This is a genomic window from Micromonospora sp. RTBAU3-60, assembly GCF_054963695.1.
In genome coordinates this window covers 56,945-112,028 of sequence record NZ_JBUEGB010000006.1, presented here as the reverse complement: position 1 = coordinate 112,028, position 55,084 = coordinate 56,945, and the positions used below count along the sequence as shown (strand labels likewise).

The window sequence follows — 55,084 nt, the reverse complement described above, 5'->3', positions numbered from 1 at the left end:
CCACCGACGCGGACGAGCCGGTCTCCCGGGGCGGCACCGCCACCCGCAAGCGGGCCCGCGCCGAGTCGACCGAGGGCCGCAAGACCCGGAAGGACACCGAGCGGATCGGGCTCTTCGCCCGCATCGCGCGGTTCTTCCGCGAGGTCGTGGCCGAGCTGCGTAAGGTCATCTGGCCGACCCGCAAGGAGCTGCTGACCTACACGGCTGTGGTGGTCACCTTCGTCGCGGTGATGCTGGCGATCGTGGCCGGCCTGGACTACGGCTTCGCGAAGGCGGTGCTGTGGGTCTTCGGCAACCCCAGCTGACCGGCTACCAGCGATACAGACGGAAGTGAGCGAGCGTGCCTGAGTACGACGAGACCGCCGAGACCCCGGACGAGCAGTCTCCGGTGGCGACGGCGGCCAACGATGAGTCGGTCGAGGCCGCCAGCGCGCCGGAATTCCCGACCACCGAGCCCGCGCCGGACGAGGAGTTCGACCCGGTCGCCGAGCTGCGCCAGAAGCTGCGCTACGCCCCCGGCGACTGGTATGTGGTGCACTCGTACGCCGGCTACGAGAACAAGGTCAAGACCAACCTCGAGACCCGGATCACGTCCCTCGACATGGAGGACTACATCTACCAGGTCGAGGTGCCGACCCGGGAAGAGGTCGAGGTCAAGAACGGCAAGCGGTCCCAGGTGCAGGCGAAGGTCTTCCCGGGCTACATCCTGGTCCGGATGGAGCTGACCGCCGAGTCCTACTCCTGCGTCCGCAACACCCCCGGGGTCACCGGCTTCGTGGGGGCGACCGACCGGGCCGACCGCCCGGCGCCGCTGAGCCTCGACGAGGTGCTCAAGTGGCTGGCCCCCGCGGTCGAGGCGGTGGAGAAGAAGGCCAAGCCCGAGGTCAAGGTCCTCGATTTCGAGGTCGGCGACTCGGTCACCGTCACCGACGGCGCCTTCGCCTCGCTGCCGGCGACGATCAGCGAGATCAACGCCGACCAGCAGAAGCTCAAGGTGCTGGTGTCGATCTTCGGCCGGGAGACCCCGGTCGAGCTCAACTTCAACCAGGTCGCCAAGATCTGACGTACGTCGGGCACCGGCGGTGGGCTTCCGGCCCGCCGCCGGTGCGTCGTTTCGCCGTCCCGCCTACCTCGGCGGCGGGGGCGACGGAAGTCTGCGCTAACCTAGAACGTCGCCGCTGTCGCACCGCGCTGACCGTGCGCGCCCGCGGCCGGTGAGAATCCCGTTCCAAGTCCCAGGAAGAGACATGCCTCCGAAGAAGAAGCTCGTCAAGACGTTCACGCTTCAGCTGCCGGCGGGCCAGGCCACCCCGGCGCCGCCGGTCGGCCCCGCGCTCGGCCAGCACGGCGTGAACATCATGGAGTTCTGCAAGTCCTACAACGCGCAGACCGAGTCGCAGCGGGGCGACATCGTCCCCGCCGAGATCAGCGTCTACGAGGACCGCACCTTCACCTTCGTGCTGAAGACCCCGCCCGCCGCCCGGCTGCTGATCAAGGCCGCCGGCGTGCAGAAGGGCTCGGGCGTCCCGCACAAGGAGAAGGTCGGCAGCGTGACCCGCGCCCAGGTGCGGGAGATCGCGGAGAAGAAGATGGCGGACCTCAACGCCAACGACCTCGACCAGGCCGAGAAGATCATCGCCGGCACCGCCCGGTCGATGGGCCTCAACGTCACCGACTGACCTCGCCTCAGCGCCTCACCCGATCAGTTTCGTGGGAGGGCCCGCGGACGTCGCGGCCCGCCATAGACCACAGGAGTAACGAGAAATGCAGCGCAGCAAGAGCTACCGCAAGGCCGCCGAGGTCATCGACCGGTCGAAGCTCTACTCTCCCGCCGAGGCCGTCAAGCTGGCCAAGGAGACCACCTCCGTCAAGTTCGACGCCACGGTCGAGGTCGCGATGCGCCTCGGCGTCGACCCCCGCAAGGCGGACCAGATGGTCCGCGGCACGGTCAACCTGCCCCACGGCACCGGTAAGACCGCCCGCGTGATCGTCTTCGCCGCCGGCGCGAAGGCCGAGGAGGCCGCCGCGGCGGGTGCGGACGAGGTGGGCACCGACGAGCTGGTCGCCCGTATCCAGGGCGGTTGGCTGGACTTCGACGCGGCGATCGCCACCCCGGACCAGATGGCCAAGATCGGCCGGATCGCGCGGATCCTGGGCCCGCGCGGCCTGATGCCGAACCCGAAGACCGGCACGGTGACCATGGACGTCGCCAAGGCCGTCTCGGACATCAAGGGCGGTAAGATCACCTTCCGGGTGGACAAGCACTCCAACCTCCACCTGATCATCGGCAAGGCCTCGTTCACCGAGGCTCAGCTGATCGACAACTACGCGGCGGTGCTGGACGAGGTGCTGCGGTCGAAGCCGTCCGCGGCCAAGGGCAAGTACCTGAAGAAGGTCACCCTCACCACCACCATGGGTCCGGGCGTCCCGGTCGACCCGAACGCGGTGAAGAACCTGACCGAGGCTGCGGCCGAGGCCTGAGCAGACAGCCCTGACGGGGCCCCGCCACCACGTGGCGGGGCCCCGTTCGTCTGTCCGGTGTGGCAGGCTCGCCCCATGCAGCTGGAGGACGTCTGGTTGCGCTACCACCGGCGCGGTCCGTGGGTGCTGCGCGGCGCGGAGGTGCGGATCGACCCGGGCGACGTGGCGGTGGTGCTCGGGCGCAACGGCGCCGGCAAGTCCACCCTGCTCCAGCTCGCGGCGGGCGTGCTCCGGCCGAGCCGGGGCCTGGTGGTCGACCGCCCGGCGGCCGTCGCCTGGGTGCCCGAGCGGTTCCCCGCCGACCAGCCGTTCACCGTCGGCGCGTACCTCACCGCGATGGGCCGGGTCGCCGGCCTCGCCGCGCCGGCGGCCGACCGGGCGGTGCGGCACTGGGTCGACCGGCTCGGCCTGGCCCGGTTCCACGGGGTCCGGCTGCCCGAGCTGTCGAAGGGCACCGCCCAGAAGGTGGGCCTGGCCCAGGCGATGCTGCGCCCGCCCGGTCTGCTCGTCCTCGACGAGCCCTGGGAGGGGCTGGACGCCGCCGCCCGCGAACTGGTGCCGGAGGTGATCGGCGAGGTGCTGGCCGACGGTGGCGCGGTGCTGGTCAGTGACCATCGCGGCGAGACGGTCCGGCTGCCCGGCGCGCGGCAGTGGACGGTCGCCGACGGCACGGTCACCGAGCAGGCGCCGTCCGAGGGCGCGGCCGTGGCGGTGGTCGAGCTGGCGGTGCCGGCCGCGCGGGTCGCGGCCGCCGTCGCCCGGTTGCGCGCCGACGGCCACCACGTTCTGCGGGTACGCGACCACACCGCCCCGCCTTCCGCCACGCGCCCCGACGGGCTGTCCGCCGACCTGGTCCCGCCTTCCGCCGCTCGCCCCGACCCCGGGCCGGCCCCGGACTCCGTCGCGCCGTCCGCCGCGCCCCCCGAGCCTGGGACGCCGGCCGGCGCCACCCTGTCTTCCGTCGGGCGTCCCGAACCCGGGCCGGCCGTCGATGCCGGCACAGTCTCGGATGGCGACCCGATGGCCGGCGTCCGCAGCCCGGTCGAGCCGGCTCCCGTCGCCCTCGACGGCGATGCACCGGCCGGCACAGCCCCCGTCGCCCTCGATGGCGATGCACCGGCCGACCCGGCCCCGGAGGTGGCCCGGTGACCGGGCTGGTCCGGCTGCGGCTGGCCGGTTTCCTGCGTACCGGGCGGGCGCTGGCGCCGGTGCTGGCCGGCCTGCTGGCCCTCGGCATCCTCTACGGCGGCGGCCGGGCCCGCCCGGCGGAGGCGTACGGCGTCTCGGCGGTGGTGCTGTTCCCGGTGCTGGCCTGGCAGACCAAGCTCCTGCTGGACGTCGAGCCGGACGTGCAGCGCCGGCTGGCCCGGGTGGTGGTCGGCCCGGCCCGGGAGCGGGCGGCTGGCCTGCTCGCGGCGGCCGTGGCCGGGTTCGGCACGGTGGCCGTCGCGCTGGTCCTTCCCTGGCTGGTCGGCGGGGTGACCGTCGAGACGGGGCCGGGGGATCTGCCGGTGGCCGCCGGGGTGGCCCTCGGCCTCTGGGCCCATCTGCTCGCCCTGCCGGCGGCCGTGGCGCTCGGCGCCCTGGCGAGCCGGGCGGTCACCCGCAGCGCCGGGTACGGCGTGGCGGTGCTCGCGGTCGGCGTGGTCGGCACCCTGGTCCTGGGGCTGAGCAGCTCGGTGGCGCCGTGGCTGGTGCCGCCGGTGATGCCCACCGCCCGGGCGCTGACCGGCGCGCTGACCGCCTCGACGGCACTGCTGCTGAGCGCCTGGGCGCTGTTCTGGGCGGTGGTGGCCCTGAGCGGCTACGCCTGGGTCCGCCGCACCCGCGCCTGAGCGACCCGGGGGTGCCGCACACCGGCGGCTCCCGCCCTGCCGATGGCGCGAGGTGCGGCACCCAGAGTTGATCACCGAACCGGGCCGGGGTGACGGGAGGCACTCCGGGGGTGATTTGGCGGTACGGGACAGGTCGCGTAACCTTGTGCCGTAGTTCCACCCAGAGACCGCTGGTCACCGTGCCCTGGCACGGTCGAAGGTCCCGCGATGACGGGCGACCCGCGCAGGGCGGCAAGCGAAAATCGGTGCTGTGTGTGGTCCGCCGACCGCGCCCGTTGTGCCGGCCCTCGCCCCGTGCGCCCTGCGCCGGGGCTTTTCTCGTTGTCGTGATGCCTCCGCCGCCGTCGTGAGCGTCCGCTCGTCGCCGGCGTACCAGCTCCGAGCAACGAGAGAGGAGGGACATGGCGGACAAGCCGATCCGGGCCGACAAGGCCACGGCCGTCGCCGAGCTGACCGAGAGCTTCCGCAACGCGGGGGCGACCGTGCTGACCGAGTACCGCGGGCTCACGGTTTCCCAGCTCACCCAGCTGCGGCGCTCGCTCGGCAAGGAGACCAGCTACACGGTCGCGAAGAACACGCTGGCCAAGCGTGCCGCGACCGAGGCGGGCATCTCCGGCCTCGACGAGCTGTTCACCGGTCCTACCGCGCTGACTTTCGTTTCGGGCGACGTCGTCGAGGCGGCGAAGGGGCTTCGCGACTTCGCGAAGGCCAACCCGAAGCTCGTCATCAAGGGCGGTGTCTTCGAGGGCAAGGCCATTTCCGCGGCCGAGGTCACGAAGCTCGCCGACCTGGAGTCCCGCGAGGTGCTGCTGGCCAAGCTGGCCGGCGCCATGAAGGGCAACCTGAGCAAGGCCGCGGCCCTGTTCCAGGCTCCGCTCTCCAAGGCCGCCCGTGCGGCGGCCGCCCTGGCGGACAAGCGCGAGAAGGAGGGCGCCGAGGCGGCCTGAGGCCCCGCGGCGCACCCACGTTCTTAGTCAAACCATTAGGAAAGGACGCCAGACATGGCGAAGCTCAGCACCGAAGAGCTGCTCGACGCGTTCAAGGAGATGACGCTGATCGAGCTCTCCGAGTTCGTGAAGCAGTTCGAGGAGACCTTCGAGGTCACCGCCGCCGCTCCGGTCGCCGTCGCCGCGGGCCCGGCTGCCGGTGGCCCGGCCGCCCCGGCCGAGGAGGAGAAGGACGAGTTCGACGTCATCCTCGACGCCGACGGTGGCAAGAAGATCCAGGTCATCAAGGTCGTGCGTGAGCTGACCGGCCTGGGCCTGAAGGAGGCCAAGGACCTGGTCGAGGCCGCGCCGAAGCCGGTTCTGGAGAAGGTCAACAAGGAGACCGCCGAGAAGGCCAAGGCCAAGCTCGAGGGCGAGGGCGCCAAGGTCACCCTCAAGTGACCTTGCGTTGACCTGACGCGCGTCCGGCTCACGTGAGCCGGGGCACACCGCGTCGCGGCGGGCGGTGATCCGGGAACGGATCGCCGCCCGCTGTGGTTGGCCGTGCCCGGTGGCAGCGACGTGAGCAGGGCGTTCAGGTTCCTCGCACCGGCCTCACAGCGGCGCCTGTCGGTAGCCCGTCGGTGGGAAAGACACCCCGAGCGGTAACCGGCCCTTGACGCGGCACCCGGCTGCCAGGCACGCTGACACCAGCAAGACCTTCCGCGCTTGCAACGGCCACCTCTTGGGTATGGCAGCGGCAGCACGATCGCCGTGACACCCGAGCGGCCCGGCAGGAGCGTCGCGTTCCGAGCGGCCCGGTAGACCTGATTTCGAGGGTCCCGAGGCAAGTTCCGCGACGACCTGCGGGGTGGGCTGGACAGCGGTTAGCCTCTCGGCTACACTGCTAGTTTGCGCTGCCTTCCGACTTGACCCCTGCTCGGAAATGTCCGATTGCGGATATTTCTGGTGGGGTCATTGGAGTGCACGCGTACCAGCCGTTCTGCAGCACCGGTCCTCGGAAGGACGCATCTTGGCAGCTTCCCGCCCTGCGAAGACCAGTCGTACGTCGAGCGCTTTTGCGCCCCGCCGAGTTTCTTTCGGCAGGATCACCGAACACCTCGAGGTCCCCAACCTCCTCGCCATTCAGAACGAGTCCTTCGACTGGCTCGTCGGCAACGAGGCTTGGCAGGGCCGGTCGGCGGACGACCCGCACGCACGCTCGGGTCTCGCGGAGATCCTCGACGAGATCAGTCCCATTGAGGACTTCTCCGGCACCATGTCGCTCTCCTTCTCGGCTCCGCGCTTCGACGAGGTCAAGGCCTCGATCGAGGAGTGCAAGGAGAAGGACCTGACCTACTGCGCCCCGCTGTTCGTGACCGCGGAGTTCACCAACAACACCACCGGCGAGATCAAGAGCCAGACGGTGTTCATGGGTGACTTCCCGATGATGACGCCGAAGGGCACCTTCATCATCAACGGCACCGAGCGCGTCGTGGTCAGCCAGCTCGTCCGCTCGCCGGGCGTCTACTTCGACAAGCAGCCGGACAAGACCTCCGACCGCGACCTCTCCAGCGTCAAGGTCATCCCGAGCCGGGGTGCCTGGCTGGAGTTCGACATCGACAAGCGCGACACGGTCGGCGTCCGCATCGACCGCAAGCGCCGGCAGGCCGTCACCGTCCTGCTCAAGGCCATCGGGTGGTCCGCGGAGCAGATCCGCGAGAAGTTCGGCTGGTCCGAGCTGATGATGACCACGCTCGAGAAGGACCACATCGCCGGCCAGGACGAGGCGCTACTCGACATCTACCGGAAGCTCCGTCCGGGCGAGCCGCCCACCCGTGAGAACGCCCAGACCCTGCTGGACAACCTCTTCTTCAACCCGAAGCGGTACGACCTGGCCAAGGTCGGGCGATACAAGTTCAACAAGAAGCTCGAGATCGACGTCCCGATCACCACGGGTACGCTGACCGAGGACGACATCGTCGCCACCGTCGAGTACCTCTGCCGGCTGCACGCCGGTGAGGAGGGCTACGAGGCCGACGACATCGACCACTTCGGCAACCGGCGCCTGCGTACCGTGGGCGAGCTGATCCAGAACCAGGTTCGGGTCGGCCTGTCCCGGATGGAGCGGGTCGTCCGCGAGCGGATGACCACCCAGGACGTCGAGGCGATCACGCCGCAGACCCTGATCAACATCCGCCCGGTGGTGGCGGCGATCAAGGAGTTCTTCGGTACGTCGCAGCTGTCCCAGTTCATGGACCAGACCAACCCGCTGGCGGGCCTGACCCACCGGCGCCGGCTGAGCGCGCTCGGCCCGGGTGGTCTGTCCCGGGAGCGGGCCGGCTTCGAGGTCCGCGACGTGCACCCGTCCCACTACGGCCGGATGTGCCCGATCGAGACGCCGGAAGGCCCGAACATCGGTCTGATCGGCGCCCTGTCCACCTTCGCCCGGGTCAACCCGTTCGGCTTCATCGAGACGCCGTACCGGAAGGTCGTCAACGGTCGGGTCACCGACCAGATCGACTACCTGACCGCGGACGAGGAGGACCGGTTCGTCAAGGCGCAGGCCAACGCCCCGCTGAAGTCCGACGGGTCGTTCGCCGAGGACCGCGTCCTGGTCCGCCGTAAGGGCGGCGAGACCGAGGACGTGCCGCCGGAGGCCGTGGACTACATGGACGTGTCGCCGCGGCAGATGACCTCCGTGGCGACCGCGATGATCCCGTTCCTCGAGCACGACGACGCCAACCGCGCGCTCATGGGTGCGAACATGCAGCGCCAGGCGGTGCCGCTGGTCAAGGCCGAGTCCCCGCTGGTCGGTACGGGCATGGAGTACCGCGCGGCCGTCGACGCCGGTGACGTCGTCGTCGCCGAGGTCGGCGGTGTGATCGAGGACCTCTGCGCCGACTACATCACCGTCCACCAGGACGACGGCCACCGCCGGACGTACCTGCTGCACAAGTTCCGCCGCTCCAACGCCGGCTCCTGCGTCAACCAGAAGCCGGTCGTCTTCGAGGGCGACCGCGTCGAGGCCGGTCAGGTCATCGCTGACGGTCCGTGCACCGACGAGGGCGAGATGGCGCTCGGGCGCAACCTGCTCGTGGCGTTCATGACCTGGGAGGGCCACAACTACGAGGACGCGATCATCCTGTCGCAGCGCCTCGTGCAGCAGGACGTGCTCACCTCGATCCACATCGAGGAGCACGAGGTCGACGCCCGGGACACCAAGCTCGGCCCGGAGGAGATCACCCGCGACATCCCGAACGTCAGCGAGGAGATGCTCGCCGACCTCGACGAGCGCGGCATCATCCGGATCGGCGCCGAGGTCGTCCCCGGCGACATCCTGGTCGGCAAGGTCACCCCGAAGGGTGAGACCGAGCTGACCCCGGAGGAGCGGCTGCTCCGCGCGATCTTCGGCGAGAAGGCGCGGGAGGTCCGGGACACCTCGCTGAAGGTGCCGCACGGTGAGACCGGCACGGTCATCGGCGTGCGTACCTTCTCCCGTGAGGACGGCGACGAGCTGCCCCCGGGCGTCAACGAGCTGGTCCGGGTCTACGTGGCCCAGAAGCGCAAGATCCAGGACGGTGACAAGCTCGCGGGCCGCCACGGCAACAAGGGCGTCATCTCCAAGATCCTGCCGATCGAGGACATGCCGTTCCTGGAGGACGGCACCCCGGTCGACATCGTGCTGAACCCGCTCGGCGTGCCGTCCCGGATGAACATCGGCCAGGTCCTGGAGACCCACCTCGGGTGGGTGGCCAAGACCGGTTGGAGCGTCCAGGGCGACGACGAGGAGTGGAAGCGCCAGCTCCGCTCGATCAACGCGCACGAGTCCGAGCCGGACACCAACGTGGCCACCCCGGTCTTCGACGGTGCCCGCGAGGAGGAGATCGCCGGCCTGCTCGAGTCGACCCTGCCCAACCGGGACGGCGACCAGCTGATCGGCCGTACGGGTAAGGCGCGGCTGTTCGACGGTCGCTCCGGCGAGCCGCTGCCGGACCCGATCGCGGTCGGCTACATCTACATCCTGAAGCTCAACCACCTGGTCGACGACAAGATCCACGCCCGGTCGACCGGCCCGTACTCGATGATCACGCAGCAGCCGCTGGGTGGTAAGGCGCAGTTCGGTGGCCAGCGCTTCGGTGAGATGGAGTGCTGGGCGATGCAGGCGTACGGCGCCGCCTACGCCCTGCAGGAGCTGCTGACGATCAAGTCCGACGACGTCCTCGGCCGGGTGAAGGTCTACGAGGCGATCGTCAAGGGCGAGAACATCCCCGAGCCGGGCATCCCGGAGTCGTTCAAGGTGCTGCTCAAGGAGCTGCAGTCGCTGTGCCTCAACGTCGAGGTGCTGTCCAGCGACGGTGTGGCCCTGGAGATGCGCGAGACCGACGACGAGGTGTTCCGGGCCGCGGAGGAGCTGGGCATCGACCTGTCCCGGCGCGAGCCGAGCTCGGTCGAAGAGGTCTGAGGTGAGCGGTCGGGGGCCGTCTCGCCGGCTCCCGACCCCACCCAATAGCTAAGCAGTACAGACGACGACATAGGGGACATAGTGCTCGACGTCAACTTCTTCGACGAGCTGCGCATCGGCCTCGCCACCGCCGACGACATCCGTCAGTGGTCCCACGGCGAGGTCAAGAAGCCCGAGACCATCAACTACCGCACCCTGAAGCCGGAGAAGGACGGGCTCTTCTGCGAGAAGATCTTCGGTCCGCAGCGGGACTGGGAGTGCTACTGCGGTAAGTACAAGCGGGTCCGCTTCAAGGGCATCATCTGCGAGCGCTGCGGCGTCGAGGTGACCCGCTCCAAGGTTCGCCGGGAGCGGATGGGTCACATCGAGCTGGCCGCTCCGGTGACCCACATCTGGTACTTCAAGGGCGTGCCGAGCCGGCTGGGCTACCTGCTGGACCTCGCCCCGAAGGACCTCGAGAAGATCATCTACTTCGCCTCGTACGTCGTGACGAGCGTGGACGCCGAGGCGCGTCACCGCGACCTCTCGACGATCGAGAACGAGATCCTGGCCGAGAAGCGGCAGGCCGAGAACAGCCGCGACTCGGAGATCGAGAAGCGGGCCGCCAAGCTCGAGGCCGACCTGGCCGAGCTGGAGGCCGAGGGCGCGAAGGCGGACGTCCGGCGCAAGGTCAAGGAGGGCGGAGAGCGCGAGATGCGCCAGATCCGCGACCGGGCCCAGCGCGAGATCGACCGCCTCGACGAGGTCCTCGACACCTTCCGCAAGCTCGAGCCCAAGCAGCTGGTCACCGACGAGCTGCTCTACCGCGAGCTGCGCGACCGCTTCGGCGAGTACTTCACCGGCAGCATGGGCGCCGAGGCCATCAAGGCGCTGGTCCAGAACATGGACCTCGACGCCGAGGCCGAGAGCCTGCGCGAGACCATCCGTACCGGCAAGGGCCAGCGGAAGATCCGGGCGCTCAAGCGGCTGAAGGTCGTCGCGGCGTTCCAGAACACCCGCAACTCGCCGCTCGGCATGGTGCTGGACTGCGTCCCGGTCATCCCGCCGGACCTGCGGCCGATGGTGCAGCTGGACGGTGGCCGCTTCGCGACCTCCGACCTGAACGACCTGTACCGCCGGGTGATCAACCGGAACAACCGCCTCAAGCGGCTGATCGACCTCGGCGCGCCCGAGATCATCGTCAACAACGAGAAGCGGATGCTGCAGGAGGCCGTCGACGCGCTGTTCGACAACGGCCGCCGCGGCCGGCCGGTCACCGGCCCGGGCAACCGCCCGCTGAAGTCGCTGTCCGACATGCTCAAGGGCAAGCAGGGCCGGTTCCGCCAGAACCTGCTGGGCAAGCGCGTCGACTACTCGGGCCGTTCGGTCATCGTGGTCGGCCCGAAGCTCAAGCTGCACCAGTGCGGCCTGCCCAAGCAGATGGCGCTGGAGCTGTTCAAGCCGTTCGTGATGAAGCGGCTGGTCGACCTCAACCACGCCCAGAACATCAAGTCCGCCAAGCGGATGGTGGAGCGGCAGCGGCCGGTCGTCTGGGACGTGCTGGAGGAGGTCATCGGCGAGCACCCGGTTCTGCTGAACCGGGCGCCGACCCTGCACCGGCTGGGCATCCAGGCCTTCGAGCCGCAGCTGGTCGAGGGCAAGGCCATCCAGATCCACCCGCTGGTCTGCACCGCGTTCAACGCCGACTTCGACGGTGACCAGATGGCGGTGCACGTGCCGCTGTCCGCCGAGGCCCAGGCCGAGGCGCGGATCCTGATGCTGTCGTCGAACAACATCCTCAAGCCGGCCGACGGCAAGCCGGTCACCATGCCCACCCAGGACATGGTCATCGGCCTCTACCACCTCACCCACCTCACCCCCGGTGGTGCGGGCGAGGGCCGGGCGTTCAGCTCGGACGCCGAGGCGCGGATGGCGTACGACAACGGCGAGCTGCACCTGCAGGCCCCGGTCAAGATCCGGCTGCGGGACATTGTCGGGGTCGACAACGGCGCCGGCGCCGAGCCGTGGGTCGCGCCCGAGGGCTGGGTCGAGGGCGAGCCGGTGACGGTGGAGACCACCCTGGGCCGGGTCCTGTTCAACGAGACGCTGCCGCCGGGCTACCGCTTCGTGAACTACGAGATCCGCAAGGGCCAGCTCTCCGCGATCGTCAACGACCTCGCGGAGCGCTTCCCGAAGGTGGCCCTGGCGGCCACCCTCGACGGGCTCAAGGAGGCCGGTTTCCACTGGGCCACCTGGTCCGGCGTCACCATCGGCATGGAGGACGTCATCGCTCCGCCGCGCAAGCGGGAGATCCTGGAGCGGTACGAGAAGGAAGCCGACCGGATCGACAAGCAGTACCAGCGCGGTCTGATGACCGCCGAGGAGCGCCGCGGCGAGCTCATCGAGATCTGGACCAAGGCGACCAACGAGGTCGCCAAGGAGATGGACACCGCGCTGCCGCAGGAGAACCCGCTGTGGAAGATGATCAACTCGGGTGCCCGCGGTAACCTGCTCCAGCTCCGGCAGATCGCGGCGATCCGTGGTCTGGTGGCCAACCCGAAGGGTGAGATCATCCCGCGGCCCATCAAGGCCTCGTACCGGGAGGGTCTGTCCGTGCTGGAGTACTTCATCTCCACGCACGGTGCCCGGAAGGGTCTCGCGGACACCGCCCTGCGTACCGCCGACTCGGGTTACCTGACCCGTCGTCTGGTGGACGTCTCGCAGGACGTCATCATCCGCGAGGAGGACTGCGGCACCGACCGCGCCATCCCGATGCAGATCGGCGAGCGGATCGACGGCAAGCTGGTCGTGCACGAGCACGCCGAGACCAGCGTGCACGCCCGTACCCTGGCCGACGACATCAAGGGGCCGGACGGCACCGTGGTGGCCGAGCGGGGTCAGGACATCAACTCGATCCTGGTCGACAGGATCGTCGCGGCCGGGGTGGAGACCGTCCGGGTGCGCAGCGTGCTCACCTGCGAGTCGAAGCTGGGCGTCTGCGGTGCGTGCTACGGCCGCTCGCTGCCGACCGGCAAGACCGTGGACGTCGGCGAGGCGGTCGGCATCATCGCCGCCCAGTCGATCGGTGAGCCGGGTACGCAGCTGACGATGCGTACCTTCCACACCGGTGGTGTCGCCGGTGAGGACATCACCCAGGGTCTGCCCCGGGTCCAGGAGATCTTCGAGGCCCGGGTCCCGAAGGGTAAGGCGCCCATCGCCGACACCCCGGGCCGGATCCGGATCGAGGACGGCGAGCGGTCGCGGAAGATCATCGTGGTGCCGGACGACGGCAGCGACGAGATCGTCTACGACAAGATCTCCAAGCGGGTCCGGCTGCGGGCCCACGACGGGGACCACGTCGAGGTCGGCGAGAAGCTCACCGAGGGCACCATCGACCCGCACGAGCTGCTGCGTATCCTCGGCCCGCGCGCGGTCCAGGTCCACCTGACCCAGGAGGTCCAGGAGGTCTACCGCTCGCAGGGTGTGCTCATCCACGACAAGCACATCGAGATCATCATCCGCCAGATGCTCAAGCGGGTGACGGTCATCGACTCCGGCTCGACCGAGTTCCTGCCGGGCGTGCTGGTCGACCGGGCGCTCTTCGAGTCGGAGAACCGCCGGCTCGTCTCCGAGGGCGGCGAGCCCGCGGCGGGCCGCCCGGTGCTGATGGGTATCACCAAGGCCTCGCTGGCCACGGACTCCTGGCTGTCGGCGGCCTCCTTCCAGGAGACCACCCGGGTGCTGACGGACGCGGCGATCCACGCCCGCAGCGACTCGCTGATCGGCCTCAAGGAGAACGTGATCATCGGTAAGCTCATCCCGGCCGGTACGGGCATCAGCAAGTACCGCAACGTTCGGGTCGAGCCGACCGAGGAGGCGAAGGCCAAGGTCTACTCGATGACCGGCTACCCGGAGACCGACTACGGCTTCGGGCCGGCCAGCGGCCAGGCGGTGCCGCTGGACGACTTCGACTTCGGGTCGTACCGCTAAGCACCAGCAACGACGAGGCCCCCGGCACCCGCCGGGGGCCTCGTCGCGTTCCTGGGTGCGCCATGTGGAGAATAGTCTCTCGAGAGAAAACTCTCGAGAGACTATTCTCGAAGCCATGCAGAACGACGAGCCGCGCACCCTCACCGACGCCCGCGAGCTTCGGGCGCTCAGTCATCCCGTACGGCTGGCCCTGATGGAGGCTCTCGGCGGCGGGCCGCTGACCGCCACGCAGGCCGGCGAGCTGATCGGGGAGACCGCGACCACCTGTTCGTTCCACCTTCGCCAGCTCGCCCGCTACGGCTTCGTGGAGGAGGCGGGCGGCGGCCGGGGCCGGGCCCGGCCCTGGCGGCTCACCCGGCGGGGCTGGTCCGCCCCGACCCGGCCGGAGGACCCCGACTGGACCCGCGCCTCGCAGGCCCTCGACCGGGTGCTGCTCGACCGGTACGTGCAGCGGCTGCGCCGCTTCCTCGACGACGCGCCCACCTACCCCCGCGACTGGTACCAGGCGGCCACCGGGCAGCAGCACCTCTTTCACCTCACGGCGGCGGAGCTGGCCGAGTTCGTCGCCGCGTACCAGGAGCTGGTGGCCAGGTTCACCGCGCGGTTCGACCAGCGGCGCACCGATTCCGCCGCCCGGCCGGCCGGGGCGCTACCGGTCGAGCTGCTTCTCTTCGGCTATCCCGTCCAGGCCCCGGAGGTTCCGGATGTCGGCTCGACGCCTGCTCGCTGACCGGCGCGCCCGCCGCTACCTCACCGGGCAGACTCTCTCCCTGATCGGCGACAGCTCGATGTGGCTGGCCTGCGGCATCTGGGCCAAGGAGTTGACCGGCAGCGACGGCGCGGCCGGCCTGACCTTTCTCTTCTTCACCATCCCGGCCTTGCTGGCCCCGTTGGCCGGGGTGCTCGCCGACCGGCTGCCGCGCCGCCGACTGCTGGTCGCGGCGAACCTGGCCGGCGCGGTCATCCTGCTCCCGCTGCTGGTCGTCCGCGGTCCCGGCGAGGTCGGCCTGATCTACGTGGTGATGTTCCTGTACGGGTGCCTGAACCTGGTCATCGAACCGGCCCAGTCCGCCCTGCTCGCCACCCTGCTCCCCGGTGACCTCCTCGGCACCGCCAACGCGTTCCTGCGTACGGTGCGCGAGAGCTTGCGCCTGCTCGCCCCGCTCGCCGGAGCCGGCCTGTACGCGTTGCTGGGCGGCGCGGCGGTGGCAGTGCTGGACATGGCGACCTTTCTCGGTGCGGCGGCGCTGCTGCTCAGCCTGCGAGCCCCCGACCCCGCCCCGGAACGTCCCGAACGCACAGGCGGCGTGCTGCGGCACTGGGCCGGGGAGGCGGTCGCCGGATTCCGGCATCTCGCGGGTCATCCGCTGCTCCGCCGGGTGGCACTGGCGTGCACCGTACTCGCCCTGGTCCTCGGCTTCGCCGAATCCACCGCGTACGCCGTCGTCGGCCGTGGCCTGCACCGACCCCCGGCGTTCCTGGGCGTGCTCCAGGCCGCCCAGGGGCTCGGCGCGGTCCTCGGCGGGCTGGGCAGCGCGGCGGCCGTCCGGCGGTTCGGCGAGGTACGCGTCGCCGCGGCGGCATTCCTGGCCTGGGCCGCCGGGGCGGCGCTGGCCACCGCCCCGCTGCTCGGCGTGGTCCTGGCCGGTCGGGTCGGCTCCGGCGTCGGCCTGACCGTCATGGCCATCGCGCTGCTGACCCTCCTCCAGCGCAGCACGCCCGACCGGCTCCAGGGCCGGGTGTACGCCGGCTTCGAGGCGACCACCACCGTGCCGCAGACCGCCTCGATCGGGCTCGGGGCTTACCTCATCGGGGTGCTCGACTACCGCGCGCTGCTGTTCACTCAGGCGGCCGTCGTGGTCCTCGCCGCACTGCTACTGCTCCGAGCCGACCGGCTGGCTCCGCCACCGGCTGCCGCACCGGTTTCCGAGCCGGCCCAAGCAGCCGGAGCTACCGAGCGCCGGCCGGCCCGTGCCGGGGCATGATGGACGGCATGACGACCGCGCCCGGGCAGGTGCCCGTCGCCCAGCAGGGGCCGCGCCATCCCCTCGACCCTGAGCCGGTCCGCTCGACGAAGGCCCGCGCCGTTTTCGCCCTGGGGCTGATCGGCGGGTTGACCGGGCTGTTCATCGGCGGCGTGGTGCCGTCGACCATCGCCCTGTGGCTCGCCCGGCAGGCCCGGCGGGAGGCGTACGCCTCGGGTGGGTTCCTCACCGGTGCGGACTGGCTGCGGCGCGGGGAGCGGCTGGCCTGGGCGGGTCTGGTGCTGTGTGCGGTCGCGGTGGTGGCGGCCGTGGTGATCGGGGTGGTCCGGCTCGCCGACGCCCCCTTCGGGCACGACTACCCCCCGAACGTCGACTGACCGGGCGGGGGCCCCGCGCCCGGACCCGCCGGCGGGAGCCGCGACGGTAGCCTGGCCGGTGTCCGCCGCGTGGCGGGTGAGTCGCGTCGACAGGAGGACCCCGTGACGGAACCGGCCCCATCGCCGGGGGACGACCCGACCCGGTCCGTCGCCGGGCCGGAGTCCGCCACGCCGGGCCCGGCACCCGCCAGCCCGTGGGCCGCGCCGAGGGTCGGGCCCGACGAGGGGTCGAGCACGTCGCCGGAGCCCGCCAGCCTGGGGTACGCCCCACCGCCGGTCACCCCGCAGTCGTCCCCGCCCGGGCCCTGGCCGCCGGCCGGGCCGTACCCGCCCGCCGGGCAGCAGCCCACGCCGCCCGGGCTGTACCCGCCCGTCCGGCCGTCGGCCCCGGGTGCCGCACCGGGCCAGCCGCCGGCTCCGCCCGGCGTTCCGCCCCACCACCGGGGGTACGCCCTGCCGACGGGACCCGGGCCGCACTGGGGCCCGCCGCCGCGTGTCGACGGATGGACACCGCCCGGGGCGTACCCGGGAAATGTGCCGGCCGGCGGCGGTGAGTGGGCGGCCCCGGGCAGCGTGCCGCCCGGCGGCGCCCGGGCGCCGGTGCCCCCGGCGGCCGCTCCCTGGCCAGGGGCGCTGCCGCCGCCCCCGCAGGAGGCCCCGCGCCCGCCGAAGCGGGTCGACCCGGTCCCCGGCACCCCGTTCGGTGTGGTCCATCTGGACGTGCCCCCGGTGGCCTCGGGGCTCGCCATCGGTTCACTGGTCACCGGGATCGCCTCGATCCTGGTGTCGCTGCTGGTCTTCTGCTTCGGCATCGCCGGGCCAAACTTCGGCGGAGCCTGGGCGGCCGGGGCGTTCACGGTGCTCGGCGCGCTCGCCGGCGCTGCCGCCGTCGTGGCCGGGCTGCTGGCCCGCCGGCAGATCGGGCGCCCGGCACCCCCGCCGGCGGTCCGGTTCACCGGGCGGGGACTGGCCGTGGCCGGTCTGAGCTGCGGGGGAGTGGGACTGGCGCTCAGCCTGCTCGGGCTCGGGGTGGCGCTGGTGGTGCAACTCACGTGAGCGGCGCCCGGCGGCCGGTCCGCCGGGCTGACCAGGGGCGACCGCCGCACGAGGGGATCCGGCGGTCGGGCGGAACCGGGGCCCTGAGGGTGATCCGTGGGGAAGCCGGTACACTTGTCACCGTAGGTGCCCGTTGCGGGCGGGCAGGAAAGACGCGATCGGCCGGTGGACCATCAGACGGGTTCGCGGACCGCTCGGTTTTGACCTGCGCGGCTGTGGTAGGTACCCTTTCCCCTTGTGCCCGGGCGCGCCCGGGCAATGCGTGCGTGCGCTGGACCCGGTCCCCGGTGATCGCGCGGCGGCACGACCAAGTCCAAGATCTGGCGTTTGGATTGTTCTGCGCCGGTGACAGAAACCCGGTACGACGTGTGAACGGCGCACCGGGACCGTGATGCGGGCGACACGCCCGACCGCGGGTGCTGGGACCCCCGTCAGGTGGCCCTGGTTGGAATGTAGGAGAGCCGTCCACCAGGTCGGCTAACGAGCAGACAGCGCGGTCGCCTCGCAGCGGCCGAAGGGAGCGGAGAAACCCGGTGCCCACCATTCAGCAGCTGGTCCGAAAGGGCCGCCAGGCCAAGACGACCAAGACCAAGACCCCGGCGCTGAAGGGGTCCCCCCAGCGGCGCGGCGTGTGCACCCGCGTGTACACCACCACCCCGAAGAAGCCGAACTCGGCGCTGCGCAAGGTCGCTCGTGTCAAGCTCAGCAGCCAGATCGAGGTAACCGCGTACATCCCGGGTGTCGGCCACAACCTGCAGGAGCACTCGATCGTGCTCGTCCGCGGCGGCCGGGTGAAGGACCTCCCCGGCGTGCGGTACAAGATCGTCCGCGGTTCGCTGGACACCCAGGGTGTCCGCAACCGCAAGCAGGCGCGCAGCCGTTACGGCGCGAAGAAGGAGAAGAGCTGACATGCCGCGTAAGGGACCCGCTCCGCGGAAGGCGCTGGTTGCTGACCCGGTGTACAACTCGCCGCTGGTCACCCAGCTCGTGAACAAGATCCTGCTGCGTGGCAAGCGTCAGCTCGCCGAGCGCATCGTGTACGCCGCCCTCGAGGGCTGCCGCGAGAAGTCCGGCACCGACCCGGTCGTCACCCTGAAGCGGGCGATGGACAACGTCAAGCCGACCCTTGAGGTGCGCAGCCGCCGCGTCGGTGGCGCCACCTACCAGGTCCCGGTCGAGGTCCGGCCCGCCCGGGCGACCACCCTGGGCCTGCGCTGGCTGGTCACCTACTCCCGCGCCCGGCGCGAGAAGACCATGATCGAGCGGCTGATGAACGAGCTGCTGGACGCGAGCAACGGCCTTGGTGCCGCCGTCAAGCGGCGCGAGGACACGCACAAGATGGCCGAGTCCAACAAGGCCTTCGCGCACTACCGCTGGTAACACCCTGGTTCCGGCGCTCACGAGGCGCCGGAACCGCCACCAGTTGTGTCGAGACGACGATAAGTAGGGATTGAAGTGGCCGCCGCAGACGCGCTCGCCAACGTACGCAACATCGGCATCATGGCGCACATCGATGCCGGTAAGACCACTACCACCGAGCGGATCCTGTTCTACACCGGTATCACCTACAAGATCGGTGAGGTCCACGAGGGCGCTGCCGTCATGGACTGGATGGAGCAGGAGCAGGAGCGCGGTATCACCATCACTTCCGCCGCCACGAAGTGCGAGTGGAAGGGCCACACGATCCAGATCATCGACACGCCCGGCCACGTCGACTTCACGGTCGAGGTCGAGCGGTCGCTGCGGGTTCTGGACGGTGCGGTCGCGGTCTACGACGGTGTCGCCGGCGTGGAGCCGCAGACGGAGAACGTCTGGCGCCAGGCGGACAAGTACAACGTCCCCCGGATGTGCTTCGTCAACAAGCTCGACCGGACCGGTGCCGACTTCTTCCGCTGCGTGCAGATGATGATCGACCGGCTCAACGCCACCCCGCTGGTCCTCCAGGTGCCGATCGGCGCCGAGGCCGACTTCGTCGGCGTGGTCGACCTGGTCGGCATGCGCGCCCTCACCTGGCGCGGGGAGACCCAGAAGGGTGAGGACTACGCGATCGAGGAGATCCCGGCCGAGCTGGCGGACACCGCTGCCGAGTGGCGCGAGAAGCTGCTGGAGACCCTGGCCGACGTCGACGACTCGGTGATGGAGAAGTACCTCGAGGGCGAGGAGCTCTCCGTCGAGGACATCCAGGCCGGCATCCGCCGCGCCACCATCGCCGGCAAGGCCAACCCGGTGTTCTGCGGCACCGCGTTCAAGAACAAGGGCATCCAGCCCATGCTCGACGCGGTGGTCGCCTACCTGCCGTCGCCGCTGGACATCCCGGCGATCGAGGGCACGGCGACCGACGGCGAGACCCCGATGCAGCGGAAGCCGTCGACCTCGGAGCCGTTCTCGGGCCTGGCCTTCAAGATCCAGACCGACAAGCACCTCGGCAAGCTCACCTACGTCCGGGTCTACTCGGGTGTGGTCGAGTCCGGGTCCCAGGTGGTCAACTCCACCAAGGACCGCAAGGAGCGGATCGGCAAGATCTACCAGATGCACGCCAACAAGCGGGAGGAGCGCAGCTCCGCCAAGGCTGGCGACATCATCGCGGTCCAGGGCCTGAAGCAGACCACCACGGGTGACACGCTGTGCGACCCGGCGAACCCGGTCATCCTGGAGTCGATGACCTTCCCGGAGCCGGTCATCGAGGTCGCCATCGAGCCGAAGACCAAGGCCGACCAGGAGAAGCTCAGCACCGCCATCCAGCGGCTGGCCGAGGAGGACCCGACCTTCCGCGTCAAGCTGGACGAGGAGACCGGCCAGACGGTCATCTCCGGCATGGGCGAGCTGCACCTGGACATCCTGGTCGACCGGATGCGCCGCGAGTTCAACGTCGAGGCGAACATCGGTAAGCCGCAGGTGGCGTACCGCGAGACCATCCGCCGCACGGTGGAGAAGGTCGAGTACACCCACAAGAAGCAGACCGGTGGTTCCGGCCAGTACGCCCGGGTCATCATCAGCCTGGAGCCGCTGCCGCTGGACAACGACTCGCCGACCTACGAGTTCGCGAACGCCGTCACCGGTGGTCGTATCCCCCGGGAGTTCATCCCCTCGGTGGACGCGGGCGCCCAGGACGCCATGCAGTACGGCATCCTCGCCGGCTTCCCGCTGGTGGGTGTCAAGCTGACGTTGGTGGACGGTCAGTACCACGAGGTCGACTCGTCCGAGATGGCGTTCAAGATCGCCGGTTCGATGGCGCTGAAGGAGGCGGCCCGCAAGGCCGACCCGGCGCTGCTCGAGCCGATGATGGCCGTTGAGGTCACCACTCCTGAGGAGAACATGGGTGACGTCATCGGCGACCTCAACTCCCGCCGTGGCATCATCCAGGCGATGGAGGAGCGCGGCGGTGCCCGCGTCGTCCGCGCCCTGGTGCCGTTGTCGGAGATGTTCGGCTACGTCGGCGACCTGCGGTCGAAGACCCAGGGCCGGGCTAGCTACAGCATGCAGTTCGACTCCTACGCCGAGGTTCCGCAGAGTGTGGCGAAGGAGATCATCGCCAAGGCGACTGGTGAGTGACGCTCACCTGAGCTGATCCGATGAGCCGGGGCTGGTCGCGGGAGGGATCTCCCGCCCGCGGCCACCTCGGGCGAGTTGTGTGAATCCGGGCCTGTAGGCTTCATCGCCGCAGAACCCACAAAGGCTCTCCGGCCGTCAGGTCGGAAAGGCTGTCGACAGAGTCCTAAGCGCCGACCTGGCGCGCCGGGGCGAACGAACCAAGAAAGTCCACAGGAGGACACCAGTGGCGAAGGCGAAGTTCGAGCGGACTAAGCCGCACGTCAACATCGGCACCATTGGTCACATCGACCACGGTAAGACGACGCTGACGGCGGCCATCACCAAGGTCCTGCACGACCAGTACCCGGACCTGAACCCGTACACGCCGTTCGACGAGATCGACAAGGCGCCGGAGGAGAAGGCCCGCGGCATCACGATCTCGATCGCGCACGTCGAGTACCAGACCGAGGCGCGTCACTACGCGCACGTCGACTGCCCCGGTCACGCCGACTACATCAAGAACATGATCACCGGTGCCGCCCAGATGGACGGCGCGATCCTGGTGGTGGCGGCGACCGACGGCCCGATGCCGCAGACCCGCGAGCACGTGCTGCTGGCCCGTCAGGTCGGCGTGCCGTACATCGTCGTGGCGCTCAACAAGAGCGACATGGTCGACGACGAGGAGCTCCTGGAGCTCGTCGAGCTCGAGGTCCGCGAGCTGCTCTCCTCGCAGGAGTACCCGGGTGACGACCTGCCGGTCGTCCGGGTCTCGGCGCTGAAGGCCCTCGAGGGCGACCCGGAGTGGACCGGGAAGCTCATGGACCTGATGAACGCCGTCGACACCGCGATCCCGCAGCCGGAGCGCGAGACCGAGAAGCCGTTCCTCATGCCGATCGAGGACGTCTTCACCATCACCGGTCGCGGCACCGTGGTCACCGGCCGCGCCGAGCGCGGCATCCTCAAGCCGAACGAGGAGGTGGAGATCGTCGGTATCCGCGAGAAGTCGCAGAAGACGGTCTGCACCGGCATCGAGATGTTCCGCAAGCTGCTCGACGAGGCCCGCGCGGGCGAGAACGTCGGCCTGCTGCTCCGCGGCATCAAGCGCGAGGACGTCGAGCGCGGCATGGTCGTCATCAAGCCGGGCACCACGACCCCGCACACGGAGTTCGAGGCGACGGTCTACATCCTCTCCAAGGAGGAGGGTGGCCGCCACACCCCGTTCTTCCAGAACTACCGTCCGCAGTTCTACTTCCGGACCACGGACGTCACCGGTGTCGTCACGCTGCCCGAGGGCACCGAGATGGTCATGCCGGGCGACAACACCACGATGACCGTGAAGCTGATCCAGCCCATCGCGATGGAGGAGAACCTCAAGTTCGCGATCCGGGAGGGTGGCCGTACGGTCGGCGCGGGTCGCGTCACCAAGATCATCAAGTGAGCTGGGTAACCCCGATTAGCGTCGCCGCCGGTCGTGCGGCATACTAGTCAGGTTGCGTAACGACGGTCAGTCGCCTGCGTCCGGTGTCTGCTGGACCTCCGGGTGACCGACAGTCTCGCGTAGGGTGGTTGATCGCCCCTGGCGGTCAACCACCCTCGCGCGGCGTCCAGGTCGCGGTAACGCGATCGGCGCCATGACCCACCGCGTGGTCGGAGAACCGCTTCGGAGTTCCGGGGCGGAGCCCGGCCCACGGGCGCGACACGCCCGACCGCGGGGGTCGGCGGAAGTGGGCCTGTGCCAGCCGGTGCAGGCGCCCGCAACACAGCGGCATCGAGAGAAGGAACAGAAGCCACCATGGCGGGACAGAAGATCCGCATCCGGCTCAAGGCCTATGACCACGAGGTCGTCGACTCCTCGGCTCGGAAGATCGTCGAGACGGTGACGCGTACCGGGGCGCAGGTCGCTGGCCCGGTGCCGCTGCCCACGGAGATCAACCGTTTCTGCGTTATCCGCTCGCCGCACAAGTACAAGGACTCGCGCGAGCACTTCGAGATGCGCACGCACAAGCGTCTGATCGACATCATCGACCCGACCCCGAAGACGGTCGACTCGCTCATGCGCCTCGACCTGCCGGCTGGCGTCGACATCGAGATCAAGCTGTAGGGACCGGACAAATGGACAGGCAAGTCAAGGGGATCCTGGGCGCAAAGCTCGGCATGACCCAGGTCTGGGACAACAACCGCGTTGTCCCGGTGACCGTGGTTCAGGCCGGCCCGTGCGTCGTGAGCCAGGTTCGTAGCGCCGACAAGGACGGTTACTCCGCGGTCCAGCTGGCGTACGGGGCCATCGACCCGCGCAAGGTCAAGAAGCCGATCGCCGGGCACTACGCCAAGGCGGACGTCGCGCCGCGCCGGCACATCGTCGAGCTGCGCACCGTCGACGCCGCGGACTACTCGCTGGGCCAGGAGGTCACGGTCGAGGAGTTCCCGGCCGGCGTCACCATCGACGTCACCGGCAAGACCAAGGGCAAGGGCTACGCCGGCCCGATGAAGCGGCACGGCTTCCACGGTCTGCGCGCCAGCCACGGTGTCGAGCGCAAGCACCGCTCGCCGGGCTCGATCGGCGCGTGCGCGACCCCGGGTCGCGTCTTCAAGGGCACCCGGATGGCGGGTCGGATGGGTGGCGTGCGCTACACCGTCCAGAACCTGACCGTCCAGGCGGTCGACACCGAGAACAACCTCCTGCTCGTCCGTGGTGCCATCCCCGGCCCCAAGGGCGCGCTGGTCCTGGTCCGTACCGCGGCCAAGACCAAGGTGAAGAAGGGCGGTGCGGCCAAGTGACCACCGTTGACGTCCTCAGCGTCGAAGGCACCAAGAGCGGCTCGGTCGAGCTGCCGGCCGACATCTTCGACGCCCAGGCCAACATCGCGCTGATGCACCAGGTCGTGGTGGCTCAGCTCGCGGCGGCCCGGCAGGGCACGCACAAGGCCAAGACCCGCGGCGAGGTCTCCGGTGGAGGCAAGAAGCCGTACAAGCAGAAGGGCACCGGTCGTGCCCGCCAGGGCTCGACCCGCGCGCCGCAGTTCGCCGGCGGTGGCGTGGTCCACGGCCCGGTGCCGCGCGACTACAGCCAGCGCACCCCGAAGAAGATGAAGGCCGCCGCCCTGCGTGGCGCCCTCTCCGACCGGGCCCGCGCCGGCCAGGTGCACGTCGTCGAGGCGTTCGTCTCGGGCGAGAAGCCGTCGACCAAGGCCGCGCTGGCCACGCTGGCGAAGCTGACCGACGCCCGGCGCGTCCTGGTCGTGCTGAGCAGCACCGACGAGCTGAACTGGGTGTCGCTGCGCAACGAGCCGCGGGTGCACCTGATCGAGGCCGGCCAGCTCAACACGTACGACGTGCTGGTCGCCGACGACGTGGTCTTCACCAAGGAGGCCCTGGACGAGTTCCTGGGCGTTCCCGCCGAGACCACCGAGGAGGGTGGCAAGTGAGCACGATCGCCGATCCGCGCGACATCATCGTCGCGCCGGTCGTCTCGGAGAAGAGCTACAGCGAGCTGAACCGCAACTGGTACACCTTCCTGGTGCACCCGGACGCGAACAAGACCGAGATCAAGATCGCGATCCAGCAGATCTTCAACGTCCGCGTCCTGACGGTCAACACGCTCAACCGTGAGGGCAAGCGCAAGCGCACCAAGACCGGCTTCGGTCAGCGCAAGGCCACCAAGCGGGCGATCGTGAAGCTGGCTGACGGTGACCGTATCGAGGCCTTCGGCGGCCCGGTCAGCTGAGGGGTGTAGACAATGGCTATCCGTAAGTACAAGCCGACGACGCCGGGACGGCGTGGCTCGAGCGTCGCCGACTTCGCCGAGATCACCCGGTCGACGCCCGAGAAGTCGCTGCTTGCTCCGCTGCCGAAGAAGGGCGGTCGCAACGCCCACGGCCGGATCACCACGCGGCACCACGGTGGCGGCCACAAGCGCCAGTACCGTCTGATCGACTTCAAGCGGGTCGACAAGGACGGCGTGCCGGCGAAGGTCGCCCACATCGAGTACGACCCGAACCGCACCGCGCGGATCGCGCTGCTGCACTACGCCGACGGCGAGAAGCGCTACATCATCGCGCCGAAGGACCTGAAGCAGGGCGACGCCGTCGAGTCGGGCCCGAGCGCCGACATCAAGCCGGGCAACAACCTGCCGCTGCGCAACATCCCGGTCGGCACCACGATCCACAACGTGGAGCTGCGCCCGGGCGGTGGCGCCAAGCTGGCCCGCTCGGCCGGCGTCGGCATCCAGCTGCTCGGCCGTGAGGGCGCGTACGCGACCCTCCGCATGCCGTCCGGTGAGATCCGGCGGGTCGACGTGCGCTGCCGCGCCAGCATCGGCGAGATCGGCAACGCCGACCAGTCGAACATCAACTGGGGTAAGGCCGGCCGGATGCGGTGGAAGGGCAAGCGCCCGACCGTCCGTGGTGTCGCGATGAACCCGGTCGACCACCCGCACGGTGGTGGTGAGGGTAAGACCTCCGGTGGTCGCCACCCGGTCAACCCGCAGGGTAAGCCCGAGGGCCGCACCCGTCGTAAGGGCCAGCCGAGCGACCGGCTGATCGTCCGCCGCCGCTACGCCACCCGCAAGCGCGGCTAACAGGAGAGCTGACAGATGCCTCGCAGCCTGAAGAAGGGCCCGTTCGTCGACGACCACCTGCTCAAGAAGGTGGAGACGCAGAACGACAAGGGCTCGAAGAACGTCATCAAGACCTGGTCGCGGCGCTCGACGATCATCCCCGAGATGCTCGGGCACACGATCGCCGTGCACGACGGACGCAAGCACGTCCCCGTGTTCGTGACCGAGGCCATGGTCGGGCACAAGCTCGGCGAGTTCGCGCTGACCCGCACGTTCAAGGGTCACGAGAAGGACGACCGGAAGAGCCGCCGGCGCTGACGCCGCGGGCATACGGATAGAGGAACAAGGGGTTACAGCGATGCCAGGAAAGGGCGACGCTCCGGTGCTTCCGGGCGCGCGGGCGGTTGCGCGGCACGTGCGCATCTCGCCGATGAAGGCGCGCCGGGTGGTCAACCTCGTCCGCGGCCTGCCCGCGAAGGAGGCGCTCACGGTGCTGCAGTTCGCGCCGCAGGCTGCGAGCGAGCAGGTGTACAAGGTGCTCGCGAGCGCGATCGCCAACGCGGAGAACAACGAGCGGCTGGACCCCGACGCGCTGCTCGTCAGCGAGGCGTTCGTCGACGAGGGCCCGACCATGAAGCGGTTCCGGCCGCGGGCGCAGGGCCGGGCGTACCGGATCCGCAAGCGCACCTGCCACATCACCGTGGCGGTCGAGGCGGTGGCGCCGGCCGCGCCGAAGAAGTCGGCGAAGAAGGCCGCCCCGGCCAAGCAGGCCGAGGCCGCTGAGGGGCAGAGCACGACGGAGGGTGCCGAGTAATGGGTCAGAAGGTTCACCCCACTGGGTTCCGGCTCGGCATCTCGACCGACTGGAAGTCCCGCTGGTTCGCGGACAAGCTCTACAAGGACTACATCGGCGAGGACGTCAAGATCCGCCGGATGATGTCCAAGGGCCTGGAGCGCGCCGGCATTTCCAAGGTCGACATCGAGCGCACCCGGGACCGGGTCCGCGTCGACATCCACACCGCCCGGCCGGGCATCGTCATCGGCCGTAAGGGTGCGGAGGCCGACCGGATCCGGGGCGAGCTGGAGAAGCTCACCGGCAAGCAGGTTCAGCTGAACATCATCGAGGTGAAGAGCCCCGAATCGGACGCACAGCTGGTCGCCCAGGGCGTCGCCGAGCAGCTGTCCAGCCGGGTCAGCTTCCGTCGGGCCATGCGCAAGGCGATGCAGTCCGCGATGAAGAACCCGGTCTGCAAGGGCATCCGGGTGCAGGTCTCGGGCCGTCTCGGTGGCGCCGAGATGAGCCGGACCGAGTTCTACCGCGAGGGCCGGGTTCCGCTGCACACGCTGCGGGCCAACATCGAGTACGGCTTCTTCGAGGCCCGTACCACCTTCGGCCGGATCGGCGTGAAGGTCTGGATCTACAAGGGCGACGCCGTCCCGGGCCGGGAGGCTCCGGCCGAGGCCGGTCCGTCCCGCCCGCGCCGTGAGCGCGGCGAGCGTCCCGAGCGGCCGCGCCGCGGCCGGTCGGGTTCGTCCGGCACGACTGCCGGTGGCACCGAGGCCGGCCGGGCTGCCGCGACCACCATCGCGCAGCAGGCCGAGACGCCGAGCGGCGAGCCGATCGACAGCGGTGCTGTCGCCGCGGCTGCTTCGACTCCGGCAGAAACGCAGCAGGAGGGCTGACAGATGCTGATGCCGCGCAAGCCCCCGAAGGGCTTCCGCAAGCCGCACCACCCGGACCGCCACGGCGCGTCCAAGGGTGGCAACCGGGTGGTGTTCGGCGAGTTCGGGATCCAGGCTCTCGAGCCGGCGTACGTGACCAACCGTCAGATCGAGGCGGCGCGTATCGCGATGACCCGGCACATCAAGCGTGGTGGCAAGGTCTGGATCACGATCTTCCCGGACCAGGCCATCACCAAGAAGCCGGCGGAAACCCGGATGGGTTCCGGTAAGGGTTCGCCCGAGTGGTGGGTCGCCAACGTCAAGCCGGGGCGGGTCCTCTTCGAGATGTCCTTCCCCAACGAGCAGATCGCGCGAGAGGCGATGCGTCGCGCGATCCACAAGCTCCCGATGAAGTGCCGCATTGTTACGCGCGAAGTGGGTGAATCCTGATGGCAGCGGGCGTCAAGGCCTCCGAGCTGCGTGAGCTCTCCGAGGAGGAGCTGGTCACGAAGCTGCGTGAGGCGAAGGCGGAGCTGTTCAACCTCCGCGTGCAGGCCGCAACCGGGCAGCTGGACAACAACCGGCGGCTGCAGGTCATCCGTCGGGAGATCGCCCGGATCTACACGATCATGCGTGAGCGTGAGCTGGGTCTCTCGGCCGCGCCGACTGAGGTGACTGCATCATGAGTGAGAACACCACCGCCACCGCGCGGGCCCGCCGCAAGGTGCGTGAGGGCCTCGTGGTCAGCGACAAGATGGATAAGACCGTCGTGGTCGAGGTCGAGGACCGGGTCAAGCACGCGCTGTACGGCAAGATCATGCGCCGGACCAGCAAGCTCAAGGTCCACGACGAGCAGAACTCCGCCGGGATCGGCGACCGGGTCCTGATCATGGAGACCCGGCCGCTCTCCGCCACCAAGCGGTGGCGGCTCGTGGAGATCCTCGAGAAGGCCAAGTAGCGAAGGCTCGAGCTCGGCCGGCATCGGTCGGGCGCAGGTTCCGCCAGGCTCCGGCCGCCTGTGGGCGGCCGGAGAACCGGCAGACATAGGAGATAGACGTGATTCAGCAGGAGTCGCGACTGCGCGTCGCCGACAACACGGGTGCCCGGGAGATCCTGTGCATCCGGGTTCTCGGTGGCTCCGGTCGGCGCTACGCGAGCATCGGCGACGTCATCGTGGCCACGGTCAAGGACGCGATCCCCGGTGCCGGTGTGAAGAAGGGCGACGTCGTCAAGGCCGTCGTCGTTCGCACCGCCAAGGAGAGGCGGCGGCCGGACGGCTCGTACATCCGCTTCGACGAGAACGCCGCCGTCATCATCAAGGACGGTGGGGACCCGCGCGGTACCCGCATCTTCGGCCCGGTGGGCCGCGAGCTGCGGGACAAGCGGTTCATGAAGATTATTTCCCTCGCGCCGGAGGTGTTGTGACCGTGAAGGTCAAGAAGGGCGACACGGTCGTCGTCATCGCCGGCAAGGACAAGGGTGCCAAGGGTAAGGTCATCGCGGCCTACCCGCGGCAGGACAAGGTCCTGGTCGAGGGCGTGAACCGGGTCAAGAAGCACACCCGCATCAGCACCACCCAGCGTGGCGCCAAGACCGGTGGCATCGTCACCCAGGAGGCCCCGATCCACGTCTCGAACGTGCAGGTCCTGGACTCCGACGGCAAGCCGACCCGCGTCGGTTACCGGATCGACGAGAACGGCCAGAAGGTCCGCATCGCGCGTAGCACCGGTAAGGACCTGTGATGACCACGGCTACCGAAACCAAGACCATGCCGCGCCTCAAGGAGCGGTACCGCAACGAGATCGTGGCCCAGCTGCGCGAGCAGTACAACTACGGCAACCCGATGCAGGTGCCGCGGCTGGTCAAGATCGTCGTCAACATGGGTGTCGGCGAGGCCGCTCGGGACGCCAAGCTGATCGACGGCGCCGTCCGCGACCTGGCCACCATCACCGGCCAGAAGCCGCAGGTGCGGCGGGCGACCAAGTCCATCGCGCAGTTCAAGCTTCGTGAGGGCATGCCGATCGGCGCGAAGGTCACCCTGCGCGGCGACCGGATGTGGGAGTTCCTGGACCGGCTGCTGTCCATCGCGCTGCCGCGTATCCGCGACTTCCGCGGCCTCGACGGGCGCAAGCTCGACGGGCACGGCAACTACACGTTCGGTCTGACCGAGCAGTCGGTGTTCCACGAGATCGACCAGGACAAGATCGATCGCCAGCGGGGCATGGACATCACGGTGGTCACGACCGCCACGACCGACGACGAGGGCCGGGCGCTGCTCAAGCTCCTGGGCTTCCCGTTCAAGGAGAACTGAGATGGCCAAGAAGGCGCTGATCCTCAAGGCGGCCGCGAAGCCGAAGTTCTCGGTTCGCGCGTACACCCGCTGCCAGCGGTGCGGGCGTCCGAAGGCGGTCTACCGCAAGTTCGGTCTCTGCCGGGTGTGCATCCGGGAGATGGCCCACCGCGGTGAGCTGCCCGGCGTGTCCAAGGCTTCCTGGTAATAGCTATTGCTCTTCGCCGTAGGCCCCGGGCGTGCCCGGGGAACCGCGGCGAGAAAGGCTGACGAATTCCATGACGATGACCGACCCGATCGCAGACATGCTCACGCGTCTGCGTAACGCCAACCAGGCGTACCACGACCGGGTGACGATGCCCTACTCGAAGATCAAGGCGAACATCGCCGAGGTCCTCAAGGCCGAGGGTTACATCGCCACCTGGTCGGTCGAGGAGCCCGAGGAGGGCGCCGTCGGCAAGCGACTGGTCGTCGAGCTGAAGTACGGCCAGAACCGGGAGCGGAGCCTGGCCGGCATCAAGCGCGTGTCCAAGCCCGGTCTGCGGGTTTACGCCAAGTCGGACGGGCTCCCGCGGGTGCTCGGCGGGCTGGGTGTGGCGATCATTTCGACGTCCCAGGGGCTGCTCACCGACCGGCAGGCCCGCAAGCGGAGCGTTGGCGGGGAAGTCCTCGCCTTCGTCTGGTAACGGGAGACAGGTAGAAATGTCGCGTATTGGACGTAAGTCGATCCCGGTGCCAGCCGGCGTCGACATCACGATCGACGGCCAGACCGTCAAGGTCAAGGGCCCGAAGGGCGAGCTGACCCACGTCCTCGCCGAGCCGATCACGGCGGAGCGGGGCGAGGACGGTGCGCTGCACGTCAACCGGCCGAACGACGAGCGCAAGGCCAAGGAGCTGCACGGCCTGAGCCGTACGCTGGTCGCCAACATGATCGTCGGCGTGACCGAGGGCTACCGCAAGAGCCTCGAGATCGCCGGCACCGGTTACCGCGTCACCGCCAAGGGCAAGGACCTGGAGTTCGCGCTCGGGTTCTCGCACCCGGTGCTGGTGCCGGCGCCGGAGGGCATCACCTTCACGGTGGAGCGGCCGACGCTGTTCCACGTGGCCGGCATCGACAAGCAGCAGGTCGGCGAGGTTGCCGCCAACATCCGGAAGATCCGCCCGCCGGAGCCCTACAAGGGCAAGGGCGTCAAGTACCAGGGCGAGGTCATCCGCCGCAAGGCTGGAAAGGCAGGTAAGAAGTGAGCGCCACGCTGCTCAAGCGCCGCCGCGGCGTCGCCGCCAAGCGTGCCGTCGGGCGTGCGCGTCGGCACTTCCGGGTCCGCAAGAACATCAGCGGCACCGCCGAGCGTCCCCGCCTGGTCGTCACCCGCTCCCTGCGGCACATGGTCGCCCAGATCGTGGACGACACCAAGGGTCACACCCTGGCGTCGGCCTCGACCCTGGACGCCTCGCTGCGCGGCGCCGAGGGCGACAAGAGCGCCCTGGCCGGCAAGGTCGGCGCCCTGCTCGCCGAGCGGGCCAAGGCCGCCGGCATCTCGAAGGTCGTCTTCGACCGCGGTGGCAACCGGTACGCGGGGCGGGTCGCCGCGCTTGCCGACGCCGCCCGCGAAGCCGGGCTCGAGTTCTAGAAACCCCGTCACGAGAGAGAAGGAAGGCTGCTGATGCCAGGTCAACAGCGCCGTGGCGGCGGGTCCGGTGGCAACGAGGGTGGTCGCCGCGACAACCGCCGTGAGGGCGGCCGCGGAAACGCGCCCGTCGAGAAGACCCCGCACCTCGAGCGGGTCGTCGCGATCAACCGCGTCGCCAAGGTCGTGAAGGGCGGTCGTCGCTTCAGCTTCACCGCCCTGGTGATCGTGGGCGACGGCGACGGCACCGTCGGCGTGGGCTACGGAAAGGCCAAGGAGGTGCCCGCGGCGATCGCCAAGGGTGTCGAGGAGGCCAAGAAGCACTTCTTCAAGGTGCCGCGGATCGGCGCCTCGATCCCGCACCCGGTGCAGGGCGAGGACGCGGCCGGCGTGGTGCTGCTCAAGCCGGCCTCGGCCGGTACGGGCGTCATCGCCGGTGGTCCGGTGCGTGCCGTGCTGGAGTGCGCGGGCATCCACGACGTGCTCTCCAAGAGCCTCGGCTCGTCCAACCCGATCAACATCGTGCACGCCACGGTGGCGGCCCTGAAGGCGCTCGAGTCGCCGGAGGCGGTCGCGGCCCGTCGTGGCCTGCCGGTCGAGGACGTCGCGCCGGCCGCGATGCTGGCGTCCCGGGCGGGGGTGGCGTCCTGATGGCGCGCCTGAAGGTCACCCAGGTCCGGTCCGAGATCGGGACCAAGAAGAACCAGCGTGACTCGCTGCGTTCGCTCGGTCTCAAGCGGATCAACGACGTGGTGGTCAAGGAGGACCGGCCGGAGATCCGGGGCATGATCTTCACGGTCAACCACCTCGTGAAGGTCGAGGAGGTCGAGTAATGACGATCAAGGTCCACCACCTGCGTCCGGCGCCGGGGGCCAAGACCGAGAAGACCCGCGTGGGTCGCGGTGAGGGCTCCAAGGGCAAGACCGCCGGCCGCGGTACCAAGGGTTCGAAGGCCCGGAAGAACATCTCGCCGGCGTTCGAGGGTGGGCAGATGCCCATCCACATGCGCCTGCCGAAGATGAAGGGCTTCAAGAACAAGTTCAAGGTCGTCTTCCAGGTGGTCAACCTGGACCGGCTCGCCGAGCTCTTCCCGAACGGCGGCCAGGTCGGCCCGGTCGAGATGGTCGAGGCCGGCGCGGTCCGCAAGGGCCAGCCGGTCAAGGTGCTCGGCACCGGCGACCTCGGCGGAGTGGCGCTCCAGGTGTCGGCGCACGCGTTCAGCGCGTCGGCCAAGGAGAAGATCGCCGCTGCCGGTGGCTCGGTCACCGAGCTGTAAGGCACGACACATGGCGCCCGCTCAGTTCCGCGTGACTGGGCGGGCGCCACGGTCTACCTGGCGAATGTGCGCCGGGTAACATCGGATTCGTTTTATGTAGCCGGGCACATCTGCCCCGACCGGGATCGGGCTGTTAGAGTCCCATCCCAGCTATGGATATCGGGCACTCGCCCGGCACCCACCCCGCTCCGCCAGTGATCACCGGCGGCCCGCGTCGCGCAGGAGGAAGAAGTTGCTGTCCGCCTTTCTCAGTGCGTTCCGAACGCCTGACCTGCGCAAGAAGCTGCTGTTCACAGTAGGCATCATCGCGGTCTACCGGCTCGGCGCCACCCTGCCCAGCCCCGGCGTCTCGTACGGCAACGTGCAGAAGTGCCTCGACGCCATCCAGGGCGGCGGCACCGGCGTGCTGAACCTGCTGGACCTCTTCAGCGGTGGCGCGCTGCTCCAGCTCTCGGTCTTCGCGCTGGGCATCATGCCCTACATCACCGCGTCGATCATCCTGCAGCTGCTGACCGTGGTCATCCCGCGGCTGGAGCAGCTCCGCAAGGAGGGTCAGGCCGGCCAGGCGAAGATCACCCAGTACACCCGCTATCTGACGCTGGGTCTGGGCATCCTCCAGTCCTCGGCGTTCGTGGCGCTGGCCCGCTCCGGGCAGCTCTTCCAGAACCGCTGCGACCAGTGGCCGATCGTCCCGCGGGACACCGGCATCCCGGACTGGCTGACCCTGGGCATCCTGGTCATGACCATGACCGCCGGCACCGGCGTGGTGATGTGGCTCGGCGAGCTGATCACCGACCGCGGCGTCGGCAACGGCATGTCCGTCCTGATCTTCACCTCGATCGCCGCCCGGCTGCCCAGCGAGGGCTGGAAGATCAAGACCACCAAGGGCTGGGGGATGTTCCTCCTCGTCATCGCCCTGGTCCTGCTGGTCATCACCGCGGTCACCTTCATCGAGCAGGCCCAGCGCCGGATCCCGGTGCAGTACGCCAAGCGCATGATCGGCCGGCGGATGTACGGCGGCACCTCCACCTACATCCCGCTGAAGGTGAACCAGGCCGGCGTCATCCCGGTCATCTTCGCCTCGTCGCTGCTCTACCTGCCGCAGCTCGCGCTCCAGTTCTTCGACCAGACCAACCCGGGCAAGACCCAGGCCTGGATCCAGAACCACATCGTGAAGGCGAGCGCGCCGGAGCACATCGCGATCTACTTCCTGCTGATCATCTTCTTCACGTACTTCTACGTGTCGATCACGTTCAACCCGACCGAGGTCGCGGACAACATGAAGAAATACGGCGGCTTCGTGCCGGGCATCCGCCCCGGCAAGCCGACCGCCGAGTACCTCGACTTCATCCTCAGCCGGATCACCCTGCCGGGTGCGCTCTACCTGGGCATCATCGCGATCCTGCCGAACTTCTTCTTCATCTGGCTCGACAACCAGCAGTTCCAGAACTTCCCGTTCGGCGGCACCGCTGTGCTCATCATGGTCGGCGTCGGTCTGGAGACCGTGAAGCAGATCGAGAGCCAACTCATGCAGCGGAACTACGAAGGGTTCCTGCGGTAGATGCGACTCGTTCTGGTTGGCCCGCCGGGCGCGGGCAAGGGCACACAGGCGGAGTTCATCGCCGCTCACCTGTCGGTGCCGAAGATCTCGACCGGGGACATCTTCCGGGCGAACGTCTCCCAGGGCACGCCGCTGGGCGTCGAGGCGAAGCGATACATGGACGCCGGCAAGCTGGTCCCGGACGAGGTCACCATCAACATGGTGCGGGACCGGCTCGCCGAGCCGGACGCCAGTGAGGGCTTCCTGCTCGACGGCTTCCCGCGTACCACCCCGCAGGCCGCCGCGCTGGACAAGCTCCTCGCCGACCTCGGCACCGCGCTGGACCTGGTGCTGGAACTGGTCGTCGACGACGACGAGGTGATCCGGCGGCTCTCCGGCCGGCGCACCTGCCGGGGCTGCGGCAAGATCTGGCACGTCGAGTTCGACGCCACCACGCGTGAGGGAATCTGCGACCGCTGCGGCGCCGAGCTGTTCCAGCGGGACGACGACAAGCCGGAGACCATCGCCGCCCGGCTCCGGGAGTACGCCGAGAAGACCGCGCCGCTGGTCGACTACTACGGCGCCCAGGGCAAGCTCGTCGGCATCGACGCGACCGGGCCGGTGGAGGACGTCACCGTCCGCGCCATCGACGCCCTCCGTTCCTACGGCGGCTGACGTCCCGCCGGCCTCCGGCGGATAGAGTGCGAACAGCGGGGTACGTGCGACGTGCCCCGCTGTTCCGCGCAACGAAAGGTAACGCCCCCATGCGTCGTCCCCAGCTGGACATCCAGCTGAAGACCCCCGACCAGATCGAGATGATGCGGGCCGCCGGTCTGGTGGTCGCTCGCGCGCTGCGTCGGATGCGGGAGGCGGTCGCCCCCGGTGTGAGCACGGCCGACCTCGACGCGATCGCCGAGGCCACCATCCGGGAGGCCGGCGCCGTTCCATCGTTCAAGGGCTACCACGGCTACCCGGCGTCGATCTGCTCCTCGGTCAACGAGCAGGTGGTGCACGCCATCCCGTCCTCGAAGCAGGTGCTCCGCGAGGGCGACCTGATCTCGATCGACTGCGGTGCGGTGCTCAACGGATGGCACGGCGACGCGGCGATCACGGTCGGCGTGGGCGAGGCCGACCCGGCCCTGCTGAGGATGGCCGCCGTGGCCGAGGACGCGATGTGGGCCGGCATCGCCGCCGCCGCCCGCGGCGCGGCCGGCGGGAAGGGCCGGCTCACCGACATCTCCCACGCGGTGGAGCACGCGGTCCGCAAGGCCGGCCGGTACGGCATTGTCGACGGGTACGGCGGGCACGGCATCGGCACCGAGATGCACCAGGACCCGCACGTGCTCAACCACGGACGCCCGGGCAAGGGCCCCCGGCTGGTGCCCGGCATGGCGCTGGCGATCGAGCCGATGATCACCATGGGCTCGCCGCGTACGGTCGAGCAGGCGGACGGCTGGACCGTGGTCACCCGGGACGGGTCGGTGGCGGCGCACGTCGAGCACTCGATGGCCCTGCTGGACGACGGTGTGTGGGTGCTGACCGCCGAGGACGGCGGCCGGGCCCGGCTCGGTGACCTGGTCACCGCCCGCCAGCCGGCGGACTCCCCAGCGATCTGACCGGCCCGTCCGGCCCGGCGGCCGATCCTCGGCGCGGGTGTCCCGGAGGCGCGCCGGCCGGCAGCCACGGCGTCACCACCGCCTCGGTCAGCACCGATCCAGGCATGCCTTGCGCGTCGCTACGAACTTGATGTCGTAGACGATTCGACGCCCGACGCCCGACGCCCGACGCCCGACGCCCGACGCCCGACGCCCGACGCCCGGCGTCGACGCCCGGCGCCGGAGGCGGCCTCCACCCCGCCGGGCCTGGTGCCGGCCTGGCAGCGGCGATCCGGAGGCTCCGTGCCGGCACTCGAACCAGGCCGATCCGTTTGCGTCATCAAGTTCGTAGGGCGACGGCTGGGAGGTTCGTCCCCGATGTTGCGGCCTGCTCGTCGCCGGCCAGGGTCGGTCGCCCGGAAAGGGCGTTTCCGGCAACTGGCGTGCCGATGTCATGCTTACCGTCATGGACGGGCGGAGCGGGATGCGGGCGGCCGACGCCGACCGTGAGGCCACGGCGGAGCGGCTCCGGGTGGCCCTGGAGGAGGGCCGGCTCAACCTGCACGAGTACGACGAACGACTGGGGCGGGCCTACGGCGCGAAGACCTACGGCGACCTGGCGGCGGTGCTGGCGGACCTGCCCGGGCCCCCGCCGGCGGACCGGTCGGCCCTGGCGCCCGTGCAGCGCGGCCCCGAGCCCGCCCCGGTGTCCGCGGAGCCGCCGGTGCCGGCCGCCAGCTCGACCCGGTGGTTGATCGAAGCGTGGCTGCCCTGGCTGCGGGTGGCGGCGATCCTGACCGCGGTCTGGCTGCTCTCCTGCCTCGGCTCGGGGGAACTGGTCTTCTACTGGCCGGTCTGGGCGCTCGTCCCGTGGGGTGCCGTGCTGCTGATGCGTACCGCGGGCGGCCTGGCCACCGGCGAGCCCCGCCGCGCGGCGGGGCGCCGGGAGCGGCGCCGGGCCCGCCGGGAGGCCCGGCGGCAGGCGGGCGACGCGGGGGATCGGTAGCGGCAGCCGCCGCCGCGCGGCAGCGGTGTGGCCGGCGTCACGCCAGGTCGGCGTGGCTTGACGAATTTCCCCGGCCGGTGGTCGGATGCGCGGCCGGTTTGGCGGCGGCGCGCAGGCGGGCGTACACTTTCTGATCGGCGCACAGCGTCCACTCCGGCATGCCCACCCCGCGCTTCGGTGGGAGCTGGAGCCGCGGCTGGCGCGGGTTTCCTGATTTTGATCAGTTCACCCGTGTAAGACGTTGTGGGCCGTCCGGAGCAACCGACGTCAGGACAGCGGAGGACATGCCGAAAAAAGACGGAGCCATCGAGATCGAGGGTCGGGTCATCGAGCCCCTGCCGAACGCCATGTTCCGCGTGGAGCTCGCGAACGGCCACAAGGTGCTGGCTCACATCAGCGGCAAGATGCGGCAGCACTACATCCGCATCCTGCCGGAGGACCGGGTCGTCGTCGAACTCTCGCCGTACGACCTGACCCGCGGGCGCATCGTCTACCGCTACAAGTAAGCCTGACGACGGCCGGGACGTCCCCGTGTCCGTCTTCGACGTCCGGCGTCGCGCCTCGTCGCGCCTCCGGGCCAGATGGGAAGTAAGGCAACCGTGAAGGTCAAGCCGAGCGTCAAGAGGATCTGCAACAAGTGCCGGGTGATCCGCCGGCACGGCCGGGTCATGGTCATCTGCCAGGACCCGCGCCACAAGCAGCGCCAGGGCTGAACCAGTCCCACCGGTCGTGACGGCCGGTCGGATCGGTCCGGGCCGCAGATCCAGACAACACAGCACATGCTCGTCCCAGCCGCGAGCCGTACGCAGCGCGTACTCCCTCGTGGTTGACCCCCGGTCGGAGGCCGGGGCCCGCTCGGGCAGCGACCGATCCCGGTCGCCGGCGCGTGACGCCGGAAGGACAGGGACGGTCGGTAGCGGGGTGGGACGGGTCCACACCTCCGCCACAACATCACGAGGAGTACGCCCGCACATGGCACGTCTAGTCGGCGTGGACCTCCCCCGCGACAAGCGGATGGAGATCGCGCTCACCTACATCTTCGGGGTCGGTCGCACCCGTGCCCTGGAGACGCTCGCCGCCACCGGTATCTCGCCGGACAAGCGCGCTCGGGACCTCACGGACGAGGAGCTCGTGCAGCTCCGCGACCACATCGAGGCCAACTACCAGGTTGAAGGTGACCTTCGCCGCGAGGTCGCCGCTGACATCCGCCGCAAGGTCGAGATCGGCTGCTACGCCGGTATCCGGCACCGCCGGGGCCTGCCCGTCCGTGGCCAGCGGACCAAGACCAACGCGCGGACCCGAAAGGGCCCGAAGCGGACCGTGGCCGGCAAGAAGAAGCCCGGCAAGAAGTAACTAGGAGCGCACAGACTTATGCCACCGAAGGCTCGTGCCGGAGCCGCCGTCAAGAAGGTCCGGCGCAAGGAACGCAAGAACGTCGCCCACGGGCAGGCGCACATCAAGAGCACCTTCAACAACACCATCGTGTCCATCACGGACCCGACCGGTGCGGTCATCTCCTGGGCCTCCGCCGGCCAGGTGGGCTTCAAGGGCTCCCGCAAGTCGACTCCGTTCGCCGCGCAGCTGGCCGCCGAGGCCGCCGCGCGTCGGGCCATGGAGCACGGCATGCGCAAGGTCGACGTGTTCGTCAAGGGACCCGGCTCCGGCCGGGAGACCGCCATCCGCTCGCTGCAGGCCGTGGGCCTCGAGGTCGGTCAGATCTCCGACGTCACCCCGCAGCCGCACAACGGGTGCCGTCCGCCGAAGCGTCGCCGGGTCTGAGAGGTTAGAGAGAGATGGCTCGTTACACCGGTGCTGACTGCCGCCGTTGCCGGCGGGAGAAGATGAAGCTGTTCCTCAAGGGCAGCAAGTGCGATGGCCCGAAGTGCCCGTTCGAGTCCCGGCCGTTCCCGCCCGGGCAGCACGGCCGCGGCCGCACCAAGGAGACGGAGTACCTGCTCCAGCTCCGTGAGAAGCAGAAGGCTCGCCGGGTCTACGGCGTGCTGGAGAAGCAGTTCCGCGGTTACTACGAGGAGGCCGTGGGCAAGCAGGCCAAGACCGGTGAGGTCCTCCTGCAGATCCTCGAGTCGCGGCTGGACAACGTGGTCTACCGGGCCGGCTACGCCAAGTCCCGGGACATGGCCCGTCAGCTGGTCAAGCACGGTCACTTCACGGTGAACGGCAAGAAGGTCGACATCCCGTCGTACCGGGTCAAGGAGCACGACATCGTCGAGGTGCGTGCGAAGAGCAAGGAACTCACCCCGTTCCTGGTGGCGCAGGGTGAGGCCGGCTCGCGGACCGTCCCGGCGTGGCTGGAGGCCATCCCGAGCCAGCTGAAGATCCTCGTGCACTCGCTCCCGGCCCGCCAGGTGATCGACACCCAGGTCCAGGAGCAGCTGATCGTCGAGCTCTACTCCAAGTAAGGGCTCGTTGCGGTGGCCCGCCCTCCGGGGCGGGCCACCGGAACAGTTTGTGTCGTGGGCGTCATATAGCGGGCGCCCCGGAAGAGAAGAGAAAAGATGCTCATCAGCCAGCGACCGTCTCTCTCCGAAGAGTCGATCAACGAGACCCGGTCCCGGTTCACCATCGAGCCGCTGGAGCCTGGCTTCGGCTACACCCTGGGCAACTCGCTGCGGCGCACGCTGCTGTCGTCCATCCCGGGTGCGGCGGTGACCTCGATCAAGATCGACGGTGTCCTGCACGAGTTCACCACGATCCCCGGGGTCAAGGAGGACGTGGTCGAGCTCGTCATGAACATCAAGGAGCTCTGCGTCAGCTCCGAGCACGACGAGCCGGTCAGCATGTACCTGCGCAAGCAGGGCCCGGGCGACGTGACCGCCGGTGACATCCAGCCCCCGGCCGGTGTCTCGGTGCACAACCCGGACCTGAAGCTCGCCACCCTCAACGGCAAGGGCCGGCTCGACATGGAGCTGACCGTCGAGCGGGGTCGTGGCTACGTCACGGCGGCGCAGAACAAGCAGGCGGGCGCGGAGATCGGCCGGATCCCGGTCGACTCGATCTACTCGCCGGTGCTCAAGGTGACCTACCGGGTCGAGGCGACCCGTGTCGAGCAGCGGACCGACTTCGACCGGCTGATCATCGACGTCGAGACCAAGCCGTCGATGGGCCCGCGTACCGCGCTGGCCTCGGCCGGCTCGACGCTGGTGGAGCTGTTCGGGCTGGCCCGGGAGCTCGACGAGACCGCCGAGGGCATCGACATCGGGCCGTCCCCGCAGGACGCCCAGCTGGCGGCCGACCTGGCTCTGCCGATCGAGGAGCTGGACCTCACCGTCCGCTCCTACAACTGCCTCAAGCGCGAGGGCATCAACTCCGTTGGTGAGCTGATCGGGCGTACCGAGGCGGACCTCCTCGACATCCGGAACTTCGGTCAGAAGTCGATCGACGAGGTCAAGATGAAGCTCGCCGGGATGGGCCTGGGGCTGAAGGACTCCGCCCCGAACTTCGACCCGGCGCACGTCGTGGACGCCTTCGGCGAGGCCGACTACGACACCGACGACTACCGCGAGACCGAGCAGCTCTAAGTCCGGCTGCCGCCACATCTGAGGAGCACCAACAATGCCCACGCCCACCAAGGGCCCCCGCCTCGGCGGCAGCCCCGCGCACGAGCGGCTGATGCTGGCCAACCTGGCCACCTCGCTGTTCCAGCACGGCAAGATCCAGACCACCGAGACGAAGGCCCGGCGGCTGCGTCCGCTGGCCGAGCAGCTGATCACCAAGGCCAAGCGGGGCGACCTCGCCTCGCGTCGGCGGGTGCTGGCCGTCGTCAAGGACAAGGACGTGGTCTACACCCTGTTCGACCAGATCGCGCCCCGGTACGCCAACCGCAACGGTGGCTACACCCGGATCGTGAAGACCGGCCCGCGCAAGGGTGACGCCGCTCCGATGGCGATCATCGAGCTGGTGGAGGAGCTTCAGGTCGCCGAGCCGAAGGCGAACAAGAAGACCGCCGCCCGCAAGGCCGCGCAGCAGGACAAGGTCGAGGCCCTGGCCCCGGCCGAGGAGAGCCCGGCCCCGGCCGACCAGGACTCCGAGCCGCCGGTGCACGTCTCCGGTGACACCGCCGCCGCCCGCGAGGACAGCGACGAGGCCAACGAGAACAAGGCCTGAGCAGAGGCAGCATCGTCGGGCCCGGCATCCCTCACTGGGGTGCCGGGCCCGACGCCGTCAACGGGAGGTACGAGGTGGACGAGCGGACCCGGCTGCGGCTGGACGTCTCGTACGACGGCACCGACTTCTCCGGCTGGGCCGCCCAGCCCACCCGGCGTACGGTCGCCGGGGTGCTCGTCGAAACGCTGGACCTGGTCCTCGGCGCGGGCACCGCGACCGGGTTGACCGTGGCCGGCCGCACCGACGCCGGCGTGCACGCCACCGGGCAGGTCTGCCACCTCGACCTGCCGACCGCCGTGTGGCGGCAGCACGAGGGGAGCCTGCTGCGCCGCCTGGCCCGGCTGCTCCCGCCCGACGTGCGGGTACGCGCCATGACCGAGGTGCCGGCCGACTTCGACGCCCGCTTCTCGGCCACCTTCCGCCGCTACGAGTACCGGGTCACGGACGCACCCTGGGGTGCCGAGCCGCTGCGCCGCACCGACACCCTGTCCTGGCCGAAGCCGCTCGACCTGGCGGCGCTGAACGCCGCCGCCGCCGGCCTGGTGGGGGAGCACGACTTCGCCGCGTACTGCCGGCGCAAGGAGAACGCCACCACGCTGCGCGAGGTGACCCGGCTGGACTGGCGGCGCGACCCGGACGGGATCCTGGTCGCCACGGTGCAGGCCGACGCGTTCTGCCAGGCGATGGTGCGCAGCCTGGTCGGCGCCATGCTGGTGGCCGGGGACGGCCGCCGGCCGGTCGAGTGGCCGGCCAGCCTGCTGACCCGCCGGGAACGGTCCAGCGAGGTGTCGGTGGCCCCGGCGCACGGGCTGACCCTGGTCGCCGTCGGTTACCCGGACGACCCCGCCGAGTACGCGCGCCGCGCCGACCTCACCCGCCGGCTCCGGGTCCCGGCCGTCGAGGGCTGACCGTCCCGCCGGCACCGCCGCCCGGACGTCGTACGGCCCGCCGTTCCCGGTGGGACGACGGGCCGCCGCTGTCGTCGGTCAGTTGTTCCGGGTGTTCCGCTGGGTGGTCCCGTCCTGGCCGGCGGTGTCGTCGGTCTGCGGCTGGGTGGGCTGGCTGGCCACCCCGCCGTTCGCCCGGCGCTCCAGCACGCCGCGGTTCAGGTGGACCTCGATCATGTCGTACAGGATGTCGCGCGCCTTGGCGTCGGTGGAGCTGATCCGCTGCCCGTCGGCGCGGGTGACCACGCAGTAGGCGAGGTAGTGGCCGCGTACCTGCCAGCCGACCCGGGCGGCGCCCTTGGCGACGGCCTCGGTGCTGGCGTCGACGGACATGCCCTGCAGCCGGCCCTGGCGCTCGTCGAGCAGCTGCCGCATCCGGTCCCGGGCCCGCTGGGCGCTGGCCACGTCGGTCAGGTTGAACAGGCCGGCGGTGAGCAGGTAGTCCCCGTCGGGGGAGCGGAGGGTCGCCCGGACCACCTGGTTGCAGCCGAGGCGGACCAGCAGGTCCGCGATCTCGCCGGTCGCCGCCACCGCGCAGCTGCCGCTGGACTGCGACTTGAGCACCTGGTAGGCCGGCTGGCCGCTGGTGACCACCAGCTGCCGCCCCGGGAAGACCTCCTTGGCGGTGAGCGCCGACTGGTCGGTGTCTCGGGAGTCCAGGTCCTTCCCGTCGGCCACGGCCGACTGCTCCACCGCCGGCTGCCCGGTCTGCTGACCGGCCGTCGGCGTGCCGGTCCGGTCCTGGAGCAGGGCGGCGACGGCCAGGCCGCAGAGCGCGAGCAGCACCAGCACGGCGGCACCGCCGATCAGCACCTGCCAGGTCCGGCCGCCGCCGCGCTTGCGGTCGACCTGGCGGGGCTCGGACAGGTCCAGCTCGTCGACCGTAGCGGCGACCGGGGCCTCCGGAGCCGCCGCGGGTGGGCGCGGCGCGGCGGTGGCCGCAGGTGGCGGCTCGGGCCGGTGCGGTGCGGCGGCGGACGGCGGCTGCGGCACGGTGTCCCGGGAGACGACCGCCCGAGCGGAGCCGGACCGGGCCGGCACCGGGGCGGGCGTGGGAGCGGGGTCGACGTCGACGGGTGGCCGGGTGCGCCGCACCGGCGGGGGCAGCGACGGGGTGGGGAAGCGGGACGGCGAGGGACCCGGCGGTGGCGGTGTCCCGGGTACGGACGGGTCCGACCCGGGCCTCGGGAACTCCAGGAAGGCGTCCTCATCGGACTCGTACCGATACACCATGTGCGTTACCCTAGGGCCCATTGTCCCTTTCGAGGGTAATTTCGGGGAAATCAAGCGAAGTGGTGTCGCATCTCTTTTTCGCCCGCCTCGGGCACCTGGCTGGCGCTGCATGCCCGGAACACCGTCGACGGCACCGTCCCGGGCCGGTGCGACAATGCCCGACGTGACCGGCGACCACTACTTCACCGCTGAACCCACGACCGCCGCCCAGCCGCGTGAGGTCGAGTTCTCCGTCGCCGGGCGCGACTACACCCTCGCCTCGGCCGGCGGGGTCTTCTCCGCCGACCGGCTCGACCCCGGCACCGCCGTCCTGCTGCGCAAGGCCGAGCTGCCGAGCGCCGCTGCCACCGGACCGCTGCTCGACCTCGGCTGCGGATTCGGGCCGATCACCTGCGTACTCGCCACCAGCGTGCCTTCCGCCACGGTCTGGGCGGTCGACGTCAACGAGCGGGCCCGTGAGCTCACCGCCGGCAACGCCGCCCGGGTGGGCGCCGCCGACCGGGTCCGGGTGGCGGCGCCGGACGAGGTGCCGGCCGACCTCTCCTTCGCCGAGATCTGGTCCAACCCGCCGATCCGGATCGGCAAGTCGGAACTGCACGAGCTGCTGCGGCGCTGGCTGCCCCGGCTCGCCCCGGACGGGGCGGCTTGGCTGGTCGTCGCCCGGCACCTCGGCGGCGACTCGCTGCAGCGCTGGCTGGTCGAGCAGGGCTGGCAGGTCGAGCGGCACGCCAGCCAGAAGGGCTACCGGGTACTGCGGGTCACCCGGTAATCGAGTGTCGTTCAGGCCGGCCTCTCGGGCAGGATGCCCGCGTGGGATACGTGGACGTGGCAGGGGTCGGTCACTTGCTCCCGGACGGCCGGGAGCTCTTCGCCGAGGTGTCGTTCCGGGTCGGTGAGGGCGCCAAGGTGGCCCTGGTCGGGCCCAACGGCGCCGGCAAGACCACGCTGCTCCGGATGGTCGCCGGCGACCTGCCGGTAAAGACCGGCGCGATCGCCCGCTCCGGCGGCCTCGGCGTGATGCGGCAGTTCATCGGCATGATCGGGGACGACTCGACCCTCGCCGACCTGGCGCTCTCGCTCGCCCCGCCGGCGCTGCGCGACGCCGGCCACCGCCTCGCCGAGACCGAGGCGGCCATGCGGGCGGCCGAGGTCCGCGGCAAGTACAGCAGCGCCGCCGGCAAGGCCCAGCTCGCGTACGCGGACGCGCTCGCCGCCTGGGGCGAGGTCGGCGGGTACGACGCCGAGGTGCTCTTCGACACCGTCGCCACCATCGTCCTCGACCTGCCGTGGGACGCCGCCCGGGACCGTCCGGTGCGGACCCTCTCCGGCGGCCAGCAGAAGCGCTTCGCCCTCGAACTGCTGCTCCGGGGCACCGACGAGGTGCTCCTCCTCGACGAGCCGGACAACTTCCTCGATGTACCGGGCAAACGGTGGCTGGAGGCGCGGCTGCGTGAGTCCGGCAAGTCGGTGCTCTACGTCTCGCACGACCGCGAGCTGCTGGCGCAGACCGCCGACCGGGTGGTCGCCGTCGAGGGCGGCAGCGCCTGGGTGCACCCGAGCGGCTTCGCCAGCTGGCACGAGGCGCGGGTGGCCCGGCACGCCCGCCTCGACGAGCTGCGCAGGCGCTGGGACGAGGAGCACCAGAAGCTGCGCGAGCTGATGCTGATGTACAAGCAGAAGGCCGCGTACAACGACGGGATGGCCTCGCGCTACCAGGCCGCGCAGACCCGGTTGCGCAAGTTCGAGGAGGCCGGGCCCCCGCCCGTACCCCCGAAGGACCAGGACATCCGGATGCGGCTGACCGGCGGGCGCACCGGCAAGCGCGCGGTGATCGCCGAGCAGCTCGAGCTCGACGGCCTGACCTACCCCTTCGACCTGGAGCTCTGGTACGGCGACCGGGTCGCCGTGCTGGGCGCGAACGGGACGGGCAAGTCGCACTTCCTCCGCCTGCTGGCCCGCGGCGGCACCGACCCGGACCCGGCCAACAGCCCGGTCGACGGCGCGGCGGCGCTCGCGCCCGTCGCCCACGGCGGGGTGGTACGCCTCGGCGCCCGGGTCCGGCCCGGCCACTTCTCGCAGACCCACGACCGCCCGGAGTTGATGGAGAAGACGCTGGTCGACATCCTCTGGCGGGGCGACGAGCACCGGGCCGGGATGGACCGGCACGCGGCGATGGCGGCGCTGTCCCGGTATGAGCTGGCCGGGCAGGGCGACCAGCGCTTCGGCACCCTCTCCGGGGGCCAGCAGGCCCGCTTCCTGGTGTTGCTGCTGGAACTCTCCGGCGCGACCCTGCTGCTGCTCGACGAGCCGACCGACAACCTCGACCTGGCCTCCGCCGAGGCGCTCGAAGCGGGACTGGCCGCCTTCGAGGGGACGGTGATCGCGGTGACCCACGACCGGTGGTTCACCCGCTCCTTCGAGCGGTTCGTGCTGTTTCGCGGCGACGGCGAGGTGGTGGAGACCCCGGAGCCGGTCTGGGACGTCGGATGATCGACGGCGAACTGGTCGAGCGGCTCTGCGCGGTCGACGGGGTGGTCGCGGTGGCGTTGGGCGGCAGCCGGGCCCGGGGCGAGCACCGGCCCGACTCCGACTGGGACCTGGGGCTCTACTACCGGGGCCGGCTCGACGTGGCCGGGCTGCGGGCCGTCGCCGCCTCCGTCGCCGACGCCGAGGTGCAGCTCACCGCGCCGGGCGGCTGGGGGCCGTGGGTCGACGGCGGTGGCTGGCTGCGCGTCGGCGGGGTGGCCGTGGACTGGATCTACCGCGACCTCGACCGGGTGCACGACGTCTGGGCGGACTGCCGGGCCGGCCGCTACACGGTGGGCGTGCAGGCCGGGCACCCGCTCGGCTTCTACTCGCACGCGTACGCAGGCGAGGTGGCGTTGGGCCGGGTGCTCGGCGACCCGACCGGGGAGCTGACCGCGCTGCGGTCGGAGACGCAGGCGTACCCGCCCGCGCTGGGGAAGGCCCTGGTGGCCGGCGGGTGGGAGGCGGGTTTCCTGTTCGACGGGGCGGCCAAGGGTGCCGCCGCCGGGGACAGTGCGTACGTGGCGGGCTGCCTGTTCCGGGCGGTCGGGGTGCTAGTCCAGGCGCTGCACGGCCGGGCCGGGCGGTGGCTGATCAACGAGAAGGGCATGATCGCCTCGGCCGGCCGGCTGCCCGATGCGCCGCCCGACTTCGTGTCCCGGGCGTACGGGCTGCTCGCTGAGGTCGGTCGTACCCCGGAGGAGCTGGCACGGACCCTGGCGGCCGCGCGGCGGCTGGTCGCCGACGTGCTCGGCTGAGCGGGCCGGGCGGCGGCGGACCGATGCCGGTGTGTCGGGACCGGTGGCAGGAGGATGCCGCGCCGCTACGGACTTGATGGCATGAACGACTCACCCGGATGCTGGTCCGCGCCTGGGCATAGGGTGGATCTCGTGAGTGAGATGACGTACCGCCGGCTGGGCGACTCCGGGCTCGTGGTGTCCGTGGTCGGCGTCGGCTGCAACAACTTCGGCCGCAAGCTCGACCTCGACGGCACCCGGGCGGTGGTCGAGGCCGCGCTCGACGCCGGGATCAACTTCTTCGACACCGCCGACATCTACGGCGAACCGCAGGGCGGCTCCGAGGAACTGCTCGGGCAGGCGCTCAAGGGCCACCGCGACGACGTGGTGGTCGCCACCAAGTTCGGCATGGACATGCACGGCCTGAACGGACCGGACTTCGGTGCCCGGGGCGCCCGCCGCTACATCGCGCGCGCCGTCGAGGCGTCGCTGCGCCGGCTCGGCACCGACCACATCGACCTGTACCAGATGCACGAACCCGACCCGGACACCCCGATCGACGAGACACTCGCGGCGCTGGACGACCTGGTCCGCGCCGGCAAGGTCCGCTACCTCGGCAACTCGAACTTCGCCGGCTGGCAGATCGCCGACGCCGACTGGACCGCGTCGTCCCAGGGCCGCACCCGCTTCATCTCCGCGCAGAACCACTACAGCCTGCTGGAACGCTCCGTCGAGGCTGAGGTCATCCCGGCGTGTGAGCGGTTCGGCTTGGGCATGCTGCCGTTCTTCCCGCTGGCCAACGGCCTGCTCACCGGCAAGTACCACCGGGGCGAGACCCCACCCGCCGGCAGCCGGCTCTCCGGCGGCGGCCGGTACGCCGAGCGGCTGGCCGCGGCGGACTGGGACACCATCGAGGCGATCGAGGCGTACGCCGCGGAGCGCGGGATCTCGATGCTCCAGGTGGCCATCGGCGGGCTCGCCGCCCGCCCCGCGGTGACCTCGGTGATCGCCGGCGCGACCACGCCCGAGCAGGTACGCGCCAACGCCGAGGCGGGAAGCTGGCAGCCCACCGACGAGGACCTGGCCGCCCTCGGCGCCATCCTCTGACCCACTCACTCGCTGTCCCGGCGCCGCATCGACGGTGCCGGGACAGCGGTGCTGCTTGGGGCCAGGCCGCCGGTGCCGCCCTAATCAGCTAGTGCCGTAGGCAACGGTACGGTCACGCAGTTCCGTATTCGGTCCTACAGAACACAGGGGTTCCGTTCGCGCCGTCCCGCAGGCATGCGGTCAGGGAGATCGAGGTGCCCTCGGGGATCTCGATGTCATACGGGTAGAGCACACAGCCGTTGTTCGCCCCGTCCGCGTCCTGCACCTCTCGGTAGTGCGAGTACCCGCCAGAGGTCCACCGCAAGATGGCCACCGCCCGCTTGCCGTCGGACTGGATGTCGCAGGCGTTGAAATACTCGCCGACGTCATTGAAGTGGGCCTTGCCGCCCGGGTTGTCGTCAGTGGTGTAAACGGGGCCGACGTACGTACCGGCAAGGGCCGGCGATGCGCTGAACGCGATGGTCGCTCCTCCGACCGCCAGGGCCGCCGCGACCTGAACCGCACGCTTCGTCACTGTTCTTGGCACAGACTCTGTCCTTCGCGAGACCGAGAACTTTGAGTTCCGAATATTTTTTTACAGTCCCGGGGGCTGCTGATGTTCCCGCTTGAGGGGGAATCGCCTCCCCTGACGTGGGGAGGGATGTCCTGCGCATTCGGACAGCGTGTCGTGAGTGGACGATCACCTGTTGTTCCTGTCGTTCAGCCGGGACGGCTGGTGGGAAGTGTCACCCGCCCTTGGCGGATCCGGGCGGACGTCGTACGGTAGGCCGCAAGTGACCCACGGGAGCCCGGTGCACCGGGCTGAGAGGGGGGCTGCAGCCCCCGACCGTTGAACCTGATCCGGGTAATGCCGGCGCAGGGAGGAGTGTTGCCGTGTCGTCCCTGGGACGTCTGCATCTCATCACCGACACCCGGCCGGGGCGGGACCCGCTCGCCGTGCTGCGCGCCGCTCTGCCGGTCGCCCGCGCCGAACTGGTCGTCCAGGTCCGGGTGACGGACGACGCCACCGACCGGGAGGCGTACGATCTGGCCCGCCGGGTGGTCGCGCTGTGCCGGCCGTACGGCGCGACCTGTCTGGTCAACGACCGGCTGCACGTGGCGCTCGCGGTGGGCGCGGCCGGCGGTCACGTCGGCGCGGACGACCTGCCCGTGGCAGCCGCCCGCCAGGTGCTCGGCTCGGCCGCCGTGCTCGGCGCCACCGCGCGGGAACCGGGGACCGCCGCGGCGGCCGTCGCCGCCGGGGCCAGCTACCTGGGCCTGGGCCCCTGCCACGCCACCACCACTAAGGCCGGGCTGCCCGACCCGATCGGCCCCGCCGGCGTACGCGCGGTCGCCGAGGCAGTGGACGTGCCGGTGATCGCCATCGGCGGGGTGACCGCCGCGAGCGCGCCGACGCTGCGCGCCGCCGGGGCGTACGGGGTGGCGGTGGTCGGGGCGCTGTCGGGGGCGGCCGATCCCGCTCGGGCGACGGCCGAGCTGCTCGGGGCGCTGGCGTGTTGAGCAGGGGATCCTCCGCTACCGGCGGCGTCAACCGGGGACCCTCGCTTGTGGACGTCGCCGTCGTGGGGGCGGGACCGGTCGGGCTGTCGATCGCGTGGCGGTGCGCGCAGCGCGGGCTGCGGGTGGTCGTCCACGATCCGGCACCGGGCTCCGGGGCCTCGCACGTGGCGGCCGGGATGCTGTCGCCGGTGGCCGAGGCGTACTTCGGGGAGCACGAGCTGACCGCGCTGCTCGCCGACTCCGCCGCCCGCTGGCCGGCCTTCGCCGCCGAGCTCGCCGAGGCCGCCGGCGCCGACGTCGGGTACCGCACCGACGGTACGCTGGTGGTCGGGCTGACCGCCGACGACCTGGCCGAGGCGCGCCGGCTCTGGGCGTACCAGCAGGGGCTGGGCCTGCCGATCACGCAACTGCGCCCCTCGGCGCTGCGGGACCGGGAGCCGGCGCTGGCCCCCCGGGTGCGCGGCGGCGCGGTCGCGCCCGGCGACCATCAGGTCGACCCGCGCCGGCTGGTGCCCGCGCTGTGGGCGGCAGCCGAACGGGCCGGCGCCGCGCTGCACCCCGCCCCGGTCGCCCGACTCTCCGACGTGGACGCCCGGGTCACCGTGGTCGCCGCCGGCTGCGGCGCGGCTGCGCTCACCGGGCTGCCGGTGCGGCCGGTGAAGGGGCAGGTGCTCCGGCTCCGCGCGCCCGGCCGCGGCGCGCCGGGCTTCCGGCACGTGATCCGGGGGTACGCCGACGGCGAGTCGATCTATCTGGTGCCCCGGGACAGCGGCGAGGTGGTGGTCGGGGCGACCGTCGAGGAGCGCGCCGACACCGAGGTGACCGCCGGCGCGGTGCTCCGGATGCTCCGCGCCGCCGTCGACCTGGTCCCCGAGCTGGCCGAGTACGACCTGGTCGAGGCGTCCGCCGGGCTGCGCCCCGGTACGCCGGACAACGCGCCGATCATCGGGTCGCTGCCCGGCCGGCCGGGCGTGCTCGTGGCCACCGGCCACCACCGGCACGGCATCGTGCTCACCCCGGTCACCGCCGACCTGGTCACCGAGCTGATCGTCACCGGCGAGCCGGATCCGCCGCTCGCCCCGTTCACCCCGGACCGCTTCGTACCCGAGGAGGAGCGCAGGTGGAACTGATCGTCAACGGTGCCGGGCGGACGGTGCCCGGCGAAGCGACCGTGGCCGACGTGGTCCGGGAGGTCACCGACCAGCGGCGCGGCCTGGCGGTCGCGGTCAACGGCGAGGTCGTGCCGCGCGGCGGATGGTCCGCGACCACCCTGCGCGACGGCGACCGGGTCGAGGTGCTCAGCGCCGCGCAGGGCGGGTGAGCGGCATGGCCCTCGAGATCGGCGGGACGGCGTTCGGCTCCCGGCTCATCCTCGGCACCGGCGGCGCCGCCAACCTGCACGTGCTGGAACAGGCGATCCGCGCCTCCGGCACCGAGCTGGTCACCGTGGCGCTGCGCCGGGTGGACACCGCCCCGGGCACCGCGGGCGGCGTGCTCGACCTGCTCGACCGGTGCGGCGTACGGGTGCTGCCGAACACGGCCGGCTGCCACACCGCGTCGGAGGCGGTGAAGGTGGCTCACCTGGCGCGGGAGGCGTTCGACACCGACTGGGTGAAGCTGGAGGTGATCGGCGACGAGCGGACGCTGCTGCCCGACGGGGTGGAGCTGCTGCGCGCCGCCGAGGAGCTGGTGGCGGACGGGTTCACCGTGCTGCCGTACACCTCGGACGATCCGGTCCTGGCCCGGCGGCTGGCCGACGTGGGCTGCGCGGCGGTGATGCCGGCCGGTGCGCCGATCGGCTCCGGCCTGGGGGTGGGCAACCCGCACCACATCCGGCTGATCCGGCAGAGCGTGGACGTGCCGGTGATCCTCGACGCCGGCATCGGCACCGCCTCGGACGCCGCGCTCGCCATGGAGCTGGGCTGCGACGCGGTGCTGCTGGCCAGCGCGGTGACCCGGGCCGCCGACCCGGTGGCGATGGCCACCGCCATGCGGTACGCGGTCCAGGCCGGGCGGCTCGCATACGGGGCGGGACGGATCGCCCGCCGCTTCCACGCCCTCGCGTCCACCTCGGACGAGGGACGGCCGGACCTGTGACCGCGCGGGTTGCCGCTGGTCACCAGTTTCTTGATAGGAGAGGGCCCCTGGAGGGGCCGGATTCTTCCAAGATCTCGTCGAGCGCCGCGCCGTCCGGTCTCGTGGTGCTGACGGACCGGCGGGTGGCGCGGGGGCCGCTGCCCGAGGTGATCGCAGCGGCCGTGAGCGGGGGAGTGTGGTGGGTGGTGCTGCGGGAGAAGGACCTGCCACGCGCCGAGCGTGCCGCCCTCGCCGCCGAGCTGCGGGCGATCCTCGCCGACGTCGGAGGCACCCTGATCGTGGCTGGGCCGGACCCGCTCGGCGGCGACGCTGTGCACCTGCCCGCCGCCGGCCCGTACCCACCGCCGCCCGTCGGCCTGGTCGGCCGCTCCTGCCACGACGAGCAGGAGCTGCGCCGACTCACCACAGAGGACTACGTGACGCTGTCCCCGGTCTTCCCCACAAAGACCAAACCCGGCTACGGCCCACCCCTGAAAACGCGCGGGTTCGCCACGTTGGCGCAGCTCAGTCCGGTGCCGACGCTGGCATTGGGTGGCATCGAGACGCCGGAGCAGGTCGAGGCGTGCGTCGAGGCAGGAGCCGCAGGGGTGGCCGTGCTCGGCGCGATCATGCGCGCCGAGAACCCCACCGAGGCAGCCACCACGCTGACCGAGAGCTTCCACCAGGCGGTCACCCGGCTGACCGGGAACCTTCGCGAGGCGGTCACCCCCGTGCCGCAAAGCCGGCACACCCCGACGGAGGCCCCCACGAGAGGGCTGCGGCCGACCGTGCCCACGGAGGGATCAAGCCTGACCGCCCGGAGTGGGCACGGTCGGCCGCAGCCCCCAACAGCGAGGAATCGCAGCCCGCAGCAGCCTCCGAGAGCAACCAGGGGGAGACAGTGACGCCGAGGACCCTACTCACCATCGCCGGATCCGACGCCGGCGCCGGCGCCGGCATCCAGGCCGACCTCAAGGTCTTCGCCGCCCTCGGCGCGTACGGCACCAGCGTCATCACCGCGATCACCGCGCAGAACACCAGGGGCGTCGACGCGGTCCTGCCGCTGCCCCCGCAGACCGTCCGGGACCAGCTCGACAGCGTGCTCGGCGACTTCGACGTCCGCGCGGTCAAGACCGGCATGCTCGGCACCCCGGCGGTCGCCGACGCGATCGCCGAGGCGGCGGAGGCGGGCCGGCTGCCCCGGCTCGTCGTCGACCCGGTGCTGGTCGCCACCAGTGGACACCGGCTCGGCGTGGTGGAGGCGGTGCAGCGGCTGCTGCCGTACGCCGAGGTGGCGACGCCGAACTGCGCGGAGGCCGCGGCCCTCACCGGACGCCCGGTGACCACGGTCGAGGAGATGGTCGCGGCGGCCGAGGCCCTCGCGGCGACCGGGCCGGCGCACGTGGTGGTGACCGGCGGCGACGTGGACGCGGCGGGTGGGTCGGTGGACGTGCTGGCCGGCGGCGGGGCGACCACGCTGCTTCGCGGGTGCCGGGTGGTCACCCGGCACCACCACGGCACCGGCTGTTCGTTCTCGGCGGCGATCGCCGTCCGGCTGGCGGCGGGGGATCCGGTGCCGGTCGCGGTCACCGCCGCCAAGGAGTACGTCGCCCGCGCGCTGGCCGGCGCGCGGGACTGGGAACTGGGTGCGGGATCCGGCCCGCTGGACCACTTCGGTTGGTCCGTCTGAGCCGACAGGAGGCTGCCATGCAGGCACGACGCAAGATCTACGTGGCGGGGGCACGCCCGAACATCCGGGTGCCGTTCGCCGAGGTGGCGCTGACCGGGGACAACCCGCCGGTACGGCTCTACGACACCTCCGGGCCGGGATCGGACCCGGCGGTGGGGCTGCCGCCACTGCGCGGACCGTGGATCGCCGAACGCGGGGACGTCGCCCCGGTGCGCGGCGCGGGCACCCCGCTGGCCGGCGTCGACGGGAAGCGACCGACCCAGCTCGCGTACGCGCGGGCCGGGCTGGTCACGCCGGAGATGGAGTTCGTGGCGATCCGGGAGGGCGTGCCGCCGGAGTTCGTCCGGGACGAGATCGCCGCCGGGCGGGCGGTGCTGCCGCTCAACGTCAACCACCCGGAGTGCGAGCCGGCGATCATCGGCAAGGCCTTCCTGGTGAAGGTGAACGCCAACATCGGCACCTCCGCGGTGACCTCGTCGATCGCCGAGGAGGTGGAGAAGCTGACCTGGGCCACCCGCTGGGGCGCGGACACCGTGATGGACCTGTCCACTGGGAAGCGGATCCACGAGACCCGCGAGGCGATCGTGCGCAACGCGCCGGTGCCGATCGGGACCGTGCCGATCTACCAGGCGCTGGAGAAGGTCGGCGGCGACCCGGTGCAGCTGAGCTGGGAGGTGTTCCGCGAGACGGTGATCGAGCAGGCCGAGCAGGGCGTCGACTACATGACGGTGCACGCCGGGGTGCTGCTGCCGTACGTGCCGTTGGCCGTGGACCGGGTGACCGGCATCGTCTCCCGGGGTGGTTCGATCATGGCCGCGTGGTGCCTGGCGCACCACGAGGAGAACTTCCTCTACACCAACTTCCGCGAGCTGTGCGAGATCCTCGCCCGCTACGACGTGACGTTCTCCCTCGGCGACGGGCTGCGCCCCGGCTCCATCGCGGACGCCAACGACGAGGCGCAGTTCGCCGAGCTGCGGACCCTCGGCGAGCTGACGAAGATCGCCTGGGAGTACGACGTCCAGGTGATGATCGAGGGCCCGGGGCACGTGCCGATGCACAAGATCAAGGAGAACGTGGATCTCCAGCAGGAGTGGTGCCACGAGGCGCCGTTCTACACCCTCGGCCCGCTGACCACCGACATCGCGCCCGCGTACGACCACATCACCTCGGCCATCGGCGCCGCGATGATCGGCATGTTCGGCACTGCGATGCTCTGCTACGTCACACCGAAGGAGCACCTCGGGCTACCGGACCGGGACGACGTGAAGGCGGGCGTGATCGCGTACAAGATCGCGGCGCACGCGGCGGACCTGGCCAAGGGGCACCCCGGGGCGCAGGCCTGGGACGACGCGCTGTCGAAGGCCCGGTTCGAGTTCCGCTGGGAGGACCAGTTCAACCTCGCGCTCGACCCGGAGACCGCGCGGTCGTACCACGACGCGACGCTCCCCGCCCAGCCGGCGAAGACGGCGCACTTCTGCTCGATGTGCGGGCCGAAGTTCTGCTCCATGAAGATCACTCAGGAGCTGGCGGACTACGCGGCGCGGGGCATGCGGGACAAGTCCGCCGAGTTTCAGTCGTCCGGTTCCCGGGTCTATCTGCCGCTGGCCTGAACATCCCCGGACCGGGCCGGCCACCTGGTCGGCCCGGCCCGGGGGTCAGTCGCGGTGGTGGCGGCCGCCGCGCAGCGATGCGATGTCCTGCCCGTCGGAGTCAGAGGCGAGTCCGGCGACCCAGTCGACGTACTCCTCGTCCTGCGCCGCCAGCGACTCAGGCTCGCGGGCGGTGTCAGCCGGTCCGCTCTTGGCCCGGTTGCGCCGGAACAGGCCCCGGAGCTTCGACTTCGCGTCCCCTGGGTCCTCGGCCAGCTCCGCCGCGGACCGGCCTGCGGCCTCGGCGTGCCGGCCGCCGGCCTGCGGGGCGTTCGGGAGGACGGGGTTCGCCCGCCGGGCGTTGGCGAAGGCGTCCCACCGGGCGTCCCGACCCAGGTCCGGCAGGGCCCGGTGACGGGGACGCGGCATCGGCTCGACCCGGGCCGGCTCGGCCGCCGCCCGGTCCGGAGTATCCGTCGTGCCGCTGGTCGCTTCGCTGTCCGGGCCAGGTCCGGTGGTGTCCCGTGGGGCGAGCGGTTGGCTCGGCACGGACGCGACCGGTTGGCTCGGCGCGGGCGCGGCTGCGGCCGGCGGGCTGGGCGGGGGTGTCGCCGGCCCGGTCGGCCGATCGCCGCCCAGCTGGTCCGTCACGTCCCCGAAGATCGGGAAGCGCGGACGCGGCGAGGCCGGCGGGTTGACCGAGCTGGGCAGGTCGGCGGGCTCGTCGTCGGAGAAGTAGTAGCTGGGAGTCCGCCGTCCACCGTCGCCGGTCGTGGGGTTCGCCGTGGCGTCGGCCGGCCCAGCGCCGAACGGCGAGGTCCGGCCGCTGGTCCTGCCGTCGAAATCGCCGGCCGTCCGGGGGGCCGGCGGAGTCGCCGGGGGCCCCGAGCGTTCCGGTACGTCGACCGTGGGCGCGGCGGCGTCGGCCGGGGTCGCCTCCACCGGCGCCGCCGGGACCTGAGGCGCCTCGGTCGGAGCAGCCGGGGGCCGGGACGCCTCGATCGGGGTCGCCGGGGCCGGGGCTGCCTCGGCCGGGATCGCTACGATCCGGGTGGTCCGGGTCGGGGCCGCTTGGTCCGACGTCGCCTGGTCCGACGTCGCCTGGTCAGGGGCGACCTGGTCACCGGCCGGCCGGGCCAGGGTCGCGTGGGCTGGCGTTCCCTGGGACGGCGGCAGCCTGTCCGCGCTCGGTTGAGCGGTCGGCTGCGTCGCCTGACCCCGGGTCGCCTGGCCCCGGGTCGCCTGGCCCCGGGTCGCCTGGGCCGGGCTTGTCTGGGCCGGGCTTGTCTGGGGCGGCGTCGTTTTGGTCGGGGCCGCCGGGACCGGCGTCGCTTCGGTCGGGGTCGCCCCGGTGGGGGTCGCCGCGACCGGGTTCGC

At 70.8% G+C, this 55,084-nt stretch carries 65 protein-coding genes and 1 riboswitch (2 of these 66 cut by a window edge); of the genes, 62 read left to right on the top strand and 3 right to left on the bottom strand.

What is annotated here, in order from left to right; all coding sequences use genetic code 11:
* From secE to truA, 51 genes are all read left to right on the top strand, one after another.
* A protein-coding gene (gene secE / locus ACY34I_RS08415; protein ID WP_148793447.1) for a preprotein translocase subunit SecE crosses the window boundary here: on the top strand, positions 1-305 show its 3' portion. The gene continues 91 nt to the left of window position 1, outside the view; the window shows 305 of its 396 coding nt (coding positions 92-396); its start codon lies beyond the left edge, outside the window; the stop codon is at positions 303-305.
* A gap of 35 nt (positions 306-340) precedes the next feature.
* A complete protein-coding gene (gene nusG, locus ACY34I_RS08410; protein ID WP_148793449.1) occupies positions 341-1,063 on the top strand; it encodes a transcription termination/antitermination protein NusG in 723 nt (240 codons plus the stop codon).
* A gap of 184 nt (positions 1,064-1,247) precedes the next feature.
* Positions 1,248-1,679: a 50S ribosomal protein L11 gene (rplK, locus tag ACY34I_RS08405; protein ID WP_148793450.1), complete on the top strand. Its 432-nt coding sequence runs from the start codon at positions 1,248-1,250 to the stop codon at positions 1,677-1,679.
* Between the two features lie 85 nt (positions 1,680-1,764).
* Positions 1,765-2,481, top strand: a complete 717-nt coding sequence (gene rplA / locus ACY34I_RS08400) for a 50S ribosomal protein L1 (protein ID WP_148793452.1) — start codon at positions 1,765-1,767, stop codon at positions 2,479-2,481.
* 75 nt (positions 2,482-2,556) lie between these two features.
* Positions 2,557-3,630, top strand: a complete 1,074-nt coding sequence (locus ACY34I_RS08395; RefSeq protein ID WP_462754002.1) for an ABC transporter ATP-binding protein — start codon at positions 2,557-2,559, stop codon at positions 3,628-3,630.
* Positions 3,627-4,316 carry a hypothetical protein gene (locus tag ACY34I_RS08390; protein ID WP_462754000.1) on the top strand — a complete coding sequence of 230 codons (690 nt, stop codon included), beginning with the start codon at positions 3,627-3,629 and terminating at the stop codon, positions 4,314-4,316. Before ACY34I_RS08395 ends, ACY34I_RS08390 begins: the two co-directional genes overlap by 4 nt.
* A 401-nt stretch (positions 4,317-4,717) precedes the next feature.
* Positions 4,718-5,263: a 50S ribosomal protein L10 gene (gene rplJ, locus ACY34I_RS08385; RefSeq protein ID WP_089005205.1), complete on the top strand. Its 546-nt coding sequence runs from the start codon at positions 4,718-4,720 to the stop codon at positions 5,261-5,263.
* Positions 5,264-5,317: 54 nt separating this feature from the next.
* Positions 5,318-5,704 carry a 50S ribosomal protein L7/L12 gene (gene rplL, locus ACY34I_RS08380; protein WP_148793456.1) on the top strand — a complete coding sequence of 129 codons (387 nt, stop codon included), beginning with the start codon at positions 5,318-5,320 and terminating at the stop codon, positions 5,702-5,704.
* A gap of 571 nt (positions 5,705-6,275) precedes the next feature.
* Complete coding sequence (rpoB, locus tag ACY34I_RS08375; RefSeq protein WP_148793458.1) at positions 6,276-9,707, top strand: DNA-directed RNA polymerase subunit beta; 3,432 nt, start codon at positions 6,276-6,278, stop codon at positions 9,705-9,707.
* Between the two features lie 81 nt (positions 9,708-9,788).
* The gene (locus ACY34I_RS08370) at positions 9,789-13,676 is read left to right on the top strand and encodes a DNA-directed RNA polymerase subunit beta' (protein ID WP_148793459.1); all 3,888 of its coding nucleotides are present in this window, start codon (positions 9,789-9,791) and stop codon (positions 13,674-13,676) included.
* A gap of 115 nt (positions 13,677-13,791) precedes the next feature.
* Positions 13,792-14,406 (top strand): ArsR/SmtB family transcription factor, encoded by a 615-nt coding sequence (locus tag ACY34I_RS08365; RefSeq protein ID WP_462753996.1) that lies wholly within the window; start codon positions 13,792-13,794, stop codon positions 14,404-14,406.
* Complete coding sequence (locus tag ACY34I_RS08360; protein ID WP_462753994.1) at positions 14,381-15,661, top strand: MFS transporter; 1,281 nt, start codon at positions 14,381-14,383, stop codon at positions 15,659-15,661. The genes ACY34I_RS08365 and ACY34I_RS08360 overlap by 26 nt, the downstream gene beginning before the upstream one ends.
* 8 nt (positions 15,662-15,669) lie before the next feature.
* Positions 15,670-16,038 carry a hypothetical protein gene (locus ACY34I_RS08355; protein ID WP_148793461.1) on the top strand — a complete coding sequence of 123 codons (369 nt, stop codon included), beginning with the start codon at positions 15,670-15,672 and terminating at the stop codon, positions 16,036-16,038.
* 633 nt (positions 16,039-16,671) lie between these two features.
* Positions 16,672-17,094, top strand: a complete 423-nt coding sequence (locus tag ACY34I_RS08350) for a hypothetical protein (RefSeq protein WP_462754155.1) — start codon at positions 16,672-16,674, stop codon at positions 17,092-17,094.
* Between the two features lie 533 nt (positions 17,095-17,627).
* Entirely contained in the window at positions 17,628-18,002 is a 375-nt protein-coding gene (gene rpsL / locus ACY34I_RS08345; protein ID WP_007465318.1) for a 30S ribosomal protein S12, read from the top strand.
* A gap of 1 nt (position 18,003) precedes the next feature.
* Positions 18,004-18,474: a 30S ribosomal protein S7 gene (rpsG, locus tag ACY34I_RS08340; protein ID WP_462753992.1), complete on the top strand. Its 471-nt coding sequence runs from the start codon at positions 18,004-18,006 to the stop codon at positions 18,472-18,474.
* A 75-nt stretch (positions 18,475-18,549) separates the two neighbouring features.
* A complete protein-coding gene (fusA, locus tag ACY34I_RS08335; protein WP_462753990.1) occupies positions 18,550-20,646 on the top strand; it encodes an elongation factor G in 2,097 nt (698 codons plus the stop codon).
* A gap of 223 nt (positions 20,647-20,869) precedes the next feature.
* Positions 20,870-22,063 carry an elongation factor Tu gene (gene tuf, locus ACY34I_RS08330; RefSeq protein WP_148793465.1) on the top strand — a complete coding sequence of 398 codons (1,194 nt, stop codon included), beginning with the start codon at positions 20,870-20,872 and terminating at the stop codon, positions 22,061-22,063.
* Positions 22,064-22,417: 354 nt separating this feature from the next.
* Positions 22,418-22,726, top strand: coding sequence for a 30S ribosomal protein S10 (rpsJ, locus tag ACY34I_RS08325; RefSeq protein ID WP_007073037.1), 309 nt, complete (start codon positions 22,418-22,420; stop codon positions 22,724-22,726).
* An 11-nt stretch (positions 22,727-22,737) separates the two neighbouring features.
* Positions 22,738-23,403 carry a 50S ribosomal protein L3 gene (rplC, locus tag ACY34I_RS08320; RefSeq protein ID WP_148793467.1) on the top strand — a complete coding sequence of 222 codons (666 nt, stop codon included), beginning with the start codon at positions 22,738-22,740 and terminating at the stop codon, positions 23,401-23,403.
* The gene (gene rplD, locus ACY34I_RS08315; protein WP_148793469.1) at positions 23,400-24,050 is read left to right on the top strand and encodes a 50S ribosomal protein L4; all 651 of its coding nucleotides are present in this window, start codon (positions 23,400-23,402) and stop codon (positions 24,048-24,050) included. Before rplC ends, rplD begins: the two co-directional genes overlap by 4 nt.
* The gene (gene rplW, locus ACY34I_RS08310; RefSeq protein ID WP_073834931.1) at positions 24,047-24,349 is read left to right on the top strand and encodes a 50S ribosomal protein L23; all 303 of its coding nucleotides are present in this window, start codon (positions 24,047-24,049) and stop codon (positions 24,347-24,349) included. The genes rplD and rplW overlap by 4 nt, the downstream gene beginning before the upstream one ends.
* A 12-nt stretch (positions 24,350-24,361) precedes the next feature.
* Entirely contained in the window at positions 24,362-25,201 is an 840-nt protein-coding gene (gene rplB, locus ACY34I_RS08305; protein WP_148793471.1) for a 50S ribosomal protein L2, read from the top strand.
* A 15-nt stretch (positions 25,202-25,216) separates the two neighbouring features.
* Positions 25,217-25,498, top strand: a complete 282-nt coding sequence (rpsS, locus tag ACY34I_RS08300; RefSeq protein WP_007073032.1) for a 30S ribosomal protein S19 — start codon at positions 25,217-25,219, stop codon at positions 25,496-25,498.
* Between the two features lie 40 nt (positions 25,499-25,538).
* On the top strand, positions 25,539-25,994 hold the full coding sequence (gene rplV, locus ACY34I_RS08295) for a 50S ribosomal protein L22 (protein ID WP_073834929.1): 456 nt from the start codon (positions 25,539-25,541) through the stop codon (positions 25,992-25,994).
* Positions 25,994-26,863 carry a 30S ribosomal protein S3 gene (gene rpsC / locus ACY34I_RS08290; protein ID WP_148793473.1) on the top strand — a complete coding sequence of 290 codons (870 nt, stop codon included), beginning with the start codon at positions 25,994-25,996 and terminating at the stop codon, positions 26,861-26,863. Before rplV ends, rpsC begins: the two co-directional genes overlap by 1 nt.
* Positions 26,864-26,866: 3 nt before the next feature.
* Positions 26,867-27,292 carry a 50S ribosomal protein L16 gene (gene rplP, locus ACY34I_RS08285; protein ID WP_148793475.1) on the top strand — a complete coding sequence of 142 codons (426 nt, stop codon included), beginning with the start codon at positions 26,867-26,869 and terminating at the stop codon, positions 27,290-27,292.
* Positions 27,292-27,528, top strand: a complete 237-nt coding sequence (gene rpmC, locus ACY34I_RS08280; RefSeq protein ID WP_007073028.1) for a 50S ribosomal protein L29 — start codon at positions 27,292-27,294, stop codon at positions 27,526-27,528. Before rplP ends, rpmC begins: the two co-directional genes overlap by 1 nt.
* Complete coding sequence (rpsQ, locus tag ACY34I_RS08275; RefSeq protein WP_091125141.1) at positions 27,525-27,800, top strand: 30S ribosomal protein S17; 276 nt, start codon at positions 27,525-27,527, stop codon at positions 27,798-27,800. Before rpmC ends, rpsQ begins: the two co-directional genes overlap by 4 nt.
* Positions 27,801-27,898: 98 nt before the next feature.
* The gene (gene rplN, locus ACY34I_RS08270) at positions 27,899-28,267 is read left to right on the top strand and encodes a 50S ribosomal protein L14 (protein WP_007465279.1); all 369 of its coding nucleotides are present in this window, start codon (positions 27,899-27,901) and stop codon (positions 28,265-28,267) included.
* Entirely contained in the window at positions 28,264-28,584 is a 321-nt protein-coding gene (gene rplX / locus ACY34I_RS08265; protein WP_172896341.1) for a 50S ribosomal protein L24, read from the top strand. Before rplN ends, rplX begins: the two co-directional genes overlap by 4 nt.
* Positions 28,584-29,153 carry a 50S ribosomal protein L5 gene (gene rplE, locus ACY34I_RS08260; RefSeq protein WP_111134441.1) on the top strand — a complete coding sequence of 190 codons (570 nt, stop codon included), beginning with the start codon at positions 28,584-28,586 and terminating at the stop codon, positions 29,151-29,153. The genes rplX and rplE overlap by 1 nt, the downstream gene beginning before the upstream one ends.
* A 1-nt stretch (position 29,154) precedes the next feature.
* Positions 29,155-29,340: a type Z 30S ribosomal protein S14 gene (locus ACY34I_RS08255; RefSeq protein ID WP_007073023.1), complete on the top strand. Its 186-nt coding sequence runs from the start codon at positions 29,155-29,157 to the stop codon at positions 29,338-29,340.
* Positions 29,341-29,410: 70 nt separating this feature from the next.
* The gene (gene rpsH / locus ACY34I_RS08250; protein WP_013288624.1) at positions 29,411-29,818 is read left to right on the top strand and encodes a 30S ribosomal protein S8; all 408 of its coding nucleotides are present in this window, start codon (positions 29,411-29,413) and stop codon (positions 29,816-29,818) included.
* Between the two features lie 16 nt (positions 29,819-29,834).
* Complete coding sequence (gene rplF / locus ACY34I_RS08245; protein WP_148793477.1) at positions 29,835-30,377, top strand: 50S ribosomal protein L6; 543 nt, start codon at positions 29,835-29,837, stop codon at positions 30,375-30,377.
* Positions 30,374-30,763 carry a 50S ribosomal protein L18 gene (gene rplR / locus ACY34I_RS08240; protein WP_366598247.1) on the top strand — a complete coding sequence of 130 codons (390 nt, stop codon included), beginning with the start codon at positions 30,374-30,376 and terminating at the stop codon, positions 30,761-30,763. The genes rplF and rplR overlap by 4 nt, the downstream gene beginning before the upstream one ends.
* Positions 30,764-30,796: 33 nt before the next feature.
* Complete coding sequence (gene rpsE / locus ACY34I_RS08235; RefSeq protein WP_073834922.1) at positions 30,797-31,411, top strand: 30S ribosomal protein S5; 615 nt, start codon at positions 30,797-30,799, stop codon at positions 31,409-31,411.
* Positions 31,411-31,593, top strand: coding sequence for a 50S ribosomal protein L30 (gene rpmD, locus ACY34I_RS08230; protein WP_013473693.1), 183 nt, complete (start codon positions 31,411-31,413; stop codon positions 31,591-31,593). Before rpsE ends, rpmD begins: the two co-directional genes overlap by 1 nt.
* Positions 31,593-32,036, top strand: coding sequence for a 50S ribosomal protein L15 (gene rplO / locus ACY34I_RS08225; protein ID WP_462753980.1), 444 nt, complete (start codon positions 31,593-31,595; stop codon positions 32,034-32,036). The genes rpmD and rplO overlap by 1 nt, the downstream gene beginning before the upstream one ends.
* Before the next feature lie 232 nt (positions 32,037-32,268).
* Entirely contained in the window at positions 32,269-33,597 is a 1,329-nt protein-coding gene (gene secY / locus ACY34I_RS08220) for a preprotein translocase subunit SecY (protein ID WP_148793481.1), read from the top strand.
* Complete coding sequence (locus ACY34I_RS08215) at positions 33,598-34,251, top strand: adenylate kinase (RefSeq protein ID WP_073834919.1); 654 nt, start codon at positions 33,598-33,600, stop codon at positions 34,249-34,251.
* An 89-nt stretch (positions 34,252-34,340) separates the two neighbouring features.
* On the top strand, positions 34,341-35,192 hold the full coding sequence (gene map, locus ACY34I_RS08210; RefSeq protein WP_462753977.1) for a type I methionyl aminopeptidase: 852 nt from the start codon (positions 34,341-34,343) through the stop codon (positions 35,190-35,192).
* A gap of 445 nt (positions 35,193-35,637) precedes the next feature.
* Complete coding sequence (locus ACY34I_RS08205; RefSeq protein ID WP_462753975.1) at positions 35,638-36,177, top strand: DUF1707 SHOCT-like domain-containing protein; 540 nt, start codon at positions 35,638-35,640, stop codon at positions 36,175-36,177.
* Positions 36,178-36,461: 284 nt separating this feature from the next.
* Entirely contained in the window at positions 36,462-36,683 is a 222-nt protein-coding gene (infA, locus tag ACY34I_RS08200; protein WP_007073013.1) for a translation initiation factor IF-1, read from the top strand.
* A gap of 93 nt (positions 36,684-36,776) precedes the next feature.
* A complete protein-coding gene (gene rpmJ, locus ACY34I_RS08195; protein WP_073834917.1) occupies positions 36,777-36,890 on the top strand; it encodes a 50S ribosomal protein L36 in 114 nt (37 codons plus the stop codon).
* 259 nt (positions 36,891-37,149) lie between these two features.
* A complete protein-coding gene (gene rpsM / locus ACY34I_RS08190; RefSeq protein WP_091262776.1) occupies positions 37,150-37,530 on the top strand; it encodes a 30S ribosomal protein S13 in 381 nt (126 codons plus the stop codon).
* Between the two features lie 18 nt (positions 37,531-37,548).
* Positions 37,549-37,956 carry a 30S ribosomal protein S11 gene (gene rpsK, locus ACY34I_RS08185; RefSeq protein ID WP_007073011.1) on the top strand — a complete coding sequence of 136 codons (408 nt, stop codon included), beginning with the start codon at positions 37,549-37,551 and terminating at the stop codon, positions 37,954-37,956.
* Positions 37,957-37,970: 14 nt separating this feature from the next.
* Positions 37,971-38,597: a 30S ribosomal protein S4 gene (gene rpsD, locus ACY34I_RS08180; RefSeq protein ID WP_073834915.1), complete on the top strand. Its 627-nt coding sequence runs from the start codon at positions 37,971-37,973 to the stop codon at positions 38,595-38,597.
* 96 nt (positions 38,598-38,693) lie between these two features.
* Entirely contained in the window at positions 38,694-39,716 is a 1,023-nt protein-coding gene (locus ACY34I_RS08175) for a DNA-directed RNA polymerase subunit alpha (RefSeq protein ID WP_007073009.1), read from the top strand.
* 34 nt (positions 39,717-39,750) lie between these two features.
* Positions 39,751-40,302, top strand: coding sequence for a 50S ribosomal protein L17 (gene rplQ / locus ACY34I_RS08170; protein ID WP_148793485.1), 552 nt, complete (start codon positions 39,751-39,753; stop codon positions 40,300-40,302).
* A 74-nt stretch (positions 40,303-40,376) separates the two neighbouring features.
* On the top strand, positions 40,377-41,210 hold the full coding sequence (truA, locus tag ACY34I_RS08165; RefSeq protein WP_462753971.1) for a tRNA pseudouridine(38-40) synthase TruA: 834 nt from the start codon (positions 40,377-40,379) through the stop codon (positions 41,208-41,210).
* 78 nt (positions 41,211-41,288) lie between these two features.
* On the opposite strand, the gene ACY34I_RS08160 is transcribed toward truA, so the two are convergent.
* Entirely contained in the window at positions 41,289-42,482 is a 1,194-nt protein-coding gene (locus ACY34I_RS08160; protein WP_462753969.1) for a hypothetical protein, read from the bottom strand.
* Positions 42,483-42,645: 163 nt separating this feature from the next.
* On the opposite strand from ACY34I_RS08160, the gene ACY34I_RS08155 reads away from it, so the two are divergent.
* The 4 genes from ACY34I_RS08155 (at position 42,646) to ACY34I_RS08140 (ending at position 46,852) form a co-directional block, all read left to right on the top strand.
* Positions 42,646-43,251, top strand: coding sequence for a class I SAM-dependent methyltransferase (locus ACY34I_RS08155; RefSeq protein ID WP_462754154.1), 606 nt, complete (start codon positions 42,646-42,648; stop codon positions 43,249-43,251).
* Between the two features lie 41 nt (positions 43,252-43,292).
* The gene (locus tag ACY34I_RS08150) at positions 43,293-44,972 is read left to right on the top strand and encodes an ATP-binding cassette domain-containing protein (RefSeq protein WP_462753967.1); all 1,680 of its coding nucleotides are present in this window, start codon (positions 43,293-43,295) and stop codon (positions 44,970-44,972) included.
* Positions 44,969-45,766, top strand: a complete 798-nt coding sequence (locus ACY34I_RS08145; protein WP_462753965.1) for a nucleotidyltransferase domain-containing protein — start codon at positions 44,969-44,971, stop codon at positions 45,764-45,766. The genes ACY34I_RS08150 and ACY34I_RS08145 overlap by 4 nt, the downstream gene beginning before the upstream one ends.
* Positions 45,767-45,889: 123 nt before the next feature.
* The gene (locus tag ACY34I_RS08140) at positions 45,890-46,852 is read left to right on the top strand and encodes an aldo/keto reductase (protein WP_462753963.1); all 963 of its coding nucleotides are present in this window, start codon (positions 45,890-45,892) and stop codon (positions 46,850-46,852) included.
* Between the two features lie 112 nt (positions 46,853-46,964).
* Here the strand turns inward: ACY34I_RS08140 and ACY34I_RS08135 are convergent, their stop codons facing one another.
* Positions 46,965-47,366, bottom strand: a complete 402-nt coding sequence (locus ACY34I_RS08135) for a hypothetical protein (RefSeq protein ID WP_462753962.1) — start codon at positions 47,364-47,366, stop codon at positions 46,965-46,967.
* Positions 47,367-47,622: 256 nt separating this feature from the next.
* Positions 47,623-47,731: riboswitch (TPP riboswitch) on the top strand.
* Between ACY34I_RS08135 and thiE the strand changes: the two genes are divergently transcribed.
* From thiE to thiC, 7 genes are all read left to right on the top strand, one after another.
* The gene (gene thiE, locus ACY34I_RS08130; protein WP_462753960.1) at positions 47,726-48,352 is read left to right on the top strand and encodes a thiamine phosphate synthase; all 627 of its coding nucleotides are present in this window, start codon (positions 47,726-47,728) and stop codon (positions 48,350-48,352) included. (Overlaps the previous riboswitch by 6 nt.)
* Entirely contained in the window at positions 48,346-49,482 is a 1,137-nt protein-coding gene (thiO, locus tag ACY34I_RS08125; protein ID WP_462753958.1) for a glycine oxidase ThiO, read from the top strand. Before thiE ends, thiO begins: the two co-directional genes overlap by 7 nt.
* Positions 49,473-49,673 carry a sulfur carrier protein ThiS gene (gene thiS, locus ACY34I_RS08120; RefSeq protein WP_462753956.1) on the top strand — a complete coding sequence of 67 codons (201 nt, stop codon included), beginning with the start codon at positions 49,473-49,475 and terminating at the stop codon, positions 49,671-49,673. Before thiO ends, thiS begins: the two co-directional genes overlap by 10 nt.
* On the top strand, positions 49,670-50,449 hold the full coding sequence (locus ACY34I_RS08115; RefSeq protein ID WP_462753954.1) for a thiazole synthase: 780 nt from the start codon (positions 49,670-49,672) through the stop codon (positions 50,447-50,449). The genes thiS and ACY34I_RS08115 overlap by 4 nt, the downstream gene beginning before the upstream one ends.
* A 104-nt stretch (positions 50,450-50,553) precedes the next feature.
* Positions 50,554-51,333 (top strand): thiamine phosphate synthase, encoded by a 780-nt coding sequence (locus ACY34I_RS08110; protein WP_462753952.1) that lies wholly within the window; start codon positions 50,554-50,556, stop codon positions 51,331-51,333.
* Positions 51,330-52,118: a bifunctional hydroxymethylpyrimidine kinase/phosphomethylpyrimidine kinase gene (gene thiD, locus ACY34I_RS08105; protein ID WP_462753950.1), complete on the top strand. Its 789-nt coding sequence runs from the start codon at positions 51,330-51,332 to the stop codon at positions 52,116-52,118. Before ACY34I_RS08110 ends, thiD begins: the two co-directional genes overlap by 4 nt.
* A gap of 17 nt (positions 52,119-52,135) precedes the next feature.
* Positions 52,136-53,728, top strand: a complete 1,593-nt coding sequence (thiC, locus tag ACY34I_RS08100) for a phosphomethylpyrimidine synthase ThiC (RefSeq protein ID WP_462753948.1) — start codon at positions 52,136-52,138, stop codon at positions 53,726-53,728.
* A gap of 45 nt (positions 53,729-53,773) precedes the next feature.
* Here thiC and ACY34I_RS08095 read toward each other — a convergent pair whose 3' ends face one another.
* On the bottom strand, positions 53,774-55,084 hold the end of the coding sequence (locus ACY34I_RS08095) for a hypothetical protein (RefSeq protein WP_462753946.1). Its footprint extends 2,352 nt past the window's final position; 1,311 of the gene's 3,663 nt are visible here — the last part of the coding sequence; the start codon falls outside the window, past its right edge; the stop codon is at positions 53,774-53,776.

What these genes read in the sequence shown, in the direction of transcription:
- rplK (WP_148793450.1), top strand. Translation starts at nt 1,248, where the DNA reads ATGCCTCCGAAGAAGAAGCTCGTCAAGACGTTCACGCTTCAGCTGCCG.
- rplA (WP_148793452.1), top strand. Translation starts at nt 1,765, where the DNA reads ATGCAGCGCAGCAAGAGCTACCGCAAGGCCGCCGAGGTCATCGACCGG.
- ACY34I_RS08395 (WP_462754002.1), top strand. Translation starts at nt 2,557, where the DNA reads ATGCAGCTGGAGGACGTCTGGTTGCGCTACCACCGGCGCGGTCCGTGG.
- rplJ (WP_089005205.1), top strand. Translation starts at nt 4,718, where the DNA reads ATGGCGGACAAGCCGATCCGGGCCGACAAGGCCACGGCCGTCGCCGAG.
- rplL (WP_148793456.1), top strand. Translation starts at nt 5,318, where the DNA reads ATGGCGAAGCTCAGCACCGAAGAGCTGCTCGACGCGTTCAAGGAGATG.
- ACY34I_RS08365 (WP_462753996.1), top strand. Translation starts at nt 13,792, where the DNA reads ATGCAGAACGACGAGCCGCGCACCCTCACCGACGCCCGCGAGCTTCGG.
- ACY34I_RS08360 (WP_462753994.1), top strand. Translation starts at nt 14,381, where the DNA reads ATGTCGGCTCGACGCCTGCTCGCTGACCGGCGCGCCCGCCGCTACCTC.
- ACY34I_RS08355 (WP_148793461.1), top strand. Translation starts at nt 15,670, where the DNA reads ATGACGACCGCGCCCGGGCAGGTGCCCGTCGCCCAGCAGGGGCCGCGC.
- rpsG (WP_462753992.1), top strand. Translation starts at nt 18,004, where the DNA reads ATGCCGCGTAAGGGACCCGCTCCGCGGAAGGCGCTGGTTGCTGACCCG.
- rpsJ (WP_007073037.1), top strand. Translation starts at nt 22,418, where the DNA reads ATGGCGGGACAGAAGATCCGCATCCGGCTCAAGGCCTATGACCACGAG.
- rplC (WP_148793467.1), top strand. Translation starts at nt 22,738, where the DNA reads ATGGACAGGCAAGTCAAGGGGATCCTGGGCGCAAAGCTCGGCATGACC.
- rplB (WP_148793471.1), top strand. Translation starts at nt 24,362, where the DNA reads ATGGCTATCCGTAAGTACAAGCCGACGACGCCGGGACGGCGTGGCTCG.
- rpsS (WP_007073032.1), top strand. Translation starts at nt 25,217, where the DNA reads ATGCCTCGCAGCCTGAAGAAGGGCCCGTTCGTCGACGACCACCTGCTC.
- rplV (WP_073834929.1), top strand. Translation starts at nt 25,539, where the DNA reads ATGCCAGGAAAGGGCGACGCTCCGGTGCTTCCGGGCGCGCGGGCGGTT.
- rpsC (WP_148793473.1), top strand. Translation starts at nt 25,994, where the DNA reads ATGGGTCAGAAGGTTCACCCCACTGGGTTCCGGCTCGGCATCTCGACC.
- rplP (WP_148793475.1), top strand. Translation starts at nt 26,867, where the DNA reads ATGCTGATGCCGCGCAAGCCCCCGAAGGGCTTCCGCAAGCCGCACCAC.
- rpmC (WP_007073028.1), top strand. Translation starts at nt 27,292, where the DNA reads ATGGCAGCGGGCGTCAAGGCCTCCGAGCTGCGTGAGCTCTCCGAGGAG.
- rpsQ (WP_091125141.1), top strand. Translation starts at nt 27,525, where the DNA reads ATGAGTGAGAACACCACCGCCACCGCGCGGGCCCGCCGCAAGGTGCGT.
- rplE (WP_111134441.1), top strand. Translation starts at nt 28,584, where the DNA reads ATGACCACGGCTACCGAAACCAAGACCATGCCGCGCCTCAAGGAGCGG.
- ACY34I_RS08255 (WP_007073023.1), top strand. Translation starts at nt 29,155, where the DNA reads ATGGCCAAGAAGGCGCTGATCCTCAAGGCGGCCGCGAAGCCGAAGTTC.
- rpsH (WP_013288624.1), top strand. Translation starts at nt 29,411, where the DNA reads ATGACGATGACCGACCCGATCGCAGACATGCTCACGCGTCTGCGTAAC.
- rplF (WP_148793477.1), top strand. Translation starts at nt 29,835, where the DNA reads ATGTCGCGTATTGGACGTAAGTCGATCCCGGTGCCAGCCGGCGTCGAC.
- rpsE (WP_073834922.1), top strand. Translation starts at nt 30,797, where the DNA reads ATGCCAGGTCAACAGCGCCGTGGCGGCGGGTCCGGTGGCAACGAGGGT.
- rpmD (WP_013473693.1), top strand. Translation starts at nt 31,411, where the DNA reads ATGGCGCGCCTGAAGGTCACCCAGGTCCGGTCCGAGATCGGGACCAAG.
- rplO (WP_462753980.1), top strand. Translation starts at nt 31,593, where the DNA reads ATGACGATCAAGGTCCACCACCTGCGTCCGGCGCCGGGGGCCAAGACC.
- ACY34I_RS08215 (WP_073834919.1), top strand. Translation starts at nt 33,598, where the DNA reads ATGCGACTCGTTCTGGTTGGCCCGCCGGGCGCGGGCAAGGGCACACAG.
- map (WP_462753977.1), top strand. Translation starts at nt 34,341, where the DNA reads ATGCGTCGTCCCCAGCTGGACATCCAGCTGAAGACCCCCGACCAGATC.
- ACY34I_RS08205 (WP_462753975.1), top strand. Translation starts at nt 35,638, where the DNA reads ATGGACGGGCGGAGCGGGATGCGGGCGGCCGACGCCGACCGTGAGGCC.
- infA (WP_007073013.1), top strand. Translation starts at nt 36,462, where the DNA reads ATGCCGAAAAAAGACGGAGCCATCGAGATCGAGGGTCGGGTCATCGAG.
- rpsM (WP_091262776.1), top strand. Translation starts at nt 37,150, where the DNA reads ATGGCACGTCTAGTCGGCGTGGACCTCCCCCGCGACAAGCGGATGGAG.
- rpsK (WP_007073011.1), top strand. Translation starts at nt 37,549, where the DNA reads ATGCCACCGAAGGCTCGTGCCGGAGCCGCCGTCAAGAAGGTCCGGCGC.
- rpsD (WP_073834915.1), top strand. Translation starts at nt 37,971, where the DNA reads ATGGCTCGTTACACCGGTGCTGACTGCCGCCGTTGCCGGCGGGAGAAG.
- ACY34I_RS08175 (WP_007073009.1), top strand. Translation starts at nt 38,694, where the DNA reads ATGCTCATCAGCCAGCGACCGTCTCTCTCCGAAGAGTCGATCAACGAG.
- rplQ (WP_148793485.1), top strand. Translation starts at nt 39,751, where the DNA reads ATGCCCACGCCCACCAAGGGCCCCCGCCTCGGCGGCAGCCCCGCGCAC.
- ACY34I_RS08160 (WP_462753969.1), bottom strand. Translation starts at nt 42,482, where the DNA reads ATGGTGTATCGGTACGAGTCCGATGAGGACGCCTTCCTGGAGTTCCCG.
- ACY34I_RS08145 (WP_462753965.1), top strand. Translation starts at nt 44,969, where the DNA reads ATGATCGACGGCGAACTGGTCGAGCGGCTCTGCGCGGTCGACGGGGTG.
- thiC (WP_462753948.1), top strand. Translation starts at nt 52,136, where the DNA reads ATGCAGGCACGACGCAAGATCTACGTGGCGGGGGCACGCCCGAACATC.